This is a genomic window from Metabacillus mangrovi, assembly GCF_009711125.1.
GTDB classification, from domain to species: domain Bacteria; phylum Bacillota; class Bacilli; order Bacillales; family Bacillaceae; genus Metabacillus_B; species Metabacillus_B mangrovi.
In genome coordinates, this window is record NZ_WMIB01000021.1 from 1 (window position 1) to 56372 (window position 56372).

61 protein-coding genes (1 of these 61 running past the window's edge) are annotated in these 56372 nt (G+C 46.9%); 42 read left to right on the forward strand and 19 right to left on the reverse strand.

Going from position 1 to position 56372, the window contains the following annotated elements; all coding sequences use genetic code 11:
* Positions 1-272 precede the first annotated feature (272 nt).
* The 4 genes from GKZ89_RS16255 (at position 273) to GKZ89_RS16270 (ending at position 3281) form a co-directional block, all read left to right on the forward strand.
* Positions 273-1718, forward strand: a complete 1446-nt coding sequence (locus tag GKZ89_RS16255) for a hypothetical protein (RefSeq protein WP_155113468.1) — start codon at positions 273-275, stop codon at positions 1716-1718.
* Positions 1719-1847: 129 nt separating this feature from the next.
* The gene (mntA, locus tag GKZ89_RS16260) at positions 1848-2222 is read left to right on the forward strand and encodes a type VII toxin-antitoxin system MntA family adenylyltransferase antitoxin (protein WP_155113530.1); all 375 of its coding nucleotides are present in this window, start codon (positions 1848-1850) and stop codon (positions 2220-2222) included.
* 79 nt (positions 2223-2301) lie between these two features.
* Positions 2302-2784 carry a GNAT family N-acetyltransferase gene (locus tag GKZ89_RS16265; RefSeq protein ID WP_155113469.1) on the forward strand — a complete coding sequence of 161 codons (483 nt, stop codon included), beginning with the start codon at positions 2302-2304 and terminating at the stop codon, positions 2782-2784.
* A 101-nt stretch (positions 2785-2885) separates the two neighbouring features.
* The gene (locus tag GKZ89_RS16270) at positions 2886-3281 is read left to right on the forward strand and encodes an HIT family protein (protein ID WP_155113470.1); all 396 of its coding nucleotides are present in this window, start codon (positions 2886-2888) and stop codon (positions 3279-3281) included.
* Here the strand turns inward: GKZ89_RS16270 and GKZ89_RS16275 are convergent.
* On the reverse strand, positions 3278-3661 hold the full coding sequence (locus tag GKZ89_RS16275) for a YybH family protein (RefSeq protein ID WP_155113471.1): 384 nt from the start codon (positions 3659-3661) through the stop codon (positions 3278-3280). The genes GKZ89_RS16270 and GKZ89_RS16275 overlap by 4 nt on opposite strands.
* 298 nt (positions 3662-3959) lie before the next feature.
* Between GKZ89_RS16275 and GKZ89_RS16280 the strand changes: the two genes are divergently transcribed.
* Positions 3960-4589 carry a DUF3862 domain-containing protein gene (locus GKZ89_RS16280; RefSeq protein WP_155113472.1) on the forward strand — a complete coding sequence of 210 codons (630 nt, stop codon included), beginning with the start codon at positions 3960-3962 and terminating at the stop codon, positions 4587-4589.
* A gap of 93 nt (positions 4590-4682) precedes the next feature.
* On the forward strand, positions 4683-4964 hold the full coding sequence (locus GKZ89_RS16285) for a hypothetical protein (protein ID WP_241680300.1): 282 nt from the start codon (positions 4683-4685) through the stop codon (positions 4962-4964).
* Between the two features lie 72 nt (positions 4965-5036).
* On the opposite strand, the gene GKZ89_RS16290 is transcribed toward GKZ89_RS16285, so the two are convergent.
* The 3 genes from GKZ89_RS16290 to GKZ89_RS16300 all read right to left on the reverse strand — a co-directional run bounded on the left by GKZ89_RS16290 (position 5037) and on the right by GKZ89_RS16300 (position 8718).
* Positions 5037-7268 carry a 5'-nucleotidase C-terminal domain-containing protein gene (locus GKZ89_RS16290; RefSeq protein ID WP_155113473.1) on the reverse strand — a complete coding sequence of 744 codons (2232 nt, stop codon included), beginning with the start codon at positions 7266-7268 and terminating at the stop codon, positions 5037-5039.
* Between the two features lie 349 nt (positions 7269-7617).
* Positions 7618-8073, reverse strand: coding sequence for an ASCH domain-containing protein (locus GKZ89_RS16295; protein ID WP_155113474.1), 456 nt, complete (start codon positions 8071-8073; stop codon positions 7618-7620).
* A 15-nt stretch (positions 8074-8088) separates the two neighbouring features.
* On the reverse strand, positions 8089-8718 hold the full coding sequence (locus GKZ89_RS16300) for a DUF1349 domain-containing protein (RefSeq protein WP_155113475.1): 630 nt from the start codon (positions 8716-8718) through the stop codon (positions 8089-8091).
* Between the two features lie 363 nt (positions 8719-9081).
* On the opposite strand from GKZ89_RS16300, the gene GKZ89_RS16305 reads away from it, so the two are divergent.
* From GKZ89_RS16305 to GKZ89_RS16315, 3 genes are all read left to right on the forward strand, one after another.
* Positions 9082-9522 carry a DUF4871 domain-containing protein gene (locus GKZ89_RS16305; RefSeq protein ID WP_155113476.1) on the forward strand — a complete coding sequence of 147 codons (441 nt, stop codon included), beginning with the start codon at positions 9082-9084 and terminating at the stop codon, positions 9520-9522.
* A gap of 96 nt (positions 9523-9618) precedes the next feature.
* Entirely contained in the window at positions 9619-9783 is a 165-nt protein-coding gene (locus GKZ89_RS16310; RefSeq protein WP_155113477.1) for a hypothetical protein, read from the forward strand.
* A gap of 291 nt (positions 9784-10074) precedes the next feature.
* Positions 10075-11052, forward strand: a complete 978-nt coding sequence (locus GKZ89_RS16315; RefSeq protein ID WP_155113478.1) for a ring-cleaving dioxygenase — start codon at positions 10075-10077, stop codon at positions 11050-11052.
* A gap of 381 nt (positions 11053-11433) precedes the next feature.
* On the opposite strand, the gene GKZ89_RS16320 is transcribed toward GKZ89_RS16315, so the two are convergent.
* The 3 genes from GKZ89_RS16320 to GKZ89_RS16330 form a co-directional block, all read right to left on the reverse strand.
* Complete coding sequence (locus GKZ89_RS16320) at positions 11434-12549, reverse strand: AI-2E family transporter (RefSeq protein WP_155113479.1); 1116 nt, start codon at positions 12547-12549, stop codon at positions 11434-11436.
* A 276-nt stretch (positions 12550-12825) separates the two neighbouring features.
* Entirely contained in the window at positions 12826-13536 is a 711-nt protein-coding gene (locus GKZ89_RS16325) for a class I SAM-dependent methyltransferase (RefSeq protein ID WP_155113480.1), read from the reverse strand.
* A 278-nt stretch (positions 13537-13814) separates the two neighbouring features.
* A complete protein-coding gene (locus GKZ89_RS16330) occupies positions 13815-14678 on the reverse strand; it encodes an MBL fold metallo-hydrolase (RefSeq protein ID WP_155113481.1) in 864 nt (287 codons plus the stop codon).
* 162 nt (positions 14679-14840) lie between these two features.
* On the opposite strand from GKZ89_RS16330, the gene GKZ89_RS16335 reads away from it, so the two are divergent.
* From GKZ89_RS16335 to GKZ89_RS16390, 12 genes are all read left to right on the forward strand, one after another.
* Positions 14841-15083 carry a hypothetical protein gene (locus GKZ89_RS16335; protein WP_155113482.1) on the forward strand — a complete coding sequence of 81 codons (243 nt, stop codon included), beginning with the start codon at positions 14841-14843 and terminating at the stop codon, positions 15081-15083.
* A gap of 132 nt (positions 15084-15215) precedes the next feature.
* On the forward strand, positions 15216-15491 hold the full coding sequence (locus GKZ89_RS16340) for a hypothetical protein (protein ID WP_155113483.1): 276 nt from the start codon (positions 15216-15218) through the stop codon (positions 15489-15491).
* A gap of 350 nt (positions 15492-15841) precedes the next feature.
* Positions 15842-17176 (forward strand): ABC transporter substrate-binding protein, encoded by a 1335-nt coding sequence (locus GKZ89_RS16345; protein ID WP_155113484.1) that lies wholly within the window; start codon positions 15842-15844, stop codon positions 17174-17176.
* Positions 17177-17242: 66 nt separating this feature from the next.
* Complete coding sequence (locus GKZ89_RS16350) at positions 17243-18133, forward strand: carbohydrate ABC transporter permease (protein ID WP_338324941.1); 891 nt, start codon at positions 17243-17245, stop codon at positions 18131-18133.
* A gap of 22 nt (positions 18134-18155) precedes the next feature.
* The gene (locus GKZ89_RS16355) at positions 18156-19046 is read left to right on the forward strand and encodes a carbohydrate ABC transporter permease (RefSeq protein ID WP_338324942.1); all 891 of its coding nucleotides are present in this window, start codon (positions 18156-18158) and stop codon (positions 19044-19046) included.
* An 86-nt stretch (positions 19047-19132) separates the two neighbouring features.
* Positions 19133-19342 carry a hypothetical protein gene (locus GKZ89_RS16360; protein WP_155113485.1) on the forward strand — a complete coding sequence of 70 codons (210 nt, stop codon included), beginning with the start codon at positions 19133-19135 and terminating at the stop codon, positions 19340-19342.
* A 16-nt stretch (positions 19343-19358) separates the two neighbouring features.
* Positions 19359-20792 carry a glycoside hydrolase family 32 protein gene (locus GKZ89_RS16365; RefSeq protein WP_155113486.1) on the forward strand — a complete coding sequence of 478 codons (1434 nt, stop codon included), beginning with the start codon at positions 19359-19361 and terminating at the stop codon, positions 20790-20792.
* Between the two features lie 27 nt (positions 20793-20819).
* Complete coding sequence (locus tag GKZ89_RS16370) at positions 20820-22556, forward strand: sensor histidine kinase (protein ID WP_155113487.1); 1737 nt, start codon at positions 20820-20822, stop codon at positions 22554-22556.
* Between the two features lie 2 nt (positions 22557-22558).
* Positions 22559-24058, forward strand: a complete 1500-nt coding sequence (locus tag GKZ89_RS16375; RefSeq protein ID WP_162356981.1) for a response regulator — start codon at positions 22559-22561, stop codon at positions 24056-24058.
* Positions 24059-24161: 103 nt separating this feature from the next.
* Positions 24162-25112, forward strand: a complete 951-nt coding sequence (locus tag GKZ89_RS16380; RefSeq protein ID WP_162356983.1) for an AEC family transporter — start codon at positions 24162-24164, stop codon at positions 25110-25112.
* A 41-nt stretch (positions 25113-25153) separates the two neighbouring features.
* Positions 25154-26038: a TIGR01777 family oxidoreductase gene (locus tag GKZ89_RS16385; protein ID WP_155113490.1), complete on the forward strand. Its 885-nt coding sequence runs from the start codon at positions 25154-25156 to the stop codon at positions 26036-26038.
* Positions 26039-26120: 82 nt separating this feature from the next.
* Positions 26121-26636, forward strand: coding sequence for a hypothetical protein (locus GKZ89_RS16390; RefSeq protein ID WP_155113491.1), 516 nt, complete (start codon positions 26121-26123; stop codon positions 26634-26636).
* A 1154-nt stretch (positions 26637-27790) separates the two neighbouring features.
* On the opposite strand, the gene GKZ89_RS16395 is transcribed toward GKZ89_RS16390, so the two are convergent.
* A complete protein-coding gene (locus tag GKZ89_RS16395) occupies positions 27791-28153 on the reverse strand; it encodes a hypothetical protein (RefSeq protein WP_155113492.1) in 363 nt (120 codons plus the stop codon).
* 262 nt (positions 28154-28415) lie between these two features.
* Here GKZ89_RS16395 and GKZ89_RS16400 point away from each other — a divergent pair, with 262 nt between their 5' ends.
* The 5 genes from GKZ89_RS16400 to GKZ89_RS16420 all read left to right on the forward strand — a co-directional run bounded on the left by GKZ89_RS16400 (position 28416) and on the right by GKZ89_RS16420 (position 34800).
* On the forward strand, positions 28416-28688 hold the full coding sequence (locus tag GKZ89_RS16400) for a heterocycloanthracin/sonorensin family bacteriocin (protein ID WP_155113493.1): 273 nt from the start codon (positions 28416-28418) through the stop codon (positions 28686-28688).
* A gap of 115 nt (positions 28689-28803) precedes the next feature.
* Positions 28804-30525: a hypothetical protein gene (locus tag GKZ89_RS16405; protein ID WP_155113494.1), complete on the forward strand. Its 1722-nt coding sequence runs from the start codon at positions 28804-28806 to the stop codon at positions 30523-30525.
* Positions 30522-32435 carry a TOMM precursor leader peptide-binding protein gene (locus tag GKZ89_RS16410; protein WP_155113495.1) on the forward strand — a complete coding sequence of 638 codons (1914 nt, stop codon included), beginning with the start codon at positions 30522-30524 and terminating at the stop codon, positions 32433-32435. The genes GKZ89_RS16405 and GKZ89_RS16410 overlap by 4 nt, the downstream gene beginning before the upstream one ends.
* A 13-nt stretch (positions 32436-32448) precedes the next feature.
* Positions 32449-33927, forward strand: coding sequence for a SagB family peptide dehydrogenase (locus GKZ89_RS16415; protein WP_155113496.1), 1479 nt, complete (start codon positions 32449-32451; stop codon positions 33925-33927).
* Positions 33928-34011: 84 nt separating this feature from the next.
* Entirely contained in the window at positions 34012-34800 is a 789-nt protein-coding gene (locus GKZ89_RS16420; RefSeq protein ID WP_155113497.1) for a hypothetical protein, read from the forward strand.
* A gap of 403 nt (positions 34801-35203) precedes the next feature.
* On the opposite strand, the gene GKZ89_RS16425 is transcribed toward GKZ89_RS16420, so the two are convergent.
* Together GKZ89_RS16425 and GKZ89_RS16430 are read right to left on the reverse strand one after the other, a co-directional pair.
* Positions 35204-36157 carry a D-2-hydroxyacid dehydrogenase gene (locus GKZ89_RS16425; RefSeq protein WP_155113498.1) on the reverse strand — a complete coding sequence of 318 codons (954 nt, stop codon included), beginning with the start codon at positions 36155-36157 and terminating at the stop codon, positions 35204-35206.
* A gap of 53 nt (positions 36158-36210) precedes the next feature.
* Positions 36211-37557 (reverse strand): FAD-binding oxidoreductase, encoded by a 1347-nt coding sequence (locus tag GKZ89_RS16430; RefSeq protein ID WP_155113499.1) that lies wholly within the window; start codon positions 37555-37557, stop codon positions 36211-36213.
* Between the two features lie 319 nt (positions 37558-37876).
* Here GKZ89_RS16430 and GKZ89_RS16435 point away from each other — a divergent pair, with 319 nt between their 5' ends.
* Positions 37877-38035 carry a hypothetical protein gene (locus tag GKZ89_RS16435; protein ID WP_155113500.1) on the forward strand — a complete coding sequence of 53 codons (159 nt, stop codon included), beginning with the start codon at positions 37877-37879 and terminating at the stop codon, positions 38033-38035.
* Between the two features lie 54 nt (positions 38036-38089).
* Positions 38090-38863 (forward strand): TerC family protein, encoded by a 774-nt coding sequence (locus tag GKZ89_RS16440; protein ID WP_155113501.1) that lies wholly within the window; start codon positions 38090-38092, stop codon positions 38861-38863.
* A 372-nt stretch (positions 38864-39235) separates the two neighbouring features.
* Here the strand turns inward: GKZ89_RS16440 and GKZ89_RS16445 are convergent, their stop codons facing one another.
* The 6 genes from GKZ89_RS16445 to GKZ89_RS16465 form a co-directional block, all read right to left on the reverse strand.
* Positions 39236-40216: an IS3 family transposase gene (locus GKZ89_RS16445; protein ID WP_155113502.1), complete on the reverse strand. Its 981-nt coding sequence runs from the start codon at positions 40214-40216 to the stop codon at positions 39236-39238.
* Entirely contained in the window at positions 40102-40422 is a 321-nt protein-coding gene (locus GKZ89_RS20935; protein WP_162356986.1) for a transposase, read from the reverse strand. The genes GKZ89_RS16445 and GKZ89_RS20935 overlap by 115 nt, the downstream gene beginning before the upstream one ends.
* Before the next feature lie 295 nt (positions 40423-40717).
* Positions 40718-41584, reverse strand: a complete 867-nt coding sequence (gene rbsK, locus GKZ89_RS16450; RefSeq protein ID WP_155113503.1) for a ribokinase — start codon at positions 41582-41584, stop codon at positions 40718-40720.
* Between the two features lie 11 nt (positions 41585-41595).
* Positions 41596-42012, reverse strand: coding sequence for an ion channel (locus tag GKZ89_RS16455; protein WP_155113504.1), 417 nt, complete (start codon positions 42010-42012; stop codon positions 41596-41598).
* Between the two features lie 73 nt (positions 42013-42085).
* Positions 42086-42709, reverse strand: coding sequence for a YczE/YyaS/YitT family protein (locus GKZ89_RS16460; RefSeq protein WP_155113505.1), 624 nt, complete (start codon positions 42707-42709; stop codon positions 42086-42088).
* Positions 42710-42772: 63 nt separating this feature from the next.
* Positions 42773-43228: a DUF2269 family protein gene (locus tag GKZ89_RS16465; protein ID WP_155113506.1), complete on the reverse strand. Its 456-nt coding sequence runs from the start codon at positions 43226-43228 to the stop codon at positions 42773-42775.
* A gap of 189 nt (positions 43229-43417) precedes the next feature.
* Here GKZ89_RS16465 and GKZ89_RS16470 point away from each other — a divergent pair, with 189 nt between their 5' ends.
* From GKZ89_RS16470 to GKZ89_RS16515, 10 genes are all read left to right on the forward strand, one after another.
* Positions 43418-43765, forward strand: a complete 348-nt coding sequence (locus tag GKZ89_RS16470; protein WP_155113507.1) for a DoxX family protein — start codon at positions 43418-43420, stop codon at positions 43763-43765.
* A 212-nt stretch (positions 43766-43977) separates the two neighbouring features.
* A complete protein-coding gene (locus tag GKZ89_RS16475) occupies positions 43978-44430 on the forward strand; it encodes a YwqH-like family protein (RefSeq protein ID WP_155113508.1) in 453 nt (150 codons plus the stop codon).
* Positions 44427-44693, forward strand: coding sequence for a DUF5344 family protein (locus GKZ89_RS16480; RefSeq protein ID WP_155113509.1), 267 nt, complete (start codon positions 44427-44429; stop codon positions 44691-44693). The genes GKZ89_RS16475 and GKZ89_RS16480 overlap by 4 nt, the downstream gene beginning before the upstream one ends.
* A 23-nt stretch (positions 44694-44716) precedes the next feature.
* Positions 44717-46495, forward strand: a complete 1779-nt coding sequence (locus GKZ89_RS16485) for a zincin-like metallopeptidase toxin domain-containing protein (protein WP_155113510.1) — start codon at positions 44717-44719, stop codon at positions 46493-46495.
* A gap of 16 nt (positions 46496-46511) precedes the next feature.
* Positions 46512-46847, forward strand: coding sequence for a hypothetical protein (locus GKZ89_RS16490; protein ID WP_155113511.1), 336 nt, complete (start codon positions 46512-46514; stop codon positions 46845-46847).
* A 230-nt stretch (positions 46848-47077) separates the two neighbouring features.
* The gene (locus tag GKZ89_RS21310; protein WP_241680301.1) at positions 47078-47980 is read left to right on the forward strand and encodes a deaminase domain-containing protein; all 903 of its coding nucleotides are present in this window, start codon (positions 47078-47080) and stop codon (positions 47978-47980) included.
* 28 nt (positions 47981-48008) lie between these two features.
* Positions 48009-48365, forward strand: coding sequence for an Imm3 family immunity protein (locus GKZ89_RS16500; protein WP_155113512.1), 357 nt, complete (start codon positions 48009-48011; stop codon positions 48363-48365).
* 92 nt (positions 48366-48457) lie between these two features.
* Positions 48458-49576 (forward strand): pre-toxin TG domain-containing protein, encoded by a 1119-nt coding sequence (locus GKZ89_RS21635; protein ID WP_155113513.1) that lies wholly within the window; start codon positions 48458-48460, stop codon positions 49574-49576.
* A gap of 1 nt (position 49577) precedes the next feature.
* Positions 49578-50063 carry a YxiF family protein gene (locus GKZ89_RS16510; protein WP_155113514.1) on the forward strand — a complete coding sequence of 162 codons (486 nt, stop codon included), beginning with the start codon at positions 49578-49580 and terminating at the stop codon, positions 50061-50063.
* 119 nt (positions 50064-50182) lie between these two features.
* Entirely contained in the window at positions 50183-50476 is a 294-nt protein-coding gene (locus tag GKZ89_RS16515) for a hypothetical protein (RefSeq protein WP_155113515.1), read from the forward strand.
* A 41-nt stretch (positions 50477-50517) separates the two neighbouring features.
* Here the strand turns inward: GKZ89_RS16515 and lepB are convergent, their stop codons facing one another.
* The gene (gene lepB, locus GKZ89_RS16520; protein WP_155113516.1) at positions 50518-51054 is read right to left on the reverse strand and encodes a signal peptidase I; all 537 of its coding nucleotides are present in this window, start codon (positions 51052-51054) and stop codon (positions 50518-50520) included.
* 1595 nt (positions 51055-52649) lie between these two features.
* Here lepB and GKZ89_RS16530 point away from each other — a divergent pair.
* Positions 52650-52925 (forward strand): hypothetical protein, encoded by a 276-nt coding sequence (locus GKZ89_RS16530; RefSeq protein ID WP_155113518.1) that lies wholly within the window; start codon positions 52650-52652, stop codon positions 52923-52925.
* Positions 52926-52929: 4 nt separating this feature from the next.
* Here GKZ89_RS16530 and GKZ89_RS16535 read toward each other — a convergent pair whose 3' ends face one another.
* Positions 52930-53199: a DUF1871 family protein gene (locus GKZ89_RS16535; protein ID WP_155113519.1), complete on the reverse strand. Its 270-nt coding sequence runs from the start codon at positions 53197-53199 to the stop codon at positions 52930-52932.
* A gap of 276 nt (positions 53200-53475) precedes the next feature.
* Here GKZ89_RS16535 and GKZ89_RS16540 point away from each other — a divergent pair, with 276 nt between their 5' ends.
* On the forward strand, positions 53476-54564 hold the full coding sequence (locus tag GKZ89_RS16540) for a peptidyl-alpha-hydroxyglycine alpha-amidating lyase family protein (RefSeq protein ID WP_155113520.1): 1089 nt from the start codon (positions 53476-53478) through the stop codon (positions 54562-54564).
* An 81-nt stretch (positions 54565-54645) separates the two neighbouring features.
* Positions 54646-54993, forward strand: a complete 348-nt coding sequence (locus tag GKZ89_RS16545) for a winged helix-turn-helix transcriptional regulator (protein WP_155113535.1) — start codon at positions 54646-54648, stop codon at positions 54991-54993.
* A gap of 55 nt (positions 54994-55048) precedes the next feature.
* Here GKZ89_RS16545 and GKZ89_RS16550 read toward each other — a convergent pair whose 3' ends face one another.
* Entirely contained in the window at positions 55049-55576 is a 528-nt protein-coding gene (locus GKZ89_RS16550) for an NAD(P)H-dependent oxidoreductase (RefSeq protein WP_155113521.1), read from the reverse strand.
* 332 nt (positions 55577-55908) lie between these two features.
* Here GKZ89_RS16550 and GKZ89_RS16555 point away from each other — a divergent pair, with 332 nt between their 5' ends.
* Positions 55909-56372, forward strand: partial view of a GNAT family N-acetyltransferase gene (locus tag GKZ89_RS16555; RefSeq protein ID WP_241680304.1) — the 5' portion only. The gene runs 382 nt beyond the window's last position; the window shows 464 of its 846 coding nt (coding positions 1-464); it begins with the start codon at positions 55909-55911; the stop codon falls past the right edge of the window.

Here is a 56372-nt window from a genome sequence, read left to right on the forward strand (position 1 = left end):
GTGGTGATATTCAGAGAGTACTTTGTCCTTTTTCTATTGTCTAGAAAAGGACCTTACACATACATTTATAAACCATCGCGACCAATCCGATAAATTCAGTAATGGATCAAATAACGCCAACAATTAGTAAATAACGCCAGTATTCCGCACCCGAAACTTCCGCAAATCCCCTCCTTCACCAGCCCTGTCCAATCCGCATTTCCCTTCATAGTCTGACAGTAGCCTTGGCTAGATGACTTAGGGACCTTGGACAGGTCGAAGGGAGAATGTGTGTGTTTACTGGAGGATTTGAGAAGATTACCCCGATCAACGGGTTTTCGCCGGATGTGGCGGATGCGAGACAGAATGATTATGCGTGGGCTGTGAGTGAGCTTGGGGATTATTTGTATGTGGGGACGGGGCGGAACATTCCGAACCTGGCGTTTGAGGGAGTCGGGCTGCCGATACCGAAGGCGTTCCTTCCGAACAATGATTACCGGGCGGAGATCTGGCGGATCCGCAAGGACGGGACGAGTGACTGGGAGTTCGATTTCAAGACAGCGGAGACGTCGTTCGGTTTTCGTTTTATGATTCAATATCCGCTTGGTGCACCGGATGCAAAGCTGTATACGGCGGCGACCTCTCCGGATGGTTCCCTGGCGGTCATCTACCGCAGGACGGAGGATGTGAACTGGGTAGCGTTCGCAGGTCTTGAAGGCGGGACTTCCCGTTCAATGGAAGAGCACCTTGGACGCCTGTATGTAGCGACGGTTCCGCTTACGACGGCACAGGAAATTCCGAAGCTGTTCGTCCTGGATGAGACCGGGAACAATTTTGCCCGTATTACGCTGCCTGCTGAAATTACAGGGGAAATTACGGTCATGCAGAGCTTTAACGGCCAGCTGTACATCGGTCTTTCCAAGCAAGGCGGTCTGGATGTATGGAGAACGGTCGACGGCGATCCATCCGGCGAATGGCAGCTTGTCGTCGATCAGGGTGCCGGGGATGCCATCAACTTCGTCGCGTTCGACATGACCATTTTTGATGACGCCATCTACCTCGGCACTGGCATGGTTCCGTTCCTGCCGCTGCTGAACGGCACACCGGTCATTACGAAAGGGTTTGACATCGTGCGAATCGATGCGGACGATACATGGCGCATCATCGTCGGGGGCAAGCCGGATGTGCCGACTGAGCCTGTAACAGGCAACCGGAACCTTGGCTTGTATCCATCTGGCTTCGGCAACCCGTTCAATGCCTACTGCTGGCAGATTCAGAGGTATGACGGGGAGATTTACGCCGGCTCCTTTGATTGGACCGTTGTCATCCCGCCTGGCCTGATGTCGATCTTCGAAGCCATTTTCGGAAGCCCGGATATGGCCTTGCTGATGGGGGAAGAGATGATGGAGGAAATGGTCATGTCCTTCCTGACCAGCAAGGAACTGATTCCCAATCCGTTCTTCGGCTTCGATCTCTGGAAGTCCGGCAATGCTGTTCTATGGACCCCAATCACCTTCAACGGCCTCGGCAATCCGAAAAACTATGGCGTGCGCAACCTGTTCCCGTCTGACAACGGCAATCTCTACCTTGGTACAGCCAACCCGTTCCAGGGCTGCGAGGTATGGGTGAAGGAAGGCGGAAATTCAGAAGCGCCGGCAGGGGATGCAGAGCTTCGTGAAGTCATGGATGGCTTTAAAGACAGCTTGAGAAACCTGCAGAGGTTCTTTGGAAGCAGATAAAGCATGGAAGGTCAGGCCTTAGCGGTCTGGCTTTTTATAATGAGTAAAATGGAAGTTCGTTCCTAACGTGATATACTAAACAGTATAATGGAGGCGGATTCATTGAATGATGCATTGAAGGAACAGGTAATGGTTTTCATGAAAGAAAAAATAAACCCCTATCTTATCGTATTATTCGGATCCGCCGCGAAAGGAACGGACCGGAAAGACAGTGATTATGATCTTGCTTATTTAAGTGATCAGGTTTTAGGGATGTATGATCGGTTTATGCTGGCGCAGGAGCTTGCCGCAATTGTGAACAGGGATGTGGATTTGATTGATTTAAAAGAAGCTACTACCGTATTTGCTGCACAAGTTGTTGGAACTGGACAAACGATTTACTGTAATGATGAGAAACGCAGAGCGATATTTGAAATGAAGACGCTGAAAATGTATGCAAGACTGAATGAGGAACGGGCAATCGTTCTAAAGAGAATCAGGGAAAGCGGGTCGGTGTATGAATAGGGATGTAGTTCTTAACAAGAAAAGATTTTAAAACATTTACGGAGCGTATACTGACAATCACTTAGACAGGGGAATCAAGATGCAGATCATCATTCGGCCTTCACAGAAAAAGGACATGCCGCAGCTGCTTGAGCTGGACCGGCTCATTTGGGACAGCACGAACACACCCGTTTTGCTTCAGTGGGACTCAGCAGAGGAATATGAAAAAGCGTATCCTGCAGGAACACAGATCCTCGCATTGGAAAATGACCGGGTTGCGGGGTACATCACGTCCAAGCCACCAACAAGCCTCCCCTCCAATCGGCACGTCCTCGATATGGCCATCGGCATTCATACGGATTGTCAAGGCAAGGGAGTCGGCCGCCGCCTGATGGAGTACATGCTGCAGACAGCACGTGGACAGGGGGTCCGGAAGATTTCACTCCGGGTCCTTTCCAGCAATGAAAAGGCGATCGCTTTTTATAGAGCGAACGGGTTTAAGGAAGAAGGCAGGCTTCACGAGGAGTTTTTGCTGGATGGGAAGTATGTGGATGATGTGCTGATGTATCGGATGGTGGATTGAATGGTGCATAGGAAAAGAAGAGCAGTGCATAACGGCACTGCTCTTCTTGAAATCTGGTATTTTTATAGGTTTTGATCAACACATGTGTAAGGAGGTGCCAGATGAAGGAATGTCCATTTTGCAATTTGGAATTAATTGAACAGCAGGAAGTAGTATTACGTAATGAACTCTGTATGTTTCTACAGGCTCCACAAGAAGTTTTAGTGGGTTCAGGGCTGATCATTCCAATTAAACATCGTGAAACGGTTTTTGACTTAACCGAAGAAGAATGGTCAGCTGCATATGGATTACTGCAGGATGTAAAAACGATGTTGGATGGGATACATTGTCCTGACTGCTACAATATAGGCTGGAACGTTAATGCTGTGGGTGGACAGCACATCTTGCACGCCCATCTGCACATCATTCCCCGATTTAAAGATGAGCCATATGCCGGGAAAGGGATTAGGTACTGGCTAAAAAGGATAGAAAATAAGCGGAACACTGAATTTATTTAAATCAAATCCGTCCCATACGAATTATCAATCGCACACAGCCATTTACCTGAAGCATCTTTTTTGAAGATGTAGGTGGCCTTTCTCTCCATTGGAACATCGGGGTTCTCGACTGTGGATTCAAGGAGGGTTTGGGAGATGACCAGTGCAGTGTCTCCCGCTTCCAGTATTTCCATCTTTCCTTGAGCCGGCACGATGCTGTTGTCAAAATACTTGGCAATTCGGATGAAGGCTTCCTCGATTTCTGCTTTTCCTCTGGCGACTGTACCGGGTCGGACGACCAGCACAGCATCTTCCGTATAGTAGCTCATCAGTGTGTCGAAATCCTCGTTCTTGATTGCTGCATCACATGCTTCAATGATTTGCTCCAGTTCATGACCCATGGCATCCTACCTCCTGAAAATTTATCCATACCCTACCACTTTCCGCTGTGCTTTGTAAATAGAGTAAAGATTTTAAAGTATATTTCCTGTTCCAGGCTTTCATATGACCAGTTGCCTATTTTTCACCCCCGGTGTCTTCCGGAATGCCCCTATTCCTAAGCCTAAAGAGGACAGTATGAGAGAGTAATCTTTTCTGTTCCCATTTTCCTATTTTATGGGTTTATCGACTTTAGTATAGTGGAAAAGGACTGGTGGATGTCATTATTTTACTTAATTGGGATAAGAGGGAGCGGCGTTTATGAGAAGAAAATGGCTTTTGATCCTGGCAGTCCTTGGGATGAGCGGGGCTCTTGCAGGCTGCGGGCAGGGTGAGAAGAGTACAGAGCCTGCTGCTGCAGAGGAACCGGCTGCAGAGGATAAGGAAACTCAAGGCGAAGATGGACAAGGTGGGGAGCCGTCACTGGATGAATCGGTTGCCAAAGGCAGCGACACCATTACTCAGGAAAAATATGAACAGGTGGAGGGCGGCTTGAGCTATGAAGAAGTCGCAAAGCTGATTGGATCGGAAGGCGAAGAGGATACAAAGCAAAAGCTTCCTGAGAACACGAAAAGGTACACTTGGTCGTCGGATGGAGACCAGGGCATAGCCATTACCGTCTTCGAATTTGTCGATAGCAAACTAGATTCAAAAAGCCAGTTTGGATTCAGTGAGGATGAGCCGCTTCAGATCAGACAGGAGCAGTATGATCAGCTTAAGCTTGGGATGCCAATCGACCAGGTTACCAAGCTCCTGGGCGGTGAAGGCGTACTGACCACCGAATCAGATGGACTCGGAGGGGAATTTAAGTCTCAGATGTATACATACAAAGGGGATGGCGAGAAGACGTATTCTCTGCACTTTACGGATGGGATTCTAGTGATTAAATAAGTGCAGCTGTGTGGCATAACAAATGGATACTGCTGCAGGAGCGTTGCCGGAAACAAGAGGCCGTCCTGTTGCGGAAAACAGGGGTGATGAGAGATGACTTCGGAAACTGCACAAAAGGGTCTGTTTGGCCCGGTGAGTCATGGATTCATGTCGATGTTCGTCTACGGAATGCTTTTCACTGCCCTTATGATTGCCTTTGATGGTCCGATTACATTTGAAACCCTGTTTGTGCCCGGAATTCTTTTATACGCAGTCGTCCGGCTGACAGAATATGCAGCAATGAAGAAAACGAAAACTCCGCCAAGATGGCTCGTCTTGGGATCGTTTGGGATTGCGGTTTCAGCTGCGGTTGGAATGACGATCTGGCTCGTTTAAAAAGGTACACTGATAAAAAAACAGGAGTGGAAAACGACCGTTTTCCACTCCTGCTTCATTTCGGGAAATCTATTAATTGCTGGAAGATTTCAGATCAGTGATGCGCCCTTCAACTGCAGGCTGAACTCCAGCATTTTCTTTAAGGTACGTGCTGAAAATCTCCCAATCGACAAATCCTGGCTCACTCACTCTACCTTCCTGGTAAGCGGTTTTAAACATTGTGTAATTGTCGCCGCCTGCAGCAGTAAACGTATTTGTCGCTGCTTTATACGTCTTCTCCAGGTCAAGGGCAGTAAAGGCATCTCCTTCTTTAACCTGTACTTCTGTCACCCGTTCTCCAACTGGTTTCGAACTGTCATAAGTGAACTTCATTCCTGCTACCTGAAGGAAAGCTCCGGACTGGGCAGGGGCCAAATCGACGCTGTGCTCAAGAGCTGCTTTAATCTCTTTTCCTGTCAGTTCCATGATCGCCAGGGAATTGCCGAAAGGCATGACCGTTAGGATTTCTCCCATCGTGATGTCTCCCTGATTGATGGATGCGCGGATTCCGCCACCATTTTGCAGGGCGATGACTGTTTCAGGATCAATGGTTTTTGCTTTCGCAAGCATACCGTCTGTGATTAGATTGCCAAGGTTCGTTTCTTTCGTACGCACATTCGCACGTTCACCATCTAAAACGACGTCTGTTGAGCCCACAACCTGATTTTTAAGTTCCTCAACCTTTGGCTTGTACTTGTTTAGGATTTCAACCGCTTCTGCGTCATCTGTTTTCGTTTTTAAGTCGATCAGCTTTCCATCATGCGCCACAACTTTTCCTTTGTAGTCAAATTCTACATCAAGCTGACCGAGGAAGTCGCTGTACTGATAAGCTTGAACGATAAGCGTTGGTTCTTCTCCTGTTTCATCCACGACCGGTGCATTCAGCTGGGTATGAGAGTGTCCTCCTACAATTACATCCAATCCTTCTACTTCTTTAGCAAGCGTTACATCGTTGTCTCCGCCGCCATCCTCGAAGCCGATATGGGTAAGAGCCACAATTTTATTGACTCCTTTAGCCTCTAATTTAGCAACTGCTTTTTCCGCTTCTTTGATGTAGTTTTTGAACGCTACTCCGTCTCCAGGGCTTGAAATCGTTGCTGTCTCAGCAGTCGTTAACCCGAGGATCCCTACTTTTTCCCCGTTAATGGTTTTAATGATGGCATTGTAAGAGTTTCCGTCTTCCGGATTGGAAGAAACTTCAGGCTTGTAAAGCTCTTTCATATTCGGGTCGTTTGAAAAATCAACGTTTGCACTTACGAAAGGAAATTGTGCCATCTGAACAAAACGTGCCAAAGGTGCTGTACCCAGATCGAATTCGTGGTTGCCGAATGTCATAGCATCATAGCCTGCAAGATTCATAAGCTCAACATCAGGCTGTCCTTTAAATTCATTAAAGTAAAGAGTTCCGGAAAACACATCTCCTGCATCCAGAAGAAGCGAATTTTCTTTTTCATTTCTTAGTTCTTTGATTGCCGTGATTCGTTTAGGGGCTTTTTCCACATTTGCATGAGTATCATTTGAGTGAAGAATGGAAAGATCAAAATTTTCCAATGGTTTTTTCAATGCTTCTTTAATGCTTTTCATTTCGGATTTGATGGCAGCATCAATGTTTTTTTCGATGATTTGCGCATCTTTTTTCAGGGATGGGTACAATTTAAGAAGGGTTTTCGTAAGCTTCTGATCTTTTTTCTCCAGGCCCTCTGCTTTTTTAAGCATCTTTTCAGCTTCTGGTTTGTTTTTGCTGTTCAGCGCGGAACGGGCTTCGAGAAGGTACTCATACTGAGCCATGTCATAGCTTACTAGTTGAAACGCATTTTTTGCAGGCTGGACGTATCTTATAGTCAGCGCTTCACGGACAACAGGACGGAATTTGGTAATGAGAATGCTGTACTGCTTCGTTTCTTCAATAAGCTCATAGTATGAAGTAAGCATCTGGTCATCTGGAGCATTGCTGTACATGGAACGGAATTCATTAACCGACTGTTGCAGTTCTTCCCCTTGCGCAACAGCTTCTTTATAATCTGAAGTGCGTTCTTTAAGGTTCTGGAGGGTCTCATTACTAGAAAGCTGTTTTCCGTAAACGTCCTTGTAAGCGGATAAACGGTTGTGAAGATCATTTAGATGGTATGTATAATAACTGGATGTATGAGCCGAAACCTTTGTAAAGTCCGCATGGCTGACCTCCGCATTCGCTTGATTAAGACTGAGTCCGGAAGACAGGACAGCGGCCGCAATGGCTGTTTTAACAACGATTTTTTTATACATATACAATTTTCTCCTTTTCCCATCGTTTTTTGGATAGCATGACCAGGGTCATTAAAATCGTATCCTATTGCCACAGCCTTTTCTATGGTTAAATTGTAAAAATATTGTTTGTTTTGTAAATAGATTAGTAGATTATGTCGAACTGCAGGACTATAGTATTGAAGGAGTGTGGCTGACGTGAATCTGGAAAAAAGATCTGAATCTCAAAAACATAAAAAGGCGAAGGAAAACCCGGAAAGATTGCTCTTTGAAGAATGGAAAAAACATGAGAATTAAAGGTAGTGTCCAAAGTTAGGGGGCTCAATGGGAGGTGCCAGAAAAAACGCCTGGAACCATTTCAGGCGTTTTTTCAATGATCTTTAACATCCACGAGTTCGAACCGCTCACACACGAGAAGCATATCCTCCGAAAAAGAAAGTCCCTTGTCCTTCAGTTCATTCGTGAAAAAATCCACATGAACATCCTTCCAATACTGGTACGTCCGGTCGCCCTCTCCCTCGGCGATGGCGAACTCCGCCGGCACTTCATTCATCGGCAGGACAAACACCTCTGACGTCTTAATAATGGCTAGAGGCTTGTCTTCACTGCTCAAAACAATACTGTAATCATCCACCGCCGGAAGCGGCTCGTTTTCCAGCTCATAAAAAATCCTGCCGGAGCAAGTAGCGGTTTTAATCCCGTCGATGACCAATTGTGCAAGATGGTCCGGGTCTGCACCGAATTGCCAGGCCGAGACGGAAACCGGCGGTGCTGACTGTCTGGACTTCCAATAATCCGTCCAGTACATTTTCGATTCTGTATTCATCACTTATCTCCTCTTTTATAAATAAGCCTCTCCCGGGTTATCCGAAAGCTCTTCGATTGTGAAAAATTCAAAGCAGACATGCTGGCCTTTCCCCTGGGGGCTGCATGCATAAACGCCGGCAGACAAAACGGCTTGTTCAGGGAGATCCAGGTGGGCAATTCTGATTTGTTCCCACGCTTCTCCGTTTTGTGAAATGTCGATATAGCAGTTTTGACCGATCCTGGACGCTCTGAAATAGGTGGGTCTCTCATTGAATGAAATGTACTGGGTGGACCAATCCGAATATCCGCGATTGGTTACGACCGCTCCAAGCTTGCTAGGACCATCTGGGATATATTCCACAGAAGCTTTCACCCATGTTTGCTCAGAAAAACGGATCATTAACCCTGCCTGGTCATATCTGGAATGAGGGCTAGCCTCAACTTTTGTTGTCATTCTGAAATTTTTGTCCGTTTTCAAAGACAGAAAATGTCCATTATCCGCTGTGAAGCCATAGTGGGTGTTTTGCCAGAAATCCGTTTTTTCGTCGGTTCTCAGGATGAGTTCCGCATCCAGCCCCCATTCCTCGGGCTCATTCAGCCATTCAAGCTGTTCATTAAATGTTGGGCCCGTGAATTTTTCATTTACGATCCAATCTCTATTCAAAAGATTACCTCCTGTCCTTTTTTAAGACGGCGCATAAATCCAGTTTGTATCCGTATCAATGACGAAATCAGGCCCCACTTCACCCATTTCCGGAAGGTCGTCTAGGTTCCCTGCCCTGTCTTGCACAGCTTTATATTTTTTAAATCAGCTGGATTGTGGAGCACTTTTTACCGTATAGAAGCATGTGCAGAGTATATCCTTCCATTTCAATGATCATTTATAACACGACCGGTTGCTGGCCAGTCCCATCGCAAAAGTTTTCACTTGCCTATAAATGTATCTATTCCCATTTAGGGAAGCAAGCAAAAAAGGAAAATCCAGAAAAGAAACCGAAATGATGTAAGAAGGAAAAGGAGAGATTTTATGCAAAAACGGTTCATGCTGCTGCTAATTGTTTTCGCGTTGACGGCCTGTCAATCTGAAAAAACGGTTCAGGTTGAAAAGTGGAAGGACACGAGCCCTGTTTTTACAAGTGAATATGGAGAGATGTTTGGAAAAGAAGGAAGAATTGGCATTATCGGCTCGAAAGCCATTACAGAAAACGGCCAAAAGTGGATGTGGCATTTTTGGGGAGATGATGCGATATCTGATAAAGGATGGGAAGTAAAAGCATTCCGGCACGGAGAAGAGGAACCTATTAATCCAGTCACATTTAAAGATGAAATCTTAATCCCCAGGGGTGATGAAATACATGGACATGCCCGATCTGGCATCCTGTTTCCGGAATCCGGGCTATGGAAGCTGAAGGTTTACATTGATGGGGAATTCTTTGATGAAATGGTGGTAGGAATTGAGCAGGAATAACCACAAGAAAGGAAAGGACTTATGGAAAACGAAGAGATAATTTCCCATGTTTATCAACTAAACTGGCACCTCCCAAAAAAGATTCAGGAGGAAGCCATGTCTGTTCTAAAGCTGATTCCGCCTGAGAAAGCTGATCTGCTGATCCCGAAGTATGGAAAAGAGTGCTGGGAAAATGGAGTAGCAATTTTAAAGGAAATCGGCAATCCGCGAAACAAAAAGGCGCTGCCGAAGCTTGCTGCACTGCTGCAGGACCGGAATTGACCTGGGGCACTGGGAGCCATTGAGATTTTTAGAGAAATCGGAAAGGAACGAAGTATTCTCTATATCGAGGCAGAAGTCAGCAAAGCCCTCGAACTTCAGGATGCAGACTGGCTTGAACATTTGGAGTATGCCATTGATGATTTGGGGATTGGCGAAAGCCACTTTGCAAATGCGGTTCATTACAGGAAATTGAAACGGCTCGCAAGCAAGTAAGACCGGATAGTTGACTTACGCAGCTCTCCGGGGTAAAATTATCTCGAAATCAAGATAATTAAAAAGGAGCTGGTGAGGATGAACCAACTAAAAGGGATCCATCACGTAACGGCGATCACGAGCAGTGCTGAGAAGAACTATCAATTTTTCACATATGTATTGGGCATGAGATTGGTAAAGAAAACGGTCAATCAGGATGACATCCAGACGTACCACTTGTTTTTCGCAGATGATAAGGGAAGTGCGGGGACGGATATGACGTTCTTTGATTTTCCGGGCATTCAGAAGGGGATCCATGGAACGAACGAGATCTCCAAAACCTCGTTCCGCGTTCCGACTGACGCATCACTGGACTACTGGGTAAAGCGTTTTGACCGTCTGGATGTGAAACATGAGGGCATCCAGGAGCAGTTTGGGAAAAAGACAATATCTTTTGCAGATTTTGATGACCAGAGGTATCAGCTGATTTCTGATGAATTCAATCAGGGAATTGAATCCGGGACACCTTGGAAAAATGGGCCGGTTCCACTCGAGCATGCCATTACCGGTCTCGGACCGATTTTTGTCCGGATTGCGAATTTCGATTTCTTTAAGCAGATGCTCGAGAAGGTTCTTCTTTTCAAAGAGGTTGCTGAGGAAGGAGACTTCCATCTGTTTGAAGTCGGCAAAGGCGGGAACGGAGCCCAGGTGATCGTTGAAGTTCAGCCGGAAATGCCGGAAGCGGTACAGGGCTATGGAACGGTGCACCATGTCGCGTTCCGGGTGGAGGACCGGACGGTGCTGGATGAGTGGACAGACCGCCTATCAAGCTTCCGCCTGCCGAACTCCGGCTATGTGAACCGCCACTTCTTCGAGTCGCTCTATGCAAGGGTTGCCCCGCAGATTCTGTTCGAGTTCGCAACCGACGGACCAGGCTTCATGGGCGATGAACCGTATGAAACCCTTGGTGAAAAACTGTCGCTTCCGCCATTTTTAGAGCCGAAGCGCCCGGAAATCGAGGGACTGGTACGGCCGATTGATACGGTACGGAGCACAAAGGAGTTTGTGAAGGAATAAGTGATGTAAACCGGGGAGATTGCCTCCCCGGTTTTCTTTTTTGGAACGGTTACGGAGAGAAATTTCTCCGAAAACAGGCTCTGATAAAGCCGGTTCGCTTTAAAATAGAAACTCATCGGAGCAGTTTGCCGGCTGAATTGAGAAAATTCCCATTGAAGCCTCTCAGCCAGGCAGCTTATCAACGAAAATATCAAGTTATCTGCGAAAAAACTAAGAAATCGACGAAAAAACCAGTATATCGACGAAAACATAGATTTATCTTCGAAAACAACGAAATATCGATTTTTCGACAGGATTTGCTCTTCTTCTTCCAGTCCTACTGACGATTCAAGTTAGCATAATAAAGAAGCAGAGATGAAAAGCCATCTCTGCGTTTTATCTTTACCTGCCATCTTCTTCAATCTTCAGGACTTGTTTCTTTTGAATTTTATGCAGTTGATACAACCGGTAAATATGACTGACGATCACTTTCAGCACAGCATAGACAGGCACAGCGAGAATCATGAAGAGCAAGCCGCCCATGCTTCCGGCGACGAGCAAGAGAAGGATGATGGTTAATGGATGGACATCGAGTTTCCGCCCCATGATGAGCGGGGAGCTGATATTTCCGTCAATTTGCTGGACAATAATCGCGACAATCAAGACTTTGACTGCCATAAATGGAGAGTCAATGAATCCGATGATTAGTGCCGGAATAATAGCTAAGAACGGCCCGATAAACGGGATTACATTCGTAAACATGGCCACTATCGCCAGGATTAAAGAATAATTGACGCCGATAATCAGGTAGCCTATGTACATCATGATACCGACTATAAGACAGATGATTGCCTGTCCCTGGATGTAGGAACTTAGCGCGGAGTCCATGTCCTTTAGAATTTTTTTTGATTCGTTTGATTTTAACGGAAAGAAGCGGGCAATCTTTGCTGACAGGCCTTCGCTGTCTTTTAAAAGATAAAACAGGATAAATGGAACCGTCACGATGATGGTGGCAAGGCTTGAGATAATGCCAATTACGCCTGTAATGCCATTTCCGATATTGCTTACATTGCTTTTAAGATAATCAGAAATTTGGGCCGTCGCCTGTTCCACCGTCATATTGCTGTTTTCCTCGAAACGGGACATCCATGAACTTTGTCTGATTTCATTGGCTTTGGTCTGAAGCGTTTCAATAATACCTGGCGCATTATCAATCAGTGTTTTGAACTGCTTCTGAATTTCGGGTCCAATGAGGAAGAACAGCAGCGTGCCGATGCCGATAAATAAAACGTAAATGACAAGGATCGACAGCGTCTTCGGAACCCGCTTTTGATTCAGATAAAGGACGGTTGGCCGGAACAAGTAAAAGATTACACCGGCAATCAAAAACGGGAAAAATAACGTTTGAAAAATGATGACAAGCGGTGTGAAAATAAACTGAACCTTCACAGCAAGCATAATGATGACCAAAATAATAATAATGGCATAACCCATCCGAAAGTATTTGGAATCCGGCAAACTGGAACACTCCCTTTTTGAAAGCTAATATCGCCATTGCTTCATTTATACAAGCTTAGATACTCAATTATATAAGAAAACAAGAAGAAACGCATTTCTTCCCAGATATTCTGTAACAGCGTACTTTACCAGGTCAATAAAAATCGGAAATTTTAGGGGAATAGCATGGAAGGAATTTAGCTGTATTTCAAGAAGGACCTATAGAGAAAATATGGGTCAAAAAATTAATATATCGACTTTTCTAAAAACCGGCATACTTTGTTTAAGCACAGATCCTCAATCTCTGTGCTTTTCCGCATTTATTATCAAAAATACCGGTGCCCTTAAAAGCTCTTCGTATCTTTCCGGGTTCTGCTCTTTAAACCGCTCTGTTGGCTTCGGCTCAACGACCTCCTTAATTGAAAAACAGGACAGCGTTTCATTTAGAATTTTTTCAAGAGGCCGTCTGTAAAAAGGCACCGCAAAGGTCCGCCCTTCTTTTTTCCATTGATCGACGATGCGGTCGGTTTGAAAATAAAGGGGCTCCTGAAGCAGCTGTACATCTGTAAATGGATGGTGGAAAGAGAAGAGCAGCTTTCCGCCAGGCTTTAGTACCCTGTTGAATTCCTTGAAGGTGGCTGACCAATCCTCCAGGTAATGGAGGGTTAGAGAGCTCACAATCTGATCGAAGGACTGATCTTCGAAAGGGAGCGCTCCGGCTAAATTCAGGCAGTGCACTTCAGCAAGGTGTCCGGTCCTCCTTTTAGCGGCCTGAACCATCTCCGGACTGATATCTGCAGCTGTAACCTTTGCGCCTCGTTGCGCCAATTTCACCGTATACCACCCGGCAGCACATCCTGCATCAAAAATGTTCAGACCACTCAAGTCTTCCGGCAGACATTCCAGCATCGCCGGCCTTTCATATTCACTGTTGAATAAACTTGCCGAATCAATGGAATGCTCATAGATTTCAGCAAGCTGGTTGAAAACATGGATTACCTCTTTCATTATAAACACCTCTCTGAATAGTAGGTGCCGGAGCTTTATCCTGATGAAGCAGTAAAGCTTCGAACCGTTGGGGGACAGGGGCTCGCAGCAGCGAGCCTCTGTCCCCTGTTACGTTAAAGCAGCAGGGGACTGGCACCGTGCCAGTCCCCACATTCTCTGCCGTACTAAAGCTCCGGCACCGCCTCTGTAAACCGTTGATACTAAAGGGCTCGCAGGCCATAGCCTCTGTCCCCCGCTGCGGTGAAGCGGTGCAGGCACCCCACCTCTACACCGTCAGATCACACCGGCAACCTGCACCCCAAAACCCCACTCTCCGCATACTCAAACAAAAACCGCACGTTCCGCTCGTACACACTGTGCCGTGCCAAGCCGGAGAGTTTTTTGGGCATCGGAGCAGCGAGGATTTCATCTGGGGTGCGGCCTTTTATTTTTAAATTCATAACATGGTCCATCAGTTCCCGGATATAGTCCTGCGTTTTCTGAATGGTTTCGGGGCCGCCGACAGGGCCGTGTCCTGGAACAATGGCTTCAATTTTAAAAGGCGCCATCCGGTCGAGGACGGTGATCCATTCCTCGGGTCTGCCGCAGCCCATCCAGGCATGGCGGTCAGCGAGCACGAGATCGCCGGCGAAAAGAATTTTTTCTACCGGCAGATACAAAAATAAGTCGCTGCAGGAGTGGGCGCAGCCGAAATGGTAGAGCTCCGCTGACCGGGTCTTTCCTTCCAAAACGAGTTTATCTTCGATCAGTAATGTGGGGAGGGTTTCTTCCATGATTCCAACCGCAAGGTCCATGAGGTCCAGTCCTTGCACAGGGGCTGATTCCGATATAAGACTGCCGGCCATCTCCGCCTTTGTTTTTGCGGTCGAAATAATGACCGTGTCCTTAAAGATTTGGTTGCCGTTCGTGTGATCACTGTGATAATGACTGTTGACTGTATATTTTACCCGGTTGCCTGTCCGTTCCTCTGCCTCAGTGCGCAATACGGCAGCCGCCTGGGGCAGGGATAGTGTATCGAAAACCAGTGTTTCTTCCCCTAAATCAATAAAACCGGCGTTGCCGATTGCCTCCATTCCTTCTTTTGCGATTGCAGCATACACACCTGGCCGGATTTCCGTACAAGTAAAGTATGGATGATCCACAATGTGACCTCCTGGATTTTGGCTTAGGGTTAACCTATTCGTCAAAAAAAAGACGAATTCCTTTATCAACTATTAACAAAAAATCAAGAATCGGTCTGGCTTTTACTTGGAAAAAAAGCGGTATAATAAAATTTCGTCAAACAAATCGGAAGGGGAATCACTATGGATAATCTGGGGCTTGCAAAGCTGATACAAGAAAGCGTAAAAGGCATGACGGAGCGGATGGAACAGATCGAGAACAGACTTGAAGGCGTTGAAAAGAAGCTGGAGGATGTATATGTTCTTGTAAAAGATACACAGAAGACAAGCAAGAACCTTCAATTTGACATAGACTTAATAGGCGAAAAAATGAATACTCAGGAAAAGCTTTTGAACAGGGTGTACAAGCATTTGGAACTGGAATAGGGGATGCATGCCGGCACGGAAGTTGTTATGCTGTAGTAAAAGTATGAAGATCGGAGTGCTTGGCAACTGAACACGTCATCCTGGAATACGCCTTATCTTGAAATCTTAAAGCTTGAGGATCTCAGAGATAAGATGCTTGAATACTGTGAGGAGAATCCATCCAGTACTGTCAGCCTGTACCCTTATATTGTGTCGGACTACCCTGAAGAGACGGACCTGATATTCAGGCACTACATAAAAGCTCATACCGCTCGAGCAAACAACAGAAGCGGATACAGGCAGGCGGCAAGACTCTTTGCTCTTTATGCGGATGCGTGCGGGGAGGAAAAGGCGCTGCAATTAAAGCACGATTTGCTCGCGGAGTACCCTAACAGACCTGCGGTGGTGGACGAGTTCGGGAAAATGTAAATGGAGGCAGATCTCATGAGGGGATCTGCTTTTTTTCAGCCGCTCCAAAACTTTCTAAAAATCCCTGCCCCTTTCTAAAGATAATGGAATTTTATATTGGGTGCTCTCCCGCTACAATAAAAGTACGAAAGGTTCAGGCGCTCACAGGGGAGGCGGCGCACTTCACAGTTAAAATGTAAACGCTAACAAACCGGATGGAGAAATTGAATGAGGGGTTGGCAGGCAAACAGTTTACCTTGTGCTGCTCAAAACGCAGCCGCCTCTTCCGGATGTGAAGGAGCTGGCTGGAAGATGGCCGGAGCATGGGCTCTGGGACCGTTAATCAAATCTTAAACAGGGGGCTTTTACAGATGAAAAAAGGATTGATCTGGCTGATGTCCATTCTGATGATACTCGTTTTGGGGCTTGCCGGCTGTTCCGCAGCGGAGCCTCAGCAGGCGCAGTCCTCGGAAAAAGGCGGAAAATCGATTACCGTTCTGGTTGAAGGGGGAAGCCCGGCCTTCAAGGTAGCGAAGGAAACAGCGGCAGAATTCAAGGAAAAAACGGGCTATGAAGTGAAAATCGAATCCGTTCCTTATACAGGAGTGTACGACAAGCTGAAGGCTGAGGTTGCTTCGCGTGCTGGTGCCTTTGATGTCGCTACCATTGATATTCTCTGGTTCCCGGCTCTTGCGGGCGGATTGCTTCCGCTGGATGGAATGATTTCAGAGGAAGTAAAAGGCGACCTGTTTCCGGGCCTTGTTGAAGGAGGCAGTTTCCAGGGCAAAGAATACGGAATGCCGGTGTGGACGAACGCCAAAAACCTGATTTACCGGAAGGACTTGTTCGAAGATCCGAAAAACAAGGAAGCGTTCCAGGCGAAATACGGCTATGAGCTGAAGCCGCCAACTACTTGGCAGGAATACAGGGACACAGCCGCTTTTTTCACACAGGATACGGATAAGGATGGAAAGATGGATCAATACGGAACGACCGTTTTCGGAGCGAATAACGGTGATGCAGTAGCAAGCTGGCTTGATCATGCAGCACAGGCAGGCGCCGGACCGCTTGTGATCGGGGAAGACGGCAAGGTGAATGTAAACAGCAAGCCGTATGTGGATTCCCTGCAATTTTTATCAGACCTGTTAATGAAGGATAAATCCGTACCGGCTGGAGCACTGGAAATGGCATCGGCTGAAACGTCCGAGCTTTTCTGGAACGGCAAAGCAGCAATGATGCTTGCCTGGGGACACTTTTACGTGCCATCGAATGATGCCAGCCAGTCCAAAGTAGCCGGAAAAGTAGGCAGTGCGCCGATGATCGGCGGAAGCGGGGGAATCGGTGCGGTGCCGGGACCGTGGTACCAAGTCATTCCGAGTTCCTCGAAAAAACAGGATATCGCCAAAGACTATCTGGAGTTCATTTACGAAAAGAACGAGTTGTTTATGAAGACTCTCGGAGTGGCAGCAAGAAAGTCTGTTTTTGAAAAGTACGGCAAGGAGAAAGGCTATGAGCATCTTGAGCCGCTGACCGCTACATTAAGCGGACCGCAGACGCAGAACCGCCCGGCCATTAAGGAGTGGCAGCAAATTGAGAGTGAAGCCCTGATCCCTGCTGTCCAGTATGTTCTGTCAGGTGAAAAGACACCGCAGGAAGCGCTGGATTGGGCAAAGGATATTATCGAAGGGATTGTCCCTCCTCAATAAAGCTTCAAGATCTCCTCGGAGGATTCCTCAGAGGAGATTTTCATTCATGGAAAGGAGGCAAGCAACGTGAAAGTTCATCATGCCCGGCTGTCTGCGCTGTTCTTTCTGCCGGCCGGATTGTTCATGCTCGTTTTTCTCGTCTACCCGATTGCGATGCTTGTAAAGGACAGCTTTTACCGGATCGACCTGCTGAACCCGGCAGCCGCTCAGTTTGTAGGACTGGCCAATTACACAGGAACGCTCACCTCTCCCCGGTTTTTGACGGCGCTCTGGAACACTGTGATCTACATTGTCTGTGCGGTCGGACTCGAATTTTTGCTCGGGTTGATCCTCGCCCTGCTGCTGAGCCAGGCGTTTAAAGGCAGTCAGTTTATCCGGACGATCCTTCTCAGTCCGCTGATGATTGCCCCGCTCGTCTCAGGCCTGATCTGGAAGTTTATGCTGAACGACCAGTTCGGCATCATCAATTCAACACTCTATAAGATTGGCATCTTGAATGACCCGCACCAGATCATGTGGCTGTCCGATCAGCGGTTCGCACTTTTCTCAACCATCCTCGCCGACGTCTGGCTGACGACGCCGTTTATGATGCTCGTGCTCCTCGCAGGCTTGCAGGGTATCTCAAAAAGTCTCTATGAAGCGGCTGAAATCGACGGGGCCGGAAAATGGACGAAGTTCCGGTACATTACGATTCCGTCCCTGGTGCCCGTTGCGATCGTTGCCTTGCTGATCCGGACGATCGATGCCGCACGGACGTTTGATATTGTGTGGGTTCTCACTCAGGGAGGACCTGGTTTTTCCTCAGAAGTGCTGAGCACCTATATGTATAAAACCCTGACCCGGTACGGCCAGGTCGGTGAATCAAGTGCGATGGCCGTAATATTCATCCTGCTGCTGCTGGCCGTCAGTTCGTTTTTTATCTCAAAAATATGGTCCTCTAGAAAGAGCCATGCATGATGACCTATGGAGGTGGCTGCAAGTGTCCGATTTACCGTTGAACAGGGCGAATATTAAAAAGCGGGTCCACGCTCCGTCCATGCCGCTGCTGAAAAAGCGGCTCTGGACGGCATTCGTCATCCTGCTCGCCTGCTCACTCGCCCTGCTGTTTATTTTGCCATATGTGTATTTAATCCTCACCTCTTTGAAGCCGTCGGCCGAAGCGGTCAGCTCACCGCCGTCCTTCTGGCCTTCCACATTCTCGATTGAAAATTATCAGAATATGTTCAACTACTTGCCGATGGGAACTTACTTTTTTAACAGCCTTTTAACGGCGGGGGCCAGTACAGCGCTCAGCGTTTTCCTCGGAGCGCTCGCTGCCTATGGACTGTCCAGATTTTCATCTGCAACCGGCCGGATCTTCCTGCTGTTCACGCTCGTGATCCGCATGGTGCCGATGATCAGCATCGCCATTCCGATGTATATGATTGTGAAAAATATCGGACTGATCGATACACAGCTTGCACTGATCCTCGTCTATACGGCGATCAATGTTCCCTTCGCGATCTGGCTGATGATCGGATTTTTTGATTCGATCCCAAAGGAGTATGATGAGGCAGCCCGTGTAGATGGCTGCGGCTGGTTCAGCAGCTTTTTAAGAATCATTCTGCCAGTCTCGCTTCCGGGTCTTGCAACGACCGCCATTTTTACGTTCATGCTCGCCTGGAACGATTTTCTGATCTCGCTCCTTATGACAAGCACGATGGCCAAAACAGCGACCGTCGGCATTTCCGAATTTCTCACTGCCTACAATCTGGATCTCGGTCCGATGACCGCCGCCGCCGTCTCCTTCAGCCTGCCGGTCATGATTTTCTCTTTTTTCGTCCAGCGGTACATCGTCAGCGGGATGACGCTAGGTGCAGTGAAGGAGTGATGGGTCTGCGGTGATGAATAGTAGGGGATGGAAAAATTCAAGTACATGATCGAATCCCGGTCCAAGGTGAAGGGAAAACCGAGTATGTGATGGAATCCCGGTCCAAGGTGATGGAAAAATCCGAGTACATGATGGAATCCCGGTCCAAGGTGATGGAAAAATCCGAGTATGTGATGAAATCCCGGTCCAAGGTGATGGAAAAAATCGATTACGTGATGGAATCAAGGTCCAAGGGGACGGGGGAAACCCTCATATCTAATAGAGCCTTTTTTAAAAGGGAAAAAAACAGGCCGTGAAAAGGAGGAGCCCGCAATGATTAAGAAAGATCAGGTAAAGTACAGGCCCGTTTACCACTTTACCCCTGAGAAGAATTGGATGAATGATCCGAACGGGCTTGTTTACTACAAGGGGGAGTATCATCTGTTTTTTCAGCATCATCCCTTCGGTACGAAGTGGGGGCCGATGCACTGGGGGCATGCGGTGAGTACGGATTTGGTTCATTGGAGGGAGCTTGGGATTGCACTTGCTCCGGATGAGCTTGGGGCTGTATTTTCCGGCAGTGCGGTGGTTGACTGGCAGGATACGACCGGTTTTTTTACCGGCGGTGAGGGACTTGTGGCCATCTTTACTCACGCGGATACGTATCCGGGCAGTGACCGGCCAAGGCAGAGGCAGAGTCTTGCATACAGCACCGATTGCGGCAGGACGTGGGTGAAGTACAGTGGAAATCCGGTGCTGGCTGATGAACAAATCAGTGATTTCAGGGATCCAAAGGTTTTCTGGCATTCGGAGAGTGATAGGTGGATCATGGCGCTGGCAGCCGGGAGCGAAATCCGTTTTTATTCCTCGGGAAATTTGAAAGAGTGGCAGTTTGAGAGTGCCTTTGCGGGAAGCGATGCAGACCGGTGCGGCGTATGGGAGTGTCCGGATCTGTTTCCGCTGCAGGATGGCGGAGAAGAGAAGTGGGTGCTGATTGTCAGTATCGGCGACAGTCCGGAGTATGGATCGAGGACGCTTTATTATACGGGAACATTTAATGGACACCGCTTTGAACCAGCGGAATCAGCGCGGTGGCTGGATGAAGGAAGGGACAATTATGCCGGGGTTACCTGGTCTGATTGCACGGACGGCAGACGCATTTATATTGGCTGGATGAGCAACTGGCGCTATGCGAACGAGACACCGACAGAGGGTTGGCGCAGTGCGATGACGTTGCCGAGGGAGCTGACTCTGCAAAATGGAATCCTGCATCAGAAGCCGGTAAAAGAGCTTGCGAATCTAAGGGGAAGGAGGCAGCAATTTCGCGAAACGGTGCTTCAGCCCGAGAGTCCGATCACGTTATCCTGTGGTGGCTCTGCTGAGATCATTGCTGAATTTAAGCTTTTGACAGCCAGGGAATTCGGCTTCCGCTTCCGCACCTCTAAAGATACTGAGACGCTGGTAGGATATCATGTCCCCCGTGAAGAATTAATAATCGACCGGACTGCCAGCAGCGGGGCGCCTTTTCATGATTTTTACCCATCAATCGACCGGGTTTCAATGCCGCCGGTACAATCGACTGTCAAAATTCATCTTTTTCTGGACTCCTGCTCGATTGAAGTGTTTGGAAACGGAGGGAAGCTCGCGATGACACACCTGCTTTTTCCAGATGGAAGCCATTATGAAGCAGAGTTGTACAGCGTGGGCGGCGAAATAATTGTTAAGCGATTGGACTGCTTTGAGCTGGCGGCGAGCATAGAAATGTAAACGTTATCAACAAGAGGAGGGAAGGCAATGATCAAGTGGCTGAAGCATTTATCCATCAAACGGAAGATTATGCTCCTTGCCCTGTTCTCTGCCTTTCTCCCACTAATCGTGATCGGTCCCTTCACCTTTTTGTATTTTAGTAAAATCGTAGAAAACCAGGCGACTGCAGCAGCAGGAAACCTTCTGAATACAGCAGACCGCAATCTCAATACATTCGCAGGAGACATCGAAGACATTTCCAATCTGATCTTTTTATCAAATGATATAGAAGGCTATTTAACGTACCGGAAAAAAGATGCAAGACTTTATCAGCTTGAGACATCTTCAATGGATACGCTGAGCAGCATTACTGTCGTGAATAAACCGTATATAAATGCCATTTTCATAGGAAACGGCATGCACAGTTTTGTGAAAGTCAACCGGGGGGAACGTTTACTTCCGGAAAATGCCTACGAGCTGATCCGCCGTTCCTCTCTGTATCCTCGGCTCTTGAACAGCAGATGGGAGGGAGAATGGTTTTACGGAGACGATACGAGTCTGACTCCGGGCTCCGAATATCCTCTCCTTTACGGCCGAATGATCCGCAGTCTCGGAACAAGCGAGCAGATCGGCATGCTGCTGATCAGTATGGATGACTCCGTGTTTCGGACGATGTTTGGTTCGATGCCGGGGAGCATGATGGTCATGGACAGCCGGACGAAGGAGCCGATTTATTCACAGGGGCCGGATGCAGTCCTGCAGGATGCAGGTGTCGCAAACACAGCCGGACTATCCGGGCAGGAGGGGTACAAGGTGAAGGAAATCGGCGGAGTAACGTACATGCTGAATTATCATACAAACGCGAAGACAGGCTGGACGATGGTCAGCATCCTCCCTTACGAAGAGTTGATCAGGGAAGTCAATAACGTCAGACTGATCACCATTTCCCTGCTTGCTTTTTCCTTGCTTTTATCCGTTCTGATTGCGGTCCTGATCACAAAAAGAATCACGAATCAGCTGGAAATGCTCCGGCACGCCACGAAGAAAATGGAAAAGAGGGAACCGCTGCATGAACATGCTTTTGACCGGAACGATGAGATCGGCCGCATTGGCGGAAGGTTTGTGGAGCTCTATAACCGCAACCAAGAGCTGACGGCGGAGCTGTACCGGGCTGAGGTAAAGGAGAAGGAAGCGGAACTGAGAGCCCTTCAAAGTCATATCAACCCCCACTTTCTTTACAACACCCTGAATTCCATCTATTGGATGGCGGAAAAGTCGAAGGCCGGGAAGATTGCAAAAATGGCAATCAGCCTGTCGAAGATTTTCAAGCTGACACTAAATAATGGAGAGCCGATCACGACGGTGCAAAAAGAGCTGGAACAGGTGGAGAGCTACCTGCTGATTCAAAACATACGCTTTGATGGCAGGATATCTTACTCGATCCAGGTTGAGGAAGAGCTTCTGCAGGAGGAAATCATAAAGCTCCTGCTGCAGCCGATTGTGGAAAATGCAGTGTATCACGGATTTGAACCGGAGACGGGGGAAGGCAAAATCGAAATAACAGGAAAAAGGGAGGGAGAAGGCTTTCTTTTTACCGTGAAGGATGATGGAAAGGGCTTTGTTCCGGGGGAGGCAAGCGGTGGCTATGCTTTAAAAAACATCCATGAGCGCCTTACGCTGCATTACGGGGAAGCATACGGTCTTACCATTCACAGTGAACCGGGAAGAGGGACCACGGTAACGCTCAAAGCCGGGATCCGGCCTGCAAATGAGAAGGGGGCATGAACATGTACACACTTTTTATTGCAGATGACGAAAAAATCGTAATTGAAGGGCTGACCACTGATGTTCCATGGGAAGCATTCGGCATTGCCATTTGCGGAACGGCTTCAGATGGGAAAAGTGCCCTGGCGGAGATTAACCGGCTGAAGCCGGATCTTGTACTAGCTGATATCCGGATGCCGGGGATGACCGGTCTTGAGCTGATTGGTAAAGCGAAAAAGAGTAATCCCGATCTCGTTTTTATCATGATCAGCGGATACTCTGAATTTGAATACGCGAGACGGGCACTCGAGCTTGAAGCGGTGGATTATCTCGTCAAGCCGATGGAAGCAGAAGACATTGTCCGTTCAGTACGTAAAGCCATTGAAAAACTGGAGAAAAAGAGGATGGAAAGGAGCTTAAGCAGCCGGCTCGAAAAGTATGAGAATGAACTCGCGGAGAAGCATGTTCTGCATTTGCTTCTTGGCAGGCGGAATGCAGATGCAGAAGCAAAGGAAGTGCTGACACAGCCGTTTGCCGCAGCGGTCCTGCTGATGAAAGACGGATTCAGGAGCCATGAGGCATTAATGGTTCATGTAAGAGAGCAGCTTCGGCATTGTTATCTTTTTACGGTGGAGGCAAGCATCGTCCTCGTTTCGCTGCAGCCGGAAGAGCTGAGAAGCTGTCTGCAGCGGGTCCTGGATCTTTTTCCCGGCTCGGCAGGACTGAGTTCCATTCATCATGAAGCCCGGAATCTGCCGGTCGCTTATGAGGAAGCAAAGGAAGCCTTGAAAATTGCGGTATTCGGAAGCCTTGGCCTGACGGAATATGAGGAGCTCGGTCAATACGGGCTTCACAAAGGAACGAGGATGATCAGGGAGATTGAACAGTTTTTCCTCAGCGGCGGCTCACTAAAAGAAATGGATGGGATGATGGAGAGAACGCTCGATTATGCGAGAAAACACAAATTGTCCCCGCAGAAAAGCAAGGTTCTGTGCTTCGCTCTTATTAAGCATTTTCTTGAGCATATGGAGAAGGAGTATGAGCTGGAGGACAAAATGTTCGGAGAAGGCTATTTGTTATATGAAACGGTGGAATCACTCCAAACACTGGATGAGCTGGAAAGATGGATGAGGGCTACGGTCCGGGAAGCGCTTGAGTACCTTGACAACAATCGCATCTCCTTTAATGAAAAACTGATTCATGAACTCAAACAATACTTGCATGAACATTTCAGCGAGCCGATTGTCCTCGAAGAACTCGGCAGGCATTTTTATAAAAGCCCGGCCTATCTGTGCAGCCTTTTCTCGAAAAACGCCGGAAAAACCATTTTTGAATACATTACCGCCCTCCGAATGGATCACGCTAAAAAACTGCTCCGCTCAAGTAACCTGAAAATCTCCGAAATTTGTGAAAAAGCAGGCTACAGCAATCATAAATATTTTAATCAGGTTTTCAAGAAAAATACGGGGAAGACGCCCGGGCAGTACAGGTCGGAGCATGTAGTCAAACTGCACAGCGAATAGCGGGAACGCGGCGGTCTCCCCAGCCGCTACTTGTTTCAGCACGCCTTTTCTGTGGAATGGAATGTTATATTACATCCATTCTATTAAGCTGAGGAGAATATGCATGTCGATCATCCAGATCCTGACTCCCGTATTTACAATGGCGGCCATGGCGGCGGCCGGATTTGTGACGTCCAGATTCATTGAGATCACCGCAGAAACGCGCCGCTTTATTTCTTTTACAGCCATCAATTTCGCTCTCCCGGCAGTCGTGGTTTCAAGCATTTTTCAGCTCGGATTTAACCGGGAGACGTGGATTTCCTTTGCAGCGGTTTACACATCCTCGCTCTGTTTTACCCTTTTTGGAATGCTCGCCGGTTATTTGGCCGGAAAAGGATTCGGCTACGGGGAGATGGAGGCGAGGCAGCTGGCCATTGTGTCAGGCTGCGGCAACACGGGATTTGTCGGCATTCCGCTCATTGCCCTCCTGTTCGGACCGGAAGCAGGCTCCTATGCGGCAGTTTATGACGCGGGAACGATGACGAGTGTTTTTACAGTCGGGATTCTGCTGCTCCGTCCTGAAAAATTTTCGTTCCGTCAGCTGAAGGCGATTTTGAACACGCCGTTCATCACTCTTCTCTCTGCGGTTCTGCTTGCTGCACTTGGTGTTGCTCTCCCGGTCATGCTGCTTGAGACCGCGGATATGCTTTCCGGCCTTGCAGCACCGCTTGCCCTGATCCTGATCGGACTGCTGATTCCCACTATTTCAAAAGCAGACTGGAAACGGGTCCAAAACGGATATAAGCGCTTCATGGCGGCAGCCCTCGTCATCAAGGTATTGCTGCTGCCTGCAATCGCTTGTGCAGCCGTCTGGCTGCTGCCATTTCCGGAATCACTTGGGCAAATTGTAATCGTCCAGGCCTCCATGCCGACCTTTACGCTCGCGGCCGTTCTGTTTGAACGCTATATTATTGGCGGAGCAAAACAATTCGGCATTGTTGCCCTGATTTGCACGACCGCCTTCAGTCTGCTTATGCTTCCAGTTACCGTTTGGGTGGCGCAGGCTATATCCTAAATTACATGATACAATAAAAGGAAAAAAGCGAGCTGAAATTCATGAAGAGGAAAATTGTACTGGCGGGCGGCACCGGGTTTATCGGAGAATATCTTAAGAAGCAATTTTTAAAAGAGGGATATGAGATTGCGGTGATTTCAAGGAGTTCCAGTGAGTTTTCCTGGGACCGTCCCGAAACCGTGACAGCAGCTCTGGATGGGGCTGAACTGCTCATCAACCTAGCCGGAAAATCTGTGAACTGCCGGTACAATGCGAAAAATAAAGAAGAAATTTTTACATCAAGAACAGAAACGACAGAACTTCTCGGCAACGCCATCCTCCAGTGCAAAAATCCGCCTCCGCTCTGGATCAACTCCAGCACGGCCACCATTTACCGCCATGCCGAGGACCGGCCGATGACAGAGGAGACCGGGGAGATCGGTACAGGGTTTTCTGTAGAAGTAGCGAAAGCATGGGAAAAATCATTTTTTGATTTCCGCTTGCCGGCCACGAGGCAGGCAGCCCTCCGCATCGCAATTGTACTAGGTCCCGGCGGAGGGGTGATGACCCCTTATAAAAACCTGGCAAAATTCGGTCTTGGCGGTGTGCAGGGTTCCGGGAACCAGATGTTCAGCTGGATTCATGTTGAAGACGTATACCGGATCATCCGTTACATACAGGCAAACGAACAGCTGAGCGGCGTATACAACTGTTCTGCTCCAAATCCCGTCACAAACCGGGAGTTCATGACAGCAGTCCGCGAAGCGATGGGAGTGAAATTCGGCCTCCCTTCCCCAAAATGGATGCTCGAGCTTGGCGCTGTTTTTATCAAAACCGAAACGGAACTCGTCCTGAAAAGCAGATGGGTCGTGCCGGAGCGGCTGGAGAGGGAAGGGTATAAGTTCACTTATCCGGAGATCGACTCTGCGTTAAGGGAAATCATATAAACAGAATGAAATTACATAGCTGCGGCGGTATGCGGGATGTGGTACAATTTACCTTATACGTCCGTAAAAGGAGACTGAACCGATGACCAAGGTATCCCTGGCAGAAGCCGTTAAATTGAAAAGTGTTCTTTCTAAGAGAATTCATGAATTAGAGGAAGAAATGGACCGAGTTGCCTTCGCTGAGGTTGAAAAAGGCAGCAAAGCTCCTAAGCAAGCCCGTTCACTTCCGGATGTAGAAAAGGACCTGGAGGAGATTCGCAAGGATTTCCGTCTTCTCGACCGCCTCATGTATCAGGCAAATGTGGAAAATACAATTGAGTACAGCCGGGAAAATGTAACGATTGTTGAAGCAATAGAGCTCGCGACCCAGCTCCGGGCGAGAGCGAGGAAATACAAACAGTATGGATCGGCTCAAAAAGAGGAATTTCTGTATCCGTACAGTGAGAACAGCAGCATCGTTAAAATTCCAATGTTTGACCCGGAGGAATATCGCCTGAAGGGGCTTGAGATGGACCGTCTGGCAAATAGGCTCTCCAATCAGGTCAACGCGAAGAACTACTCGGTCGAATTGGATTTTGACAGCGAAAAGTATTTTTAATCCTTGAAGAGGTGAGAATCCTCTTCAAGGCATAGAAGGAGAAATCAGTTGTGCCTCACGGTACGTTAGTTCGGAAATGGCGAAGGCAAAACCAATGATCCATCACCAATTCCAACTTCACCTGTTACCGATTCCCAACCATTGCAATGGCGGTCGCTGACCTTACCCTTTGTGAAATTTTGCTCCTTCTATGAATCCCCCGTCAGGTTGGCGGGGGATTATTTGCATTGGCCCGGGCTGAGACCGCTATCCGTCGTACCGGTCTCAGCGGCAGCTATTTCAGGAGAAATCGCCCGATTTGACCATGATCGGTCTCAGGAGCCGCTATTTTGTGGAAAATGGCCGGATTAGGGGTGGAAATCGTAAAATAACGTCCCTGGAGACCGATAGAAGAAAAAAATGTGGATTTTAGGTGAAATAACGTCTCTGGAGACCGCTACCCGGCGTACCGGTCTCAGCGGCAGCTATTTCAGGAGAAATCGCCCGATTTGACCATGATCGGTCTCAGGAGCCGCTATTTTGTGAAAAACGGCCGGATTAGGGGTGGAAATCGTAAAATAACGTCCCTGGAGACCGATAGAAGAAAAAAACGTGGATTTCAGGTGAAATAACGTCTCTGGAGAGCGCTACCGCGCGCACCGGTCTCAACGGCAGCTATTTCAGGAGAAATCGCCCGATTTGACCATGAACGGTCTCAGGAGCCGCTATTTTGTGGAAAATGGCCGGATTAGGGGTGGAAATCGTAAAATAACGTCCCTGGAGACCGATAGAAGAAAAAAATGTGGATTTTAGATGAAATAACGTCTCTGGAGACCGCTACCCGGCATACCGGTCTCAGCGGCAGCTATTTCAGGAGAAATCGACGGATTTGACCATGAACGGTCTCAGGAGCCGCTATTTTGTGAAAAACGGCCGGATTAGGGGTGGAAATCGTAAAATAACGTCCCTGGAGACCGATAGGAGGAAAAAACGTGGATTTCGGGCGAGATAACGTCCCTGGAGACCGCTACCGTGCATACCGGTCTCAGCGGCCGCTATTTCAGGAAATTCGATCCGTACTCTGCTTGGCCGGGGGCGATTCAGCAGGCTCGTTGCCTCTTCCGGTTCTCCCTTGTACCACTCCTTATCTCAATCGCCATTAATGCCCCCTTTTGTTACAAGAAAGCATACCTGAACAGCCCGTAATAGAGCGGTCCCAGAAAAACCAGGAAACTCAGGCCAAACACAATGGGGCGTGCGTTCTTTGGAATTTCCTCATAAACGAAATCCCCTTTTTCATTCCTGATTTTGAAACTGAAAAAGATGTCCCAGAACAGTCCTCCGAAAAAGATGATTTTCCAGACCAGCGGGGTCCAGAAACTGGTTCCGGTCACATAACCCATCAATCCGATCCATGTTACCACCGAGATGATAAAATCAAGCCTCAGAAGGTTCGTCTTATAGCCGCCCTTCAGCAAATATCCGATGGCTGCAGTACCGATAATCCCTAAATAAATGACCCATAGTATATGTATCATGATGCCATACCTCTTTTCTCTGTATGTTTTCATTATATGGGAGAATTCAAGGTTTCTGCCACCTGCTTTTTAAAAAGCAGTGTATCCAGCCCGTCCCATGCGGAGGATGGATCTTCTATTTCACTATCGGCAGCCGCTTTTCGAAATGGGCTCATCTCTGCTGAACCCGAACAGGGCCTTTCACATAGATTGATGGAGAATGAAGAAGGAAAATGGTGTGTTCGCCTATGAAACGTTGAATAGAAAAAATGGAGGTTATAGCATGTATCCAATTCAAAATGATTTGCAGGCACTTCAGTTAGGGGATTATTCAGCTGGCCAGGTTATTCCTTGGGATGCCCGCGATATTCAATACGGTGACAATAGCCGGATTTTCGGTTGCGTTGGCTTTGGCATTTTCCGCTGTTTCGGTTGTGTAGGCTGTGCAGGATGTGTAGGCTGTGCAGGATGTGGGGGCTGCGGCGGATGCGGAGGCTGTGCGAGATGCGGAGGCTGTGCAAGATGCGGCGGATGCGGACGCTGCTACCGCGGCTGATACGTTCATTAATAAATGTAAAAGCTCCCGGTTTCCGGGGGCTTTTTGCTTTGGTATAACGGACAATTTCACCCGCATACATTGAATGGATAATGAAAGAACGAGGAGGAGCATGATGAATAATGTCGATCCTTCAATGCGGCTGAAAGTGAACCGCGATACGGTGCATATTCCAGGGCAGGCAGGCGGTGTGTACTTCCGCAACAATACAAGCTCCTTTTTAATGGAAGGAAGTACAGTGGCACAATGGGTAGAGGTGCTGCTGCCGAAGTTCGACGGAACACAGCGGCTGGATGAGTTAACCGCAGGGCTGACGCCTGCATACCGTGACCGGGTTTTTGAAATGGCTGGTGTACTCTACCGGAACGGCTATGTCCGCGATGTCAGCAGGGAGCGGTCCCACGGACTCTCTCAGGAAATACTGGAACGGTATGCCTCACAGATTGCTTTCTTGGATGAACTTGGGGGTTCCGGAGAGGCAAGATTTGAAGATTTCCGTACATCAAGAGTGTTGGCTGCAGGGTCAGAAGAGGGTGTCTGCGATCTTCTTTCAGCCTTGCTGGACTCCGGGCTGCAAGCGGTCCAATACCAACTGACTGATCCGGCCATAAAAGCCCGCCAGCAATTTGAACAACTGGCTGCAGAGGCCCGTGAACAGGATCATACGGTCTCGGTGAAAGCGTGGAGCGGAGCATTTGAAGACCTGCAGGCTGTGCTGTATGCGGGAGAAAGCCTGGAGGAGCTTTTATCCTTCAGAGAGTCCTGCAGCAGGGAGGGAATCCCATTTATTCCCGCTTTCTTTTCCGGGGGAAAAGGCTATACCGGAATGGCTGCAGCAAATCTTTGTTTTCCAGGGGACACCGCTTCGCCTCCGTCAGCACCCGCAAGATCCCTGCTTGCAAATGCTGCTGCGTTTGAGTGGCTGAAGGAGGCGGCGGGTGTTCAAAACCGCAATAAGATGGCCTATATCCTGAATGCAGAAACGCTGGAAGGAAGCTTGCGGCCGATCCCTTCTGAAACAGGAAGTATAAAACCGGTCAGCCGGGAGCGGTTTATACAGGAGGAGCGGAAAAGAGGGGATTGGCTGCTGTTCTTCAGCCGGCTTACAAATCCGGACACTGGAATGTTAAGGATCTGGGAAGAAGGGGAACTCAGCCAGCTGCCCCTTCCGCAATGCCGGGTTCAGGCAGCCGATCCTCTCACAGGCGGACAGCTTGAGGAAATGATATGTACAGGATTTACGCAGGAAGAAGCAAGAAGAGAAGCGGCCCTTTCCGGAATTGAAGCGTATCTCTCGTGCCTGATGGAGGGCGCTTCTACAGGGGAGACAGCAGCAGAAGCCATCTGCAGAGGATTGGAAAAAGCACTGGAAAAAGAGGCTGGGGAGAATGAGCAAATGTATCCGGTCACATTTGAAACGGAAGATCCTGCATGCCGGTACTATTGCCAGGTGCTTCATACATTGGGAAGCCCGCCGGTGTTCGGTGTCGGAAAAGAGGCAGCCGGCTTTCCTGTCATCTGGACCGGAACCCGCCGGGGCTGGAAGCGGGGCACCGGCTTGAACGCGACGCTTGCAGCCAGGAATGCCCTGAAGGAGGCGATTACTCTTGAAAGCGGCAGTCCTCCTGCACCGGCTCCGCTTGTGCTTCAGCATTCCTTCCGGCTGAACATTCCTGCATATGAACAAGATTATGAGGCCCTTTTTCTGCAGGCGGAAGAGGTGCTTGCAAAAGAGGGGAAGGTGCTTGAAATGGAAGAGCTCCATATCGGGCCGGAGCTTTCAGAAGGACTTGCCGGTGTTTTCCGGACAGCAATCCGCGAGGGGGAAACGAAATGAGAACCATCGCAGTGTATGGCGAAGGGGATCTGGCTGAAGCAGTCCGTAAAAGACTAAGTGGCAAATACCGGATCAGCCGTGAAGCGGGGCAAGCGGAGGCCGCAATCGTTCTCCAGGATTTCTGGAACCCTCGTTTTTTCAGGGAAGCAAAGGCCGGGCTTAAAGACCTTCCCCGCCTCCATGCCTATCTCTCATTCGGGGAAGGCATCATCGGTCCTGCTGAAAGACTAGGCTCTGAAGGCTGCATTCACTGCTTATCGGCAAGAAAACTGATGGCAGGGCGGGACCGGAGGGAGATGTGGGATTTAACGGAAAGAGAGGCAGAAGCAGACAGCAAAAAAGATGCATGGGCGTCTTCCACAGGGTTAAGCCAAATGGCGATTCTGATCGAACAGGAAGCGGAACAGATACTGGCCGGAGAAGAGATCAGCGCAAGGGCTTACTTACTGAACCTGAAGACACTTGCCGGAGAATGGCATGCTTTTTTGCCGGACTCCTACTGCGGCGATTGCAGCACCATCCCTGATGACTCCCCGGAACTCGCAAGAATCAGGCTTCAATCCAGCCCGAAGGTAAATGGAAAGGGGTACCGCTGCCGATCGATTGAAGAGCTGTCAGGTTTTCTTGTAAAAGACTATCTGGATGACCGGACGGGCGTTTTTAATGAGAAAATTCTTGACCTGACGACACCATTTGCAGATGCGAGCGTCAATCTCCCGCTGTTCGGCGGAAACGAGGGCACAGCGGGGCGCACGCTTTCCTATCAGACAAGCGAATTGACTGCCATCCTCGAAGGTCTTGAGCGGTATTGCGGTATGAATGCGAGAGGAAAAAATACGAAAGTGCGGGAACGGTACAGGGACATTAAAGACTATGCCGTTCATCCTTCCGCCTTCGGAGTTCACGGTGAAGAGCAGTATGCAGAAGCCGGTTTCCCCTTTGAGCCGTTCAGTGAAGACCGGAAACGCAGCTGGGTGTGGGGCTATTCGTTTTTGCAGGAGCGTCCGGTGCTCGTTCCTGAGCTGCTTGCCTATTACAGCCTCGGCTGCGGTCACGGTTCCGGCGGGTATGTGTACGAAACATCCAATGGCTGTGCAGTGGGCGGAAGCATGGAGGAGGCCATCTTCCATGGCATCATGGAGGTAGCGGAGCGGGATTCATTTTTAATGACATGGTACGGAAAGCTTCCTCTCAGACGGATTGACCCGCGTTCGTCAGGTGACCTGGAACTGAATTTGATGCTCGACCGGCTTGAGTATGTGTACGGGTATGACCTTCTTCTGTACCAGTCTACAATGGAGCATGGCATCCCATGCATCTGGGCCATACTGAAGAACCGCAGCAGCAGAGGCATGAACCTGATGTGTGCAGCCGGAGCCCACCTGGATCCGGTCCGTGCAGTCAAAAGCGCGGTTTTCGAGAACGCGGGAATGATCGGAGCACTAGGCGAAAAGCTTGAAGCGGGAAGAGAAGTGTATGTGAAGCTGCTGAAGGATTCAACGCTTGTCCGGCAGATGGAAGACCACGGGATGCTTTACGGGCTGGAGGAAGCGGAGGAACGGCTTGATTTTCTGCTGAAGGACGAAAGGCCACTCCTCACTTTTAAAGAAGCGTTTCCCGCCCCTCCATCCAGAAGCGATTTGAAAGAAGATCTTGAAGATGTCCTGCAGCGGTTTAAGAAGCGCGGCATGGATGTCATCGCTGTGAACCAGACGGCTCCGGAGCTTGCCCGGAACGGATTGCACTGCGTAAAAGTACTGATTCCGGGAATGCTCCCGATGACGTTCGGACATCATCTCAGAAGACTGACAGGTCTGGACCGGGTGTTCACGGTACCGGCGGAACTCGGATTTACCAAGGTCCCGCTGAAGCCGGAGCAGCTGAATGTTTATCCGCATCCATTCCCGTAGGAGGACAGCCTGAATGAAAGGTGAAGAGCTGCTTTACTGTATTCATTTTGACGTGGACCGGGCAAGCCCCCCGGACTGGCAGCCGGATTGGGAGGATGCCCCTCTTCCTTATAAAATCTACCGGGATCTGCCGGTTCTTTCGTTGTCAGACAAGAATGGATTTATTGGAGAATTCGGCCGTTTTCTCCTGTACACATACGGATTGACTCAGGCGGTGCAGTATACCGGCCAGGACGGAACGCTGCAAACCGGCGCAAGACGGTTCGCTCCATCCGGCGGCGGGCTGTATCCGAGCGAACTGTATATGTACCTGAACATTCCGGAAGCCCCGGCAGGTGTTTATCATTACGATGCGGCACATCACTCCCTCGTACTTTTGCGGGAAGGGAATTTTGACAGCTGCACCGATCAGGCACTCGGAAGCCGGTGTGAAGTGTCCACATGCTTTTGCACCATTTTCCTAACCACCCGATTTTGGAAAAACTTCTTTAAATACAACTTGTTCTCCTACAGATTGCAGGGGCTGGATGCCGGCGTGCTGATCGGGCAGCTGGAGGAGACGGCCAAACGGTTCGGATGGGCTTCCGGGATCTACTATCAATTTTTGGACCGTGCGCTCAATCATCTTCTCGGTATAAATGGAGAGGAAGAGAGTGTGTATGCCGTCATCCCGCTGTCAGCGGATGCCACGCACTGGCAAAGGGAGAGCGAGACGGTTTTTACAGCGGAAGAGCTATGCTCAGGCATCCTGCCGATTCAGACTGATCACATCGAACGGTCTGAACGTGTGCTAGCATTTCCAGTGATTACGGAACTGAATGCATACAGTTTCATGGATTCAACGGCTGAATTCAAGAGGGTTGCCGGAAAATTGGAGCCATTGCACGGAATCTTGAGTAAACTCCCTGGAAACCGGTTCCGCTATGATTTCAAAGAAGCCTGCAAGAACCGTTTTTCACCGGATCTTGATTTTATCAGCAGAAAGATAACGAAGCAGCAGGCAGGTGACCTTCTCTGCGAAGCAGCGGCCGCTTTCACATCCAGAAAAGATACAGACACTGGAGGACCGGACGTCTATATAAATTTCTTTGGGGTCGAAGGCATCCAAAACGGCGCCTACCGCTACCACCCAAAGGAGCAGCAGCTTGAGCTCCTCCGGCCCGGTGATCACCGTGATTGCCTGCAGGAAGCATTAACCCTTCACAATGTGAACCTTTACGCAGTGCCAATGGTCATCCATCTCGCAGGAGAACGGGGGCATTTTTTGCCGCAGCTCGGGTACAGAGGCTACCGCATCCAGCAGATGGAAACCGGAAGCTTCACCCAGCGCCTTCTTCTCGCCGCTTCTGCCATGGGCCTCGGCGGCCATCCGCTCCTCGGATACGATGTACAGCGGTGTGATGATTTATATGGGTTGAAGGAGAGCACATGTCTGATTCAGATCCCGATTGGTCCGTATCGAAAGCGGGCTTGGTTGAAGGGGAGGCTTTGATGGGAGCAGGGCTGAAATAATGCCCTGCTTTTTAAAGTTGTATATTACAATGGTAATAGGTGGGACTAAGACGGAGGAGAAAAAATGAAAAGGATATACGCAGGAATGATGACGATACTGGCTGCGAGCCTGTTGAACGGGTGTGTGATGGAAAAAGACCTTAAAGAGCCCCTCGATCAATACATGGAAAAAACATACGGAATCAAAAGCGACGATTATCACTTTCTGAAGTGGGATAACAACTGGCTCGCTGGAGTAGCACACCAAACAGCGATTGAAATTGAAAAACCATACGAAACGACCGCTTTTATTAGCCTGGAACGCGATACATACAAGGTTGAAAGCGAAGAGGTTTATACGGAACTGGTCAAAGGCGCTTATGTGCAGCAGTACCCGGGTGTATTTTCTTTTTCAGAAAAAATCATAAAAAAATACGGCTTTATGGAAAAGTCACCTGTTCAATATGATGAAATAAAAAAGAACTTCTATTACTACATGGATGTTCGCACAGGAGAAGCCATTAAAGAGCGGCTTACCACCCAGTTCAAGGACACGCAAAGGATTGATCTGGACCAGCTGCTCCCTGACTACGCTGAATCTAATGAAGACGAGGAAAACATTCGGGTCCACTTTGCTTTTTATTACAATACCCACGATAAAAATGATAAAATACCAAATGCCAAAAACCTCGTACAAGATTATGAAAAAAGCGAAGTCCTGGCTGAAGGGCTTTACAGCATAGGTGTAAGGACAATCGACAGCAAAGACGGGGGATATTCAGTAGGTGTGGATAAACGCAACAGTACGGTGCTGTTTAGAGTGGATTCCGGAGGCGGGTTCCGGGATACTCAGGAATTGACGCCAGAAATTTGACCAGGGTTGGATATAAGGTGTGTGATACGGGTGCAATATACTGCAGCGCTCTGACCCGCACTCTGCTAAAGCACTAAAGCTCTGGCACCGACGCTGTAAACCGTTTGGAGAGAAGGGGTCCAGCGCACCGTCCTCTGTCCCTTGTTGCTTTAAAGGAAGTGGGGACTGGCACGGTGCCTGTCCCCACTTTCTCTGCCATACTAAAGCTCCGGCACCGGCTCCCCAATCCCTTGCGGCAGCAGGTCTCGGAGAAGCGAGCCTCTGTCCCCTGCTGCTTTAAAGCAGAGCGGGACTGACCCCGCCAATGGACCAAAAAAGCCGTACCGCCAGACCCGCCAATAGACCAAAAAAGCCCTACGTCTATGGCTCAAGAAAAGCCGTCCCATTCCGGAACGGCTTTTTCCTAATACCCTCTCTTATAATCCACCCGGTTAATCTCAGGCACTTCACCTGCCAGGAATTTTTCTAAATTGGGCAGCAGGATGTCTTCAATCACCCGTTCATCGTAATACTCGGTGGAACCGGCGGTGTGCGGGGTGACAATGACGTTTTCCATCTCCCACAGGGGACTGCTTTCCGGGAGTGGCTCCTGTTCAAAAACGTCGAGTCCGGCTCCTGCAATTTCTCCTTGCTCCAAAGCTTTAACGAGATCGTCCTCCGCGATGATGGCCCCGCGGCCGATGTTAATGAGAAAGGCTGAGTTTTTCATCAATTGAAATTGCTCTTTTTTGATCATCCGTTCCGTGTCCTTAGTAAGCGGAAGGGTGATCACCACATAGTCGCACTGGGGGAGCATGCGGTTTAGGTCTTCCGGTTTATACATTTGGTCGGCATATTCATACGGTTCTCCGGAGTTTCTTAATCCAAGGACATTCATGTTAAAGGCTTTCGCAATTTTTGCGGTTTCCTTGCCAATCGCGCCCACCCCGAGTATGCCGATGGTTTTGTTATGTAATTCGAGTTTGAGTCCTGCATGGTGCCATGCTTTTCCCTGCTGATTGCGGACATAGGTGTGGATTTTTCTTGTCAGTCCGAGCATGAGGGCAAAAATGGTTTCAGAAATCGGGTAGGCGTGGACACCTGCCGCTCCTGTTAAAATAATGGACCGTTCTCCGAATGCTTCGAGCGGCATATTGTTGACGCCGGCACTCCATGATTGAATCCATTTAAGTTCCCGGGCACTTTCAAGGTGCTGGGTCATCCCTTTTCGCCAGCCCGCAATCACATCTGCACCGGCGATTTCATCTTTCCACACGTCTTCTTCTCTGCCAACAATGAGCGTCCAGTCTGGAATAACTTCCTGGATCCGTTTTACGTAGGATTCCCCCAGGTTTTGGCCAATGATCATTTTTCCCATAAACTACCCCTCCCTTTTTGTATTGTACCAAATGAAAAGGGAGGGGTGGGCTTTTAGCGGATTGCCTGCGGAAATTGAAAAACCCGTCCGGGGTCGTACGTATCGTTCACTTCCCGGAGTCTTTTCACATTCCCGCCGAAATACGCTTCTTCATAATTGCGGAGTTCGCTGATGGGAAAATTAACGAATGAACCGGCTGTGATCGTCTCCAAATAGCGGAACCGCTCCACAACCCAGCTTTTGTTTACTGAGGCATACCGGTCTTCTTCCCACACCGACTGAATGCCGAGGATATAGCGTGCATCCCGATAGAAGAATGCTGTGGCATCAGGCCGAACGTCTGAAACCTTCCCGCCGAGGGCATAAACGGTCAGGGCAGCAAAAACAGAACCCGGCGGTTTATTTTGAATAAGAGCGGCAATGTCAGTCAGTTCCCCGGCTGAATACGTTTTGTATACAAAGCGGCCGGTAGACTTAAATTTTTCAGAAGGCGGATATGTCTCTTCCACCTCATTTACAGCTTGAAGGAAGGGTTTCGTTTCAGCAGTAATCTGCATTCCAGGAATTATGGAAAAGGGGAGAAGCAGCCTTTTGGCTTCATCCTCCGATCCGTAAAAAAAGCCCCTGCCGTAAATGGCCATCCCTTCTGCAGCAGAGTCATACAGACTCGTACTAAGCGTCATCCGCCGGTCAAGCGCGGGCAGCCATTTTTGCCAAATTGCAAGAAACTCGATCATGTTCTCCGCACTGGCCTCGGGAAGGAACAGCTGGACAAGAGTTACATTTGCGGTTTTTGGGGGAAGTCGGAAGGTCATAGATACAACGATTCCAAAGTTGCCGCCACCGGCTCCACGGCATGCCCAGAATAAATCTGAATTCTGCTTATGATTGGCCTTGAGCACTTTTCCTTCCGCATCAACAAGCTCCAGTTCAAGAAGACTGTCGCAGCCTAGTCCGAACAGCCGACTTGAATAGCCCCAGCCTCCGCCCAGTACATATCCGCTTACACCTACCGTCGGGCACGTCCCGCCAGCAAACGGAAAGCCCTTTGCTCCGGCATATTCATAAAGCTGCTCGTTTTTCACTCCGCCACCGATTGTGATGGTACCCGCCGATCGGCTGCTTGTTATAAAATTAAGTCCGCTGAGATCAATGACGATGACCCCGTTTCCGACGGAATAGCCTTCATAGTGATGCCCGCCTGAGCGGATCCTGATTTCAACCTGATTTTTTACCGCCCATCGGACCGCATTGCGAACGTCCAGCACCTCGGAGCAGTAGACGATTACGAGAGGAAACCGCTGGATGGCGCGGTTCCACTCCTGCCTGGAAGCTTCATATTCCGGGCTGTATCTTGTAATGACTTTTCCGGTCAATCCCCGTACATCCGGCTCAAACATATCAACCACCCGCCTCTTTAGCATCCATACATTTTATGATGGGGCAAAGAAGTTCATTCTTGACGGAAATCCCATCTATCGATTATGATGAGGATAACAAAATACTCCAAAGGGGAGTAGCTTACAGTTACGTCGACAATACGTGATGCCACCAGCATCGCCGGCTTGACTGGCAACAGACCTGTTGTTTGCGAGACCTTTGCCATTAAGTGGTGAAGGCATGAATATGCGGATTTTCAACCTTCACCAGAGTATGGTGAGGGTTTTTTATTTATAAAAAACCCTTCAAACTACTATTTGAAGGAGAACTGACACTCTGTTGCAAAAGAAACTTCTTTTGTTCACGACCTTGCTTGTTACGTTTAAATTGTACGCTGTTTCCATTTTTACCCTTGAAATTCACAACCCGCCGAGAAGCCTCGCGCTTCAAACCCAGCAGGGGCCGGATCAGCCGCGCCATTTGCTTGCATATAGATGAAAAGGATGAAAAAAGGCATACTAAGAAAAACCACAAATTAAAGGAGGTCACGAATTGGATGCAGCTTTGCTTTTAGAGTATGGATGGGTCCTGCTGATTCTGATCGGACTTGAAGGAATTCTCGCAGCCGACAATGCACTCGTTATCGCAACAATGGTTAAACATCTTCCAGAAGAAAAAAGGAAGAAGGCACTCTTCTATGGTCTTGCCGGGGCATTTGTTTTCCGCTTCGGATCGCTTTTCATCATTTCGTACCTGGTAGATATCTGGCAGGTTCAGGCGATAGGAGCCCTTTACCTCTTGGGAATCGCTTTTTACCATATCTTGAAAAAACATGTTCTGAAACCGAAAGTTAAGAAAGTAAAAGAAGGGAAGAAGGAAGGCTCCGGCTTCTGGATGACCGTCCTTAAAGTCGAAGTAGCCGATATCGCTTTCGCTGTCGACGCCATTCTTGCAGCCGTCGCTCTGGCCGTTACCCTGCCGGAAACGAATCTCCCGGAAATCGGAGGCCTTGACGGAGGACACTTCGCCGTCATCCTAACCGGAGGAATCATCGGTCTTGTCATCATGCGATTCGCCGCGAGCTACTTCGTTGTTCTGTTAGAGCGCAGACCGGGCCTTGAAACTGCCGCCTTCGCCATCGTAGCTTGGGTAGGGGTCAAACTCGCCGTCTACGCACTCTCCCACCCGCAGCTTGCCATCATTTCGGAAGGCTTCGGAAAAAGCGTCACATGGAAAGTCATTTTCTGGTCCGTCTTGCTGCTGATCGCAGTAGCCGGCTGGTTTATGTCCAAACCGCGTGCAGAAGAAACAGCTGCAGGCAAATAAAAAAGACTGCTGAGCGATCAGCAGTTTTTTTATGGGTGAATGCAGGTGATGGTCTTCGTATAGGGGTGTAGGCTTGGATTTATCTTCGAATTTTCTATTTTATCATCGAAAATGCTGTGATATCGATTTTTCGGGAGCATTCGACAGGGGGAGTACTGATTTCAGGAGTAAGTTTATGCTTACGTAACCGTTCTGCTTAAGTTGGTTCCTAAGTGCTCTGACCCTCACTCTGCTAAAGGACTAAAGCTCCGGCACCAGTTTTTCCAGCCGTTGGTGGACAAGGGATAACAGGACTGGGTCTCTGTCCCCCGATGCGGTGAAGCAAGTGGGGACAGTGCACTGCGCCCTGTCAAGTTTACATGGCCCCGAGGGTTAGACCGCCTCTCTATAAAATTCAAGAGGCGTTTTGAACCCCAGCTCTTTCTGGTAGCGTCTGAAATGATAGTACCTCATGTATTCATCAACGGAGCTTACCAGCTGGCTTAGGTTTCTCGGGCGGTCCAGCCAATGCCCTTCGGTCTTGAAATGACTGAAAAAGCACTCAATCGGGGCATTGTCCCAACAGTTCCCCCTTCTAGACATACTTCGAATCATTTGATACCCTAACACTGTATTTGCATATTTGTGAGACGTAAATTGGTGCCCTTGATCGCTGTGCAGCGTGGCCCCTTTTAGGTCTCTTTTTTTCTCGGCTTTTTTTAGCGTCTCTAAGACGAGCTCTGTATCATTCTGGCTGCTTAGGTGATACGCAATAATCTCTTTGTTGAACAGGTCAATAATAGCGCAAAGGTAATATCTCTTGCTTCCGGCATACACATAAGTAATATCAATACAAAGCTTTTCCCCTGGCTTCTTCGCTGTAAAATCACGTGCTAACAGGTTCTTCGCATAACGGTTTTCCTGATCATACTTTTTGAATTTCTTTCTCCTCGGTTTGGCGTGAAGGCCCATTTGGTTCAACAGTCTTCGAACCCGTTTATGGTTGATCTTAAGGGCGTGCTGCTTCTGTAAGAGAATCTTAAGCTGTCGATACCCTTGACGGCCTTTCTCCTGAAAATACGCTTCTCGCAAGAGACGGGCAATTTCCTGATTCTTTTTCTCCCTTTCTGTTAAAGGCCTCGTTCGCCTTTTCTTCCACTTATAAAACCCCATTCTAGATACGTCTGCGAAGAGACACAATTTATAAACACTATGCTTGTCAGACAGTTCGTGGATGATTTTAAATCTTTCAGACTTGCTTAACCGTCCCCCTTTCTCAACTCCAATAACTTTTTTAAATAGGCATTCTCCGCATCTGTGAGTGCCTTCTCTTCTAGGGCTGTACGTGGCTGCGGCCAGCCGGAAGGAAGGCACCTTCTCGTTTTTTTCTCTGGAGAAGCCTCTCCTGCTTTTTTATCGCTTTTTTCCCTATCTTCCACCTGAGCCTTTTTCACCCACCTCCTGACGGACTCGTCGGAAGGGATTCCAAACTCCCTCGCCACACTCAGATACCCTAACTCAGGGTGGTCATGATAAAACTGCACCACTTCTTTTTTCATCTCTTCTGTGTATTTTTTCATTTAAGATCTCCTCCTACGGTTTTACACCCTAACACCTCTGAGGAGACCATGTAAACTTTAAGGGGAGCATACCACAGACCCGGTGCCAGTCCCCACATTCGCTAACGTACTAAAGCTCCGGCACCATCTCTGCAAACCGTTGGTGCACAAGGGATTGAAGTGCAGTCCCTCTGCCCCCCGATGCGTTAAAGCAAGTGGGGTCGGAGGCGGCTTCCATCGGAGTCCAACCCCAACCCAAAGCTCAGCCCCAACCCCAAGCCCAGCCCCAACCAAAGGTCAAACCCCCATCCCCAACCTACCCCTCAACCTCCACCCGGTATGGCATTCCGCCCTGTGCACCGAATTTTGTAACAGAGATCGAGGCGGCACGGTTGGCGAATAGGAGAGCTTCGGCCAGTGGTTTCCCCTCTGCGATTGCTACGGCGAAGGCGGCGTTGAAGGTGTCGCCTGCTCCGGTGGTGTCGACAGGCTGGACGGAGAAAGCGGGGACGGTTATGATTTTTTCCCCGTTGTGGTAGCGGGCGCCGTTGCTTCCTTGTGTGATGATCAGCTTGTTTGGATAGGTTTCCAATGGTTCATCTGCTCCGAAGAGGAATCGGGCTTCTGTTTCATTCGGGGTCAGAAAGGATGCAGCATCGAGCACGGCCTGGCTTACTTGCCTTGCGGGTGCCGGATTGAGCAGCAGCCGGACGCCGTGCTCCTTGCATAATGCACTGACATGCTCAACGGTTTCATCCGGGATTTCCTGCTGGATCAAAACGAGATCGGCTTCCTTCAATATCGGAAGCGCTGCATCTGCTATAGAGGGGGTCACTTTTTTATTGGCTCCCTGTACAACGATGATGCTGTTGTCTCCTTCGGCGAGGACGATGTGGGCCGTTCCGCTTGCTTCGCCGGGGAGGATCTTTAAATAATCAGTGTTGACCCGGTTTGCCTGAAGGTTCGCCAGGATTGCCTCTCCATAAGGGTCATCACCGATGCATCCTGCAAAATAAACCTCTGCTCCAAGCCGTGCGGCGGCTACTGCCTGATTGGCGCCCTTGCCGCCGGGGACCGTCTTGAAGGATTCACCGAGAATGGTTTCGCCGCTTTCCGGTCTTTTACTGGCCGTGACGACCAGGTCCATGGATGAACTGCCGATTACTATTATTTTTGCTGTCATTATGCCACTCCTTACGCTTGCGATTTCTGTTCCAGTTCTTTCTCTTTCTTTTCCAGTTCTTTTTCTTCTTCCTTTTCTTTCTCCTCCAGTTCCCTTTTTTCCTGCGGGAAAAGGTTGATTACAAGTGCAACGGGAAGAAGATAGCCGATAAATGCCTGAATAGAGGCAAAAAGCCTTGAAACCCCAAACGGCGTTATATCCCCGAAGCCGATTGCCATATTCGTGACAATGCTGAAATAGAGGGTTTTTAAAATGAGGCCGTATAAGGTAATGTTGCTGTCATCTGTATAATGCTCCTTTAAATGACCGGTCCCGCTGTATTCAAGCGCGATATAAATTCCGGCAAACAATACAATGGAAATTAGATAAATGACTGCGAATAAGAGAAAGCCTGTCCACGTTTTGTGATGATGGATCTTAGGGAACATGTTTTCATTCCTTTCTAATCGATTCGCTGTACAATACCCTGAAAATGAAGAAAAGACCCCTGGAAAGAGTCTTTTACCCGGTTACGGCATGGGAAGCATCTTCATCCATCCGCTTTTTCCAAAAAAGATAAGAACGCTGATAGATTGGACTTTGGATGAACGGATAAATAAATGTAAAAAGGAAGACCGGGCCGCCGATCAAAAGGCCGATCACGACGACGAGGCTTTCCATTACAATACGGACGTGACTGATGGAGAAGCCGGTTTTATCGGATAGTGAGAGCATGAAGCCGTCCCGCGGACCTGCTCCGATTCCCGCTGCTGAATACATCCCGCCTCCGATTCCCATCACAGCGATGGCTGCGAGGAGAATGAGGATATCAAGCGGAAGGGAGGAGGCGGAGGGAAGAATGCCGGTAAATAAGAAAAAGTCTACGAACGCTCCGACCAGTACAGCGTTTAAGAAGGTGCCAATGTTTATGTACCGGCGCCCTATGAACAGAGAGCATCCGATCAAAAACAGCCCAACTAGAACAGCCCACGTTCCAATTGTCAGCCCGAACCGGTCGCGCAGGGCGATATTGAGCATATCCCAAGGACTGACCCCAAGGTGCTGCACCTGGATCGCCATCGCAATCCCGTAGCTGAAAATGATAAGTCCAAAAAAAAACATTCCGAATCTGTGGTGGTATCGCATGGTTCTGCTCCTCTTTTTACTGTTGACTATACGCCTGGCAGCAGAAAAATGGAAGCCGTCTTCTTAAAAAGGTTTAAGAACCATAAGCGCGATCAGAATGATGGCAGCAGAATGCATAAAGTGGTTGTAGGGAGCCATCTTTTTGCCGATCTGCAGGTACGAATCAGGCAGGTCTTCTCCTGTATGGCTTTCGAGGATTGCCTGCTGTTCTGCAATTTTTTTGGGAAGGATGACAGCAACGATCGGCTGGGCGGCGATGTAGATAACAAGAGAGGCGATGTACCAAAATTTTGTGAATAGCTCCGGATTTAAAATGCCAAGGATGATTCCGGTCACAAGCAGAGTGATGCTTCCCATTTTAGCGAGCTTTTCAATCCCTGCATTTACGTGAATAGCAAAGTTAGCCTGCACAACTGTTTTTGGCCGGTTCATTAATACCGGAAGAGCAAAGGTAGCTCCGAGGCCACAAACCGCAGCGATCACATGAATCAATACAATTCCGCCATATACACTAATCAAACTTTCCTCCTGTATTTATAATAGGTAAAATATATCATTGAGCTTGGTGTGATATTCCAAAATTTACAATGTAATATAAACGTAAAATTGTCGTTTGCATAAGACTAAATACGATGATTAAAGAATATATACTACTGTAACTCCGTCTCTCCCGCAGCAGGAACAATACAATTTGAGGAGGAAGCAAAGATGGGTACAGCGGCATTTATTATTCAAATTTTATTAGGTCTTGCGTTTCTGTTTTTCGGATTTTTAAAGTTTGGCAAGCAAATGGATGCAGAGTTCACGAGGTACGGGTATCCGAGATGGTTCCGCTTTTTTACAGGAGCTGTTGAGCTTGTGAGCGGTGCTTTTCTTCTGGCAGGCTTTTGGAATGAAGGGCTTGCTGCCTGGGGATCGCTCCTTGCGGTATTGACGATGCTCGGCGCAATTGTGACTCACTTGAAGGTGAAGGATGCAGGCGGGAAATTCACTACACCGGTCGTTCTTCTTCTGCTGTCCGCCTTCCTTTTCTACCTGAATCTCGGGAACTTTTGACGCATTAAGCCCCTTCCAATAGGAAGGGGCTTTTAGGTGTAAGGTCATAGTTATAAGCATGGGGTGAGTCTTGAAATTAGGCTATTTTCTTTATTCACCTCAAATTTTTTCCTGAAGAAGAGGACTTTCCGCCAATTGGGGTATATGGTAAAAAATGATAAGGTTTAGGTAGATCTGTTTTGACGAAAATACACATTTCGAGGTGAAACGGAATGGATTTGTGGAAAGCACTGGACGGGTTAAAAGCTGATGTCAGCGGTGATATTACCGCGTTACAGGCGAAAATACGCCGTCTACAGAAAGCAAACAGCAAAATTGCAGCTGAGCAGGGAGCAGGCCAGACGGAAATCAAGGCGATCAATAAGCCGGAGCTTTCTGCCAGCTGGAAGGGGCCGCGGGCAGATGGATTCGATCAGTCCCGTGACGCTGCCTTCAAAGACATGGAGAAAGTGTTTAACGAGGATTATGAAGAGTATCAGACCCAGATCAGCGCGAAAATCAGCGAGCTTCAACTACAGGCAGATTTTTTATCTGCACAGCAATGGGCACTGGAAAGAGCAGAGGATGCTTTGAACGCAGTCGATGACACCCTCGATACGGCGAAGGACAAGCTGGCGGATGTCGGGGACCAGCTTAATTCAATTCGGAAGGGGCTATTCTCTTGACGACAGTAAAGCTTGAGCATGATGAGGTAATGAAGCAGCTGGAGGACATGATCAAGGCACTGAACGATTTGAAGCTGGAGACGTTCAACAAGGAAGAGCTCGGTGAAAACGAGATGGCGTTTACGAAAATGTGGCTTGAGAAAGAGGAATATGTTCAAAAAACGGCAGCGGAGTACGTTACCGCTGTTTTGAAAAATATTGAAGACACAAAAGACAACGTGAATTATTTAAGAGAGCAGGATGAAGCAATCACAACCAAATAAAGAGACGAAAGGCAGCGTGACGGATGAGCTCTGTGAAAATATACGAATCAGACACGTTAGCGGAAGCCCTTGCCAGCCGGACAAAGCAGTATGAAGATTTTGAAGAGAAATTGAACGTTCTGGAAAAATCGTTTCAATCTCTTGTAGACAACGGGGAATTTAAAGGAAAAGGCGCAGACAACATCAAAAGCTTTTACGGTAAGCAAATTGACGTCATCAAGGCGTGGAAAGATTACATTAAAGGCGTTAAGATGGTGTTCAGCGAGCTGCCAAAGATGGCGGCGGATACGAACCTTGCCCCTCCGACTAAGGTCATTATTCCGTTTTTAAATGAAGAAGTGGAAACGGGATCCCAGAAAAGCAAGGAAATGGTCAGCACCCAGCACAAGGATCTGGAAGGAATTCTTGATTCCATCAAGGACATCATCGCAATCTCCTCTTTTTCACAGGAATCGTTTGAAACCAATATGCACAAAGCGGATGAAAAGAAGAAGGAAACCGATCAAGCGGTTAACGGATTGGACAAGAATTACGAAACCCTGTATGCAGGGAAAGCGGATTTGGTCAACCTCGTCCCGGGCTTGTTCATGGCACTGATGAACGCAACAAGTAAAGCAGGAAGCGCACAGCCGATGAATTTCAATGTCAAAAACTATGAGTCGGCGGAAATCCACGATGTGTGGAAAGAAGCGAAGCAATCCCTTAATGATTTTGAAAAGCAGCAGGCAGAAATGCAGAAGATCCGCGATGAGATTGCCGCTGAAAAAGCAAAAATCGAAGCAGAAAAAGCGCGGATCGAAGAAGAGAAAAACAAACCGTGGTACGAAAAAACATGGGACGGCGTCAAAACCTTCACTGGCGAAGTCACCGGCTACTATGACTCTGTCCGAGCGACAACCGGAGTCGATCCGGTCACCGGCCGCAAGCTCTCAGACGCCGAACGCGTAGCCGCAGGCGCCATGGCCGCCGCAGGCTTCATCCCCGTCGTCGGCTGGGCCGGACGCGGCATCAAAGGCGGAGCGGCCATCGTCAAAACAGCTAAAGGCATCAACACGGCGAACCATATGCTCGACGCCTACAAAGGCACAAAAGCCATGGACATCCTAAACAAAACGGAAAAAGGAATCTACGGCCTTTACACCGCTAACAGCGCCTGGGAATTCGGAAGCGGACGTGACATGTTCGGGAACAAGCTGACGGAAGAGCAGCGGCAGCAGGCGCTGTGGAATGGGCTGACGATGGGAGCTGTCGGTGGTGCAGCAATTAAAATAGACAGAATTAAAACTGCACATACAGCAGTAAAGACAAGCAAAAGTCACTTAAGTTATTATGGTAATAAACTTGAAAGATTTGATTTCAGTGCTTGGGAAAATAAGTCTGTTAGCGGAAAGCGAAAATTTACAGATGAAGGTTTAAGAGTTTTAAATATACGTGAAGTGAAGAACTTTAAGAAAGAGATGCATGCTAATGGAATAAGTGTGAAGATTGACAAGAAAGGTATATTGCCTAATAATGTTGCTGCAGGTTTTGACCCACATGAAGGTGCAATATACTTGAGAAAAAAACCCACATACCTCAGTGCCACTCATGAGGGCTTTCACGCAAAACAGTGGAAAGAACTTGGTATGGAAAAGTATCAACTACAGACTAGGATAGAAAAAGAAGAACATGTCTATAAGAAAATAATAGAAAACAAGCATAAATATAACCAAGAAGAAATATATGAAGCTCAAAGATATATATTTAGTTTAAGAAATAATGGTATGTGGCCATCTAAAGATTGGAAAGGTTACGATGAGTAAAGGATGTGTTTAAAAGATGGAAGTAAAGCTAACTCCTAAAGATGCTGTTTCTATCGCAATAGACTATCAACAAAAATATAAGGTGCCAGGATTTATTTCGGAAAACGTCCAGCACTCAGTGAAATACTACGAAAATTTTCATAGAGTTGAGGGCCCTGCATGGCTGGTAATAAGTCAAATGGAAAATAATAGGTTTGAAGGTGATGATCATTTCAGTATTATCATATCTGATGTGAAAAAGGTTGTTGAATATATCATCGACTTCTCTGGGTTTTCTCACAGCCCCCATAAAATAGACAATGATAATTTTACTGAAGAAGAACTTTCAGAACTCTTAGAAGAAGATGATTAAGATCGTAATTCTTAATTCAAACTAGTCTTTGTTTAATCCCCTAGCTACTAGGGGTTTTTTGTATGTAAAGAAGCCGCCGTAGGCAAAACCGCTAAAGGAATTAATGCCCGTAGCCACATGATCCATCTGTACAGCATTTGCGGCCTCTAGCCTATTGCGCCTGGGAATTCGGAAGCGGACGTGACATGTTCGGGAACAAGCTGGCAGAAGAGCAGCGGTAGCAGGCGCTGTTGAATGGGCTGACGATGGGTGCCGCCGGAGCAGGAGCCCGTTTTATCGACACCGGCGGACTTCAGAAGCTTGGCAATAAATTTCCTTACAGTACGAACTACGTGAAGAACAAGCTCGTCGATGCAAACAATACCTTAAAACAAATCGGCAGCCGGGTAGGATCCAAAACAGAGGATGCCTTCCGCAGTATGCGGAACGGCGCAGGAAACATCAGAAATAAAGCCAAAGACGCAGTGAACCAGGTTAAAAAGAAAGTGCTGGATATGGAGGTGCCAACACCTCGTGTGTACAGCACGGCAGGCGGCCCGGGTATGCCTGGTATGCCGATTGTTAACTGGGAGAAGCAGCGGCTTGGGGATATGATGCAGAGGATGGATGGTGGGGGAGTAAAAGGGGCTGGTAAGAGTCCAGATAAAGTGTACCCTACTAGACCCATAAATCCTATAGAAGAGGCACATATAATTGAGAGAGTGAAGGAACTTAGAGGGAGTCTACCTAGTAGATATAAAAAATCCGGGAATTTTGCTATTGCTGAAGTAAATGTAAGTGGAATTAGTAAAACTGAATTCTATGCTCAAAGTAGGATAGATGAGCTTAATGGGAGTCTTAACGAAAAAACACCAGAGATCTCATTAAAACCAGAAAATCCAATATTTAAAGCAACAAAAGCAGCTGGAAAAGACGGAGATAGTTACTTAAGAGATACAGATACAGAGTACAAAATATTAAATGATATTGCTTCTAGACTTGGAGAGAACGCAGAGGCTACAGGGAGAATTAGGTTATTTACAGAATTAGATACTTGTGACAGCTGCAGTAAAGTAATAGCTGATTTTGCAGCTAAATATAATAAGATAGAACTTGAAGTAATACACAATAATGGTGGTAGACTTACTCCATAATAGAATTTGATTTTAAGGAGAATATAATATGGAAGACTGGGAATATAACGAATTATTTGAGGCTGTTCAAGAAACATATCAAGACTTATTAGATGAAAATAGAGGATACAGATATGCCTTAGCAAAGTTAGCAGATGAGTTCGATAACTTAGGACAAATAGAGGATTATATTGTTGATACTGCTATCGGAGAAATTGCTATTACACATGGTAAGGTTTTTATAGGGCGGATTGAAGGGATTACGAACAGATTAAAAAAATTCAGTCCTGAAAAAGCAGAAAATCAATTGACATCGGAGGAATTAGAAGATTTAGAAGTACGGATAAACAAAGTAGTAGAAGGATTAAAAAGAGTTGATGTAGATTATAATTCCTCAGCAGAATAGGTTGAAATTTTTTAATTTAGAACAATTAATCTAAAAAGTTCCTTTTGCAACTAGCAAAACGGGACTTTTTTTTAAGGATAGAAGAAATCTAAATGCTAAAAAAACATGACTCGATCCGCGCAACAACGGGAGTCGATCCGGTCACCGGCCGCAAGCTCTCAGACGCGGAACGCGTAGCCGCAGGCGCCATGGCCGCCGCAGGTTTCATCCCTGTCGTCGGCTGGGCCGGACGCGCCATCAAAGGCGGAGCGGCCATCGTCAAAACAGCCAAAGGCATCAACACGGCGAACCATATGCTCGACGCCTACAAAGGCACAAAAGCCATGGACATCCTAAACAAAACGGAAAAAGGAATCTACGGCCTTTACACCCCCAACAGCGCCTGGGAATTCGGAAGCGGCCGGGACATGTTCGGGAACAAGCTGACAGAAGAGCAGCGGCAGCAGGCGCTTTGGAATGGGCTGACGATGGGAGCCGCCGGAGCAGGAGCCCGTTTTATCGACAACGGCGGACTTCAGAAGCTTGGCAGTAAATTTCCTTACAGTACGAACTATGTGAAGAACAAGCTCGTGGATGCAAACAATGCCCTAAAACAAATAGGCTGCCGGGCAGGATCCAGAACAGAAGATGCCTTCCGCAGTATGCGAAACAGCGCAGGAAACATCGGAAATAGAGCCAAAGACGCTGTGAACCAGGTTAAAAAGAAAGTGCTGGATATGGAGGTGCCAACACCTCGTGTGTACAGTACAGCAGGCGGCCCGGGCATGCCTGGTATGCCGATTGTTAACTGGGAGAAGCAGCGGCTTGGGGATATGATGCAGAGGATGGATTCTAATGGAATTCAAGGAGGAGCATCTAGGGAAACTAGTAAACGTGTTAACGATGTTGACAAAGTGCTTTCTAGGAACGGTTCCTTTAGGGATGCTAAGAGGAGAGCTGGAATACCTAATTCTTCTCAACCTAAGAAACCGGTGGTGGTTTTTGATGGGACAAGCGAAAACAGAATTGTTTACGAATTTGAAGTAAATGGTAAGAAAAAATATATTATAGAGCATAGGGAAGACAAGTTTGGAAGAGGACCTCATTTTCATGGTGCAGATGACTTAAAAGGTAGTCCTTTAAATAAGGGTAGATACAATCAATACCCTGGTCATTCTCCTGAAGATTTCGATGGATATAAGAAAAAAGGGCACAGTGGGGAGAGTAAATAATTTGGACATTAATAAAAATTCGAAAATGGAACTTCTTAAGAGAAAAACTAAAAGAAAAAATTTAATAAAACAACTGGATTCTATTCATTTTACAGAAGAACCATTTTTAGATATGGACCAAAACGATATTTTCTGTAAAAAAGTTTTTGCATTACTAGAACAAAAACAAGATAAAATGCAAATACATGGTGAGGATTATCAAGAAAATATCAATAAATCTATATCCATCCTAAAGAGTAAATTAACGGATATTGATGATAAGCCACCTAGCGCAAGGCTCTTCTTTTTCAGAGAGAATGAAATAGAAGCTATACTAGTTTCATGGAATGAAATTGTGAACAATTTAAACCGTTTATTGGAGATAAGTAATTTTTCTAACGGATACGCTGATTTTATATTAGTCACAGATCGTTTAGATTTTGGTATATGTATAGAACGTACAGAACATTTTTATGAGTATAGTTTATGGATGCCATCAGCTAACTAATAAATTTCAATTGCCATTATCACTAGGATTTAATGTAAGCCCCTTTCCACTAGGGGTTTTTTGTATGTAAAGCAGCCGCCATCGTCAAAACCGCCAAAGGCATCAACACGGCGAACCATATGCTCGACGCCTACAAAGGCACAAAAGCCATGGACATCCTAAACAAAACGGAAAAAGGAATCTACGGCCTTTACACCGCTAACAGCGCCTGGGAATTCGGAAGCGGACGTGACATGTTCGGGAACAAGCTGACAGAAGAGCAGCGGCAGCAGGCGCTGTGGAATGGGCTGACGATGGGAGCCGCCGGAGCAGGAGCCTGTTTCGTTGACAGCGGCGGACTTCAGAAGCTTGGCAAGAGACTCCTGATAAGACCAGAATATTTTATATTTTGTTATTATTTTAACTGTACTTAATATGTAATCAAGTACAAAACGAAGATGACCCAATTAAATTTTTAGTTTGTAATTCCAAATTCAGTAAATGGGTAAATTCGAAAAATTGATTTTCCTACTACAGAACCCTTTGATATAAACCCGAAAGATCTGCTATCCATACTTTTAACTCGGTTATCTCCTAATACAAAAAAATACCCATCTGGAACTGCTGTAACTCCTGTTGTGTCCTTCAGCGAAAAATCTTCTGTAACTTTATTTGCCTGTATTTCTTTGTTTATATATTTTTCTTTAAAAGCTTTTCCGTTTACAAATAAAACATCATCTTTCATTTCGATTTTGTCTCCGGGTAATCCAATTACCCTTTTAATATATTTTTTGTTATTTTCAGGAGCATTAAATATAATTACGTCAAATCTTTCAATTGTAGATATTTTGGAAGCAATAACTTTATTTCCATTTTCAAGGGTGGGACTCATAGATACCCCTTCAACTGTGATAGGTTCAAAAATAAACATGCGACAAAGAAGAGCGATAAGTAAAGTGAGTCCAATTGTTTTTAACCATGAATAAATTTCCTTTTTAGTGCCTATATTCAAAGTGATTACCTCCTAAAAAATACAATATTATATATATTCTACCTCAATACTTGTACCATATAAATGAGAAGTATGAATCAATCATATAGAAAGATAAGATAGGCTGATAAATCGGATATAGTAATCAATAATAAAATCTACAGGCGAAAAAGTTAAACCAATCTTTGTATCCTGCGGAAACTAGATTGCTTTGAGTAAAAGCACTGAAATAATTGGACTGCATTAATCACAAGAGTTCTCTGCCGATTTATGTATGTTTGGCAGTTCAGGAAATTAATAAGGTTCGGAAGCGGTTAATGGAAGAATTCTAAAAAAGTTTGAAAAGGAAGTCTTGTCTTTAAGCTATCTTGCTTAAGAGGGACTTTTTATAAAGAAAATTTGATCCTCCAATATGTCTTCCTTCATGACCTTTTATTTATCAAGAGCTTTAGCTAAGCTTCAGTTTGAGCAGGAAATAAAAGAATGGTTTTCTGAAGTACATTGAAGGGGTTAACTTTTACGCGAAGATTTTTAAATCCCTCTAAATATAAAAACTTATTACACTTTAAGGACACTGTAACTTGCTGAATATCAAAAAGGAAAAAAAGGAAATGATTTATTGGAAAAAACCTTTTTTCCAATAAAGGGGGAGGAGAAGATTAAAATGTTTTTATAGAATGTCGTGAGTAAATTGTCCAATTCTTATAATGAATATGCGGATGTTCCTAACCTTTTCTATGATGCTCTCGCAAATTATACGTTATTATTTATTTTGCTCGCTTTCCATTCAAGTAGAACCAGGCCAGAGAATATTTACCGGAAAATCGTTCTTTCGCTTTTCTATGTCTATATTTATTTTCTTGTTGATTTAACAGTTTTCTATATTCCATTTTATGATTTTTTTGCAATGGATTTTAAAAACAATGATATTTCCATTGCAAATATCGTAAATTTAATTCCGTTTCAGACATAGCGGGCGGGCGTGCTACCCAATTGCTCTAGTGGGGAATTTGTTGCTGATATTTCCGTTATGTGTATGTCTTCCACTAATCCAGAGAGGAGTTACATTTAAAAAATTACTTTTTACTGGTTTAATTACTACGGTCTCCATTGAATTAATGCAGTTTGCAAGTTTGGTCAGCTTTCTTCAGTTCTTTTCCGGTGATAAGGGCTGCAGATGTTGATGACCTGCTATTAAATACAGCAGGTTGCGTAATCGGTTATTTTGTGTATCAAGCAATGGTTAAACTCATCTCGAGCTTGCTTCATCTGGATGTTCGTCCAGTCAATAAATGACATTCTAATCCGCCGGCCCTCTATTAAAGGGGGTGTTTTATAGTAAATTTACGCAATAGTCATTTAGATGAATTCGGAAGAGATGAGAATACTTAATGGAAATCCGTAAACCTGATCGTGAAGAGATTCAGCAAATTTTAAAATATTCTCCGGAGGCCCTTAGAAGAGCAGCGGCAGCAAGCGCTGTGGAATGGGCTGACGATGGGAGCCGCCGGAGCAGGAGCCTGTTTCGTTGACATCGGCGGACTTGAGAAGATTGGCTAAAATTTCCATACAGTACGAACTACGCCAAAAATTATATAACAAAAGGGCATAATAACTTGAAAGAGATTGGCAAAAGAACAGGGACTAAAGTTCATAATATTATCAAAGAAACACCAGCCACGGTAAAAAAAGCCCTTCAAGTAACAGGAAGAGAATTAGCCCAAGTAGACATTCCTCTGATAGTAGTAAGAGAAGTTGTTACTGCAACTGGCGATAAAGTCAGAACACTTGGTATGGAAAGCCGGAAGCTTGGGGATTTAATAAATTATAAAAGGCATATCGTAGGAGAAAATGGTCAGCCAAAATCTGATATAGATCCTTACGGAGGTTAACCAGTTACTTAATTTGTTCCCATATTTTCCGGGCAACGGGCAAACACTTTTCCTTCGTAAAGTTCTCACTGAATGCTTTAGTGAAAATGTGACTTATTCCATCTGCCAGAGAGTTTATAGAGTCGACTTTACTGACTAAAGAAACAATCCTTCCAATTTCGTACTCATATTCATCATCAGGTGCAGATGGCAGCAGCTCCATAGGATCCCATTCATTAACAATTTTCTTTATTTCAGTAAACGTATCTTTGTATTGATTATGTTTATTGGACAATAGAGATTCTCTCCTAATTATCACTTAGTAGTTCATTATAATTCTTCAATACCTGATCCCATCATACTTTATAAACGAAGAATTAGTCCTTTAAGAGAACCTCTTTTTATTAAAGACTTCAACAGCTCCTGCCGACATTCAGAATATCATTATAATCCTCAAAGCGCATTTCCGAATACATCTGAAGGGCTAAGAAATCTGTTTGCAGTTATGGTACATTTATATAAAATTTAGCGGGAATAACTATATAAGAGATAAGAATTGAGGTCAATCACCATGAAAAAAAACAGTATTAAAATAATTGCGGGATTTTCATTGCTTTTAGGGGTGGTCTTATTTTGGCTGAGCAGAGGGGACAGTGAAGTCCTGTTTAAAGAAACTTCTCCGCCCAATGAGTCAGATGAATATAAAGGAGCCGTCCTTTGGCCGATTACTGAGGAAGATCAAAAGATTTCCGGCGAGGCAAGCGGAGTGGCGGTAAACAGTAAAGGGGATATTTTCTATCTTCACCGCGGGAGTTCACAATATGGAGGGAAGACGGTAATCGAGGAGCCGGTGCTAATTGTACTGGATGGCAAAACGAAAGAAGTGAAAAGCCGGTGGGGGGAGAATACATTTTCATCCCCCCACGGCCTTGAAATCGACCATGAGGATCATGTGTGGATAACAGATATCACACAAAATAAAGTGTACAAGTTCTCCGAAGACGGAAAACGGCTGAAAACCTTTGGAGAGGAGTATCCGTTTTATATGGAAACGGCTTTGAGAATCCGGAATGTTCTTCCCCGTTTTCCCGCCGGACTGAACGAGTACACGTTTGCTCGGCCCACTGATCTGACGGTACTGAATGATGGATCCTTTGTAGTCAGTGATGGTTACAGGAACAGCCGGATTGTTAAATTTGATCCTTCCGGAAAATTTCAATGGGAGGTCAATCAGCTCGGTAGCGGCCCGGGAGAATTTAACCTGCCGCATGGGATTTCTCATGATGAACAAGAAAATCTCTATGTTGCCGACCGGGACAATGCAAGAATACAGGTGTTCAGCAGGGATGGGGAATTCCAGACAGAATGGACGCAGAAGGAGCTGGGAAGGCCTTTTGGTGTAGAGGTTGGAGAAGACGGGAAAATCTACGTCGCAGATGGAGGCGATTCCCTCTATCCGGAAAACGGAAAAGGCTCCCACCAAATCGTCGTGCTGAACAAGGAAGGCAAGATTTTAACCAGGTTTGGAAAATGGGGGGCGAAGACAGGAGAGTTTAAAATTCCCCATGATCTTGCAGTGGATCGGAAGGGAAACATTTACGTTGCTGAATTAGAGAATAAACGTCTGCAGATGTTTTCAGCAGAAACATCGTTGCAATAATGACTGCCTGTTCGTTCAAATAATTTTGCTTCTTGAGCAAATAGGGCTACTATATTCCATATACAAAGGAGGTTTTACATGTTGAAAGAATCTTGTGTTCCTACGAACACAGAAATGAAAAACTTAGGTTTTGGATATACATTATCATTAATAGGCGGCAAATATAAAATGATTATCCTGTATTGGCTGTCAGAAAATAAGGTCATGAGATTTAATGAGCTAAAGCGCAGTATCGGAACGATTTCTTTTAAAACGTTAAGTGTGATGCTCAAGGAACTGGAAGAAGATTGCTTGGTTATACGTAAAGAGTTCCCACAAGTTCCTCCTAAAGTTGAATACTCGTTATCGGAACGCGGCTCGTCACTTATCCCATTGCTGGATATGATGTGTCTATGGGGAGAAGAAAACAGGTGTCAGCGGTCCGAGTAACAGTGAAAAGGAAGAGCCTTCCTCATGTGAAGGCATTTCCTTTTTTGATTGGTCCCTACATACGATCAATAAATTTTAGATAATCTTTCGCGCTTGTCTCAATTTTCTCTGCAGACGGCTCGGATTCCGCTCCAAAGAATGCAAAGAACGATCGGTAATCTGCTTTACAGTAAAGGGCTGTCATTTCATAAGGGAGCAATACTTGATCAAGAGTATAATGGTATCTTCCCTCTTCTTGATAATCCTCATGACTAATTCCTGCTGATACTCCCAGGGCAATTTTCCGGTTCTTTAATTTATCTCCTTTTGAGCCGTAAGCCCAGCCGTATAGAAAGACATCATCCAGCCATTTTTTCAAAAGAGAAGGAGAGCTGAACCAATACACAGGGAACTGAATGACGAGATTTCCGTGGGATTCAATTAACTTCTGCTCTTTTTCTGCATCAATCTTTTCATCAGGATACACTTTATACAGTTCATGAACTGTATATTTTTCTGGATGCTTCTTCAATTCTTCTACCCATCGCTTATTTACAATGGATGTTTCCAGAGACGGATGAGACACGATCACTAACGTTTTCATTTTCTTTCCTCCTTAGTTGAATGTGATTGTTATTGTAAAGTCTAAATTGGAGAAATGTAAGTACGCACTTTTATTACAGGTACTTACATAAAGGTGAGTTTATGGCTGTTAGCAATAGAGAAAACGTTTCATAACAGAATAGAAGAATTCTTCATGGATGATACGAATCGACAGGAGGTTTTCTCTAGTTTCAGGCTTCATATTCACGATGTCCATTGAATAAAATTGTTCATCCAGTCAATATAACCAGCTATCCCTCTTTTGTTTCTAATATGATAAAATCTGTAATGGATAGAATTTACAGGGTTTGCAGGGTGGGAGTACTGGATGTGATGAAAACAATGAGCTTGCAAAAATTAGGGAATGCGGATATCGAAGGGCTTGTGGCCTTGTCTCGCGAGGCAGGCTGGGATTACGACGAGAAAGAATTAGGGACTATTCTGTCTGCAGGAGTGATTACCGGCCACAGAAATGAAATGGGGAAGATCATTTCCAGTGCAGCTTTACTTCCTTATGTAAAAGGTGCAGCGTCAATCGGCATGGTCATTGTGAGCCCGGAATACCGGCGGCTCGGACTTGGGGAAGCTGTTGTGAAAGAGTGTATGGCTCTTGCGCAAAATGTGCCGATTCTGCTTATTTCTACACCGGAAGGGCGCCCGCTTTATGAAAAACTTGGATTCAGTGAAGTACGTAAAATACATAAATTTTTATGTGATGAGTACCGGCCATCACGAAAAGCCAGTCCATATAAAATTGCCGTAATGAAGAAAGATCATCTGGAGGAGGTGTATGAGGC

What these genes read in the sequence shown, in the direction of transcription:
- mntA (WP_155113530.1), top strand. Translation starts at nt 1,848, where the DNA reads ATGGTTTTCATGAAAGAAAAAATAAACCCCTATCTTATCGTATTATTC.
- GKZ89_RS16265 (WP_155113469.1), top strand. Translation starts at nt 2,302, where the DNA reads ATGCAGATCATCATTCGGCCTTCACAGAAAAAGGACATGCCGCAGCTG.
- GKZ89_RS16270 (WP_155113470.1), top strand. Translation starts at nt 2,886, where the DNA reads ATGAAGGAATGTCCATTTTGCAATTTGGAATTAATTGAACAGCAGGAA.
- GKZ89_RS16275 (WP_155113471.1), bottom strand. Translation starts at nt 3,661, where the DNA reads ATGGGTCATGAACTGGAGCAAATCATTGAAGCATGTGATGCAGCAATC.
- GKZ89_RS16280 (WP_155113472.1), top strand. Translation starts at nt 3,960, where the DNA reads ATGAGAAGAAAATGGCTTTTGATCCTGGCAGTCCTTGGGATGAGCGGG.
- GKZ89_RS16285 (WP_241680300.1), top strand. Translation starts at nt 4,683, where the DNA reads ATGACTTCGGAAACTGCACAAAAGGGTCTGTTTGGCCCGGTGAGTCAT.
- GKZ89_RS16290 (WP_155113473.1), bottom strand. Translation starts at nt 7,268, where the DNA reads ATGTATAAAAAAATCGTTGTTAAAACAGCCATTGCGGCCGCTGTCCTG.
- GKZ89_RS16295 (WP_155113474.1), bottom strand. Translation starts at nt 8,073, where the DNA reads ATGAATACAGAATCGAAAATGTACTGGACGGATTATTGGAAGTCCAGA.
- GKZ89_RS16305 (WP_155113476.1), top strand. Translation starts at nt 9,082, where the DNA reads ATGCAAAAACGGTTCATGCTGCTGCTAATTGTTTTCGCGTTGACGGCC.
- GKZ89_RS16310 (WP_155113477.1), top strand. Translation starts at nt 9,619, where the DNA reads ATGTCTGTTCTAAAGCTGATTCCGCCTGAGAAAGCTGATCTGCTGATC.
- GKZ89_RS16315 (WP_155113478.1), top strand. Translation starts at nt 10,075, where the DNA reads ATGAACCAACTAAAAGGGATCCATCACGTAACGGCGATCACGAGCAGT.
- GKZ89_RS16325 (WP_155113480.1), bottom strand. Translation starts at nt 13,536, where the DNA reads ATGAAAGAGGTAATCCATGTTTTCAACCAGCTTGCTGAAATCTATGAG.
- GKZ89_RS16335 (WP_155113482.1), top strand. Translation starts at nt 14,841, where the DNA reads ATGGATAATCTGGGGCTTGCAAAGCTGATACAAGAAAGCGTAAAAGGC.
- GKZ89_RS16340 (WP_155113483.1), top strand. Translation starts at nt 15,216, where the DNA reads ATGCTTGAATACTGTGAGGAGAATCCATCCAGTACTGTCAGCCTGTAC.
- GKZ89_RS16345 (WP_155113484.1), top strand. Translation starts at nt 15,842, where the DNA reads ATGAAAAAAGGATTGATCTGGCTGATGTCCATTCTGATGATACTCGTT.
- GKZ89_RS16365 (WP_155113486.1), top strand. Translation starts at nt 19,359, where the DNA reads ATGATTAAGAAAGATCAGGTAAAGTACAGGCCCGTTTACCACTTTACC.
- GKZ89_RS16370 (WP_155113487.1), top strand. Translation starts at nt 20,820, where the DNA reads ATGATCAAGTGGCTGAAGCATTTATCCATCAAACGGAAGATTATGCTC.
- GKZ89_RS16375 (WP_162356981.1), top strand. Translation starts at nt 22,559, where the DNA reads ATGTACACACTTTTTATTGCAGATGACGAAAAAATCGTAATTGAAGGG.
- GKZ89_RS16380 (WP_162356983.1), top strand. Translation starts at nt 24,162, where the DNA reads ATGTCGATCATCCAGATCCTGACTCCCGTATTTACAATGGCGGCCATG.
- GKZ89_RS16385 (WP_155113490.1), top strand. Translation starts at nt 25,154, where the DNA reads ATGAAGAGGAAAATTGTACTGGCGGGCGGCACCGGGTTTATCGGAGAA.
- GKZ89_RS16390 (WP_155113491.1), top strand. Translation starts at nt 26,121, where the DNA reads ATGACCAAGGTATCCCTGGCAGAAGCCGTTAAATTGAAAAGTGTTCTT.
- GKZ89_RS16395 (WP_155113492.1), bottom strand. Translation starts at nt 28,153, where the DNA reads ATGATACATATACTATGGGTCATTTATTTAGGGATTATCGGTACTGCA.
- GKZ89_RS16400 (WP_155113493.1), top strand. Translation starts at nt 28,416, where the DNA reads ATGTATCCAATTCAAAATGATTTGCAGGCACTTCAGTTAGGGGATTAT.
- GKZ89_RS16405 (WP_155113494.1), top strand. Translation starts at nt 28,804, where the DNA reads ATGAATAATGTCGATCCTTCAATGCGGCTGAAAGTGAACCGCGATACG.
- GKZ89_RS16410 (WP_155113495.1), top strand. Translation starts at nt 30,522, where the DNA reads ATGAGAACCATCGCAGTGTATGGCGAAGGGGATCTGGCTGAAGCAGTC.
- GKZ89_RS16415 (WP_155113496.1), top strand. Translation starts at nt 32,449, where the DNA reads ATGAAAGGTGAAGAGCTGCTTTACTGTATTCATTTTGACGTGGACCGG.
- GKZ89_RS16420 (WP_155113497.1), top strand. Translation starts at nt 34,012, where the DNA reads ATGAAAAGGATATACGCAGGAATGATGACGATACTGGCTGCGAGCCTG.
- GKZ89_RS16425 (WP_155113498.1), bottom strand. Translation starts at nt 36,157, where the DNA reads ATGGGAAAAATGATCATTGGCCAAAACCTGGGGGAATCCTACGTAAAA.
- GKZ89_RS16430 (WP_155113499.1), bottom strand. Translation starts at nt 37,557, where the DNA reads ATGTTTGAGCCGGATGTACGGGGATTGACCGGAAAAGTCATTACAAGA.
- GKZ89_RS20935 (WP_162356986.1), bottom strand. Translation starts at nt 40,422, where the DNA reads ATGAAAAAATACACAGAAGAGATGAAAAAAGAAGTGGTGCAGTTTTAT.
- rbsK (WP_155113503.1), bottom strand. Translation starts at nt 41,584, where the DNA reads ATGACAGCAAAAATAATAGTAATCGGCAGTTCATCCATGGACCTGGTC.
- GKZ89_RS16455 (WP_155113504.1), bottom strand. Translation starts at nt 42,012, where the DNA reads ATGTTCCCTAAGATCCATCATCACAAAACGTGGACAGGCTTTCTCTTA.
- GKZ89_RS16460 (WP_155113505.1), bottom strand. Translation starts at nt 42,709, where the DNA reads ATGCGATACCACCACAGATTCGGAATGTTTTTTTTTGGACTTATCATT.
- GKZ89_RS16470 (WP_155113507.1), top strand. Translation starts at nt 43,418, where the DNA reads ATGGGTACAGCGGCATTTATTATTCAAATTTTATTAGGTCTTGCGTTT.
- GKZ89_RS16475 (WP_155113508.1), top strand. Translation starts at nt 43,978, where the DNA reads ATGGATTTGTGGAAAGCACTGGACGGGTTAAAAGCTGATGTCAGCGGT.
- GKZ89_RS16485 (WP_155113510.1), top strand. Translation starts at nt 44,717, where the DNA reads ATGAGCTCTGTGAAAATATACGAATCAGACACGTTAGCGGAAGCCCTT.
- GKZ89_RS16490 (WP_155113511.1), top strand. Translation starts at nt 46,512, where the DNA reads ATGGAAGTAAAGCTAACTCCTAAAGATGCTGTTTCTATCGCAATAGAC.
- GKZ89_RS16500 (WP_155113512.1), top strand. Translation starts at nt 48,009, where the DNA reads ATGGAAGACTGGGAATATAACGAATTATTTGAGGCTGTTCAAGAAACA.
- GKZ89_RS21635 (WP_155113513.1), top strand. Translation starts at nt 48,458, where the DNA reads ATGCTAAAAAAACATGACTCGATCCGCGCAACAACGGGAGTCGATCCG.
- GKZ89_RS16515 (WP_155113515.1), top strand. Translation starts at nt 50,183, where the DNA reads ATGCTCGACGCCTACAAAGGCACAAAAGCCATGGACATCCTAAACAAA.
- GKZ89_RS16540 (WP_155113520.1), top strand. Translation starts at nt 53,476, where the DNA reads ATGAAAAAAAACAGTATTAAAATAATTGCGGGATTTTCATTGCTTTTA.
- GKZ89_RS16550 (WP_155113521.1), bottom strand. Translation starts at nt 55,576, where the DNA reads ATGAAAACGTTAGTGATCGTGTCTCATCCGTCTCTGGAAACATCCATT.